The following is a 56,203-nucleotide window of genomic DNA, read 5'->3' as shown; positions in this document are numbered from 1 at the left end:
ATGTACTTTCTAAACTGCTTCAGCATTAACTGAGTTTTAAGTAAAATAGATTTATTAACTTTTGTAGAAGGTTTTCCTGTGAGCCAGCTGTTTCAGATACATCCTGAAAATCCCCAGCCACGTCTGATCAGTCAGGCTGTCGATATCATAAAAAATGGTGGAGTCGTTGTTTATCCTACCGATTGTGCTTATGCCTTAGGTTGCCATCTGGGCGATAAGTCGGCAGTGGAGAAGATTAAGCGCATTCGTAAACTGGATGATAAGCATAACTTTACCCTGGTATGTCGTGACCTTTCTGAGATAGGGACTTACGCCAAAGTAAATAATTCAGTGTATCGTCTGTTAAAATCGATGACTCCAGGTGCCTATACTTTTATTTTAAATGCAACGACAGAGGTTCCACGTCGGTTATTGCATCCGAAAAGGCGTACAATAGGTCTGCGAATTCCTCAAAATAATATTGCGTTACAACTAATGGAAGCATTAGGTGAGCCGATAATGAGTACGTCGCTGATTATGCCGGGTGAAGAACTTCCCCTTATTGATCCCTATGAAATCAGGGATCTGTTACAGCATGAAGTTGATCTTGTCATTGATGGTGGTTATTGCGGAATGGAGGCAACATCCGTCATTAATCTCGTTGATGATGTGCCCGTCGTTATTCGTCGGGGTTCTGGTGATGTGTCAGATTTTGAATAAATAAACGTAATTCATTTTTTTTATTGAAAAATAGTATATCTTAATTAATAATTCTTCTGTTCCCAAACTTATTTTTATTGGTGATTTATAATGACCGACTTTGTAAAACTTCTTACCCGTAAAAACTCACTGCGTAAACAGTGCAATGAACTTTCCAGTGCTGATATTGAAAAGGCAATTGCTGATCTGACTGAGATCCTGGAAGAAAAACAGGCGAAGGAAGAGGAGTTACTGGCAGTTGAGCGTGAGCGGGCTGAAAAAATTGAAGCCATTAAACAGAGTATGCAGGAAGCTGGCATCGGTCTTGATGATCTGATGGTTATGGTCGATGCTCCGGTTAAGAAAAAGGTTGCGCCTAAATACCAGGTAACCGATGAAAATGGTGATGTGCACCAGTGGTCTGGCCGTGGTCGTACACCAGCAGCGTTTCAGGCTGAATTTGCCAAGGGCAAAACCAAAGATGACTTCTTAATTTAATCTGTCGTTTCCGCTATTATTGAAAAGCTCTTCGGCGCTACGCCGAAGAGCTTTTTTGTTTATTTTATTATCAGGAGTCTGAGTGCAGGCTTCTTAATGTGAGGATGCGTCGTGATAGACGAAAAACTTCAGAAAGTTTTGGCGCGTTCCGGATTAGGTTCACGTCGTGAGATGGAACGTTGGATTGAAGCTGGCCGTATCTCAGTTAACGGTCAGGTTGCAACGCTCGGCGACAGAATCTCGGTTCGGGATGAAGTTGAGGTTGACGGGCAGGCACAAAAAATGGTGTTCGAGCGCGACAGTGAGCGCCGTGTACTGATTTATAATAAACCGCTGGGCGAGGTTGCCACCCGACACGATCCCGAGGGGCGCTCGACAGTGTTTGATCATCTGCCGCCGCTTAAGCAGGGGCGCTGGATTGCGGTTGGTCGGCTGGATATAAATACCTCTGGGCTGCTGTTGTTCACTACCGATGGTGAGCTGGCCAATAATCTGATGCACCCTTCAGCCAATATCGACCGCGAGTATGCGGTGAGAATTTTGGGGGATGTCGATGAGGCGATGATCGCACGATTGAAAAAAGGCGTTCTGCTGGATGATGGCATGGCACGTTTTACCGATGTGCAGTTCTTCAATGGCGAGGGGGCTAACAAGTGGTATCACGTCTGCATTATGGAGGGGCGTAATCGCGAAGTACGGCGCTTGTGGGAGTCTCAGGAGGTTCAGGTCAGTCGTTTGAAACGGGTGCGTTATGGGCCCTTCTTTCTGCCCAGTGAGGTGAAAGCAGGGCACTGGAAGGAGCTGTCCCAGAAAGAAATTAATATGCTCTCGAGCATGATGGACATGAAGCAGAAGCATAATAAGCCGCTCTCGGTGCAGGATCAGGAAAGTGCTGCGCGTCGGGCTAAGCGGCAGAAGACGCGCCGCTCGGTAGGGCCGAAAAAGTCTGAGCGTTAGTCGGTGCGAAGATATTCGTCGCGGATAGAAAAAATGCAGCTTCAGGTTGCAGTGACCCCCAGTAGTTGGACAACCAACACTGGGGGTTTTTTATGCCTGATCGTTGTGCAATTTTACTGGGCGTTAAGGGACTGACCGTTTACGGCGCGGCTGTCCCGCCCCATCAGGTAGAGGTAAAGCGGCATTATCTCTTCCGGCGTCGGGTTGGTTTCCGGGTTTTCAGCAGGATAGGCGCTGGCGCGCATATCGGTACGGGTGGCGCCAGGGTTGATCGCATTCACGCGGATATTGGGGTTGTACTCCAGTTCGTCAGCCAGTACCTGCATCATCCCTTCAGTCGCGAATTTGGAGACCGCATAGGCTCCCCAGAACGCTTTGCCGGTTCTGCCGACGCCGGATGAAGTAAAGATGATGGAGGCATCTTCTGAGTCGTTGGTTAGTGAGAGCAGGGCTTGTGTCAGCATAAAAGCGCTATTGACGTTAACCTGCATAACCTGCTGCCAGACAACCGGGTCATAACTTTCGATCGGGGTGCGAGTGCCGAGGATGCTGGCGTTGTGCAGAATACCATCGATTCTGCCGAACTCCTGCTCCAGAGTGGCGGCCAGATTATCAAAGGCGACCTCCTCTGCGGTTTCCAGATTCAGGGTGATAATCGCGGCCTGAGGATAACCGGCGGCGTCTATCTCGTCGTAGACTGCGTCGAGTTTTTCCTCAGTGCGGCCGAGCAGGATGACGGTAGCACCGTGAGCCGCATAGCTAAGGGCTGCTGCTCGTCCGATGCCGCTGCCAGCGCCGGTAACCAGGATGATTTTGCCTTGCAGTAAGTTCTCCGGTGCCTGATATTCGTACATGACCGCTCCTCTGTCTGATCGCTTAGTTGTGGCGATAAAGTGTTTCAAGTATGGGGCGGATCTCGCTGGCGTGATCTGCCTGAAAATGGCTGTTCCAGTGGGTAATATCTTCGCCCTCGTCAAGATAACCATAACTGACAGCGATGGTTTGCATGCCCGCATTCAGACCTGCTTCAATATCCCTGCGATGGTCGCCGATATACACCGTGCGCTCGGGTGTGATGCCCAGTTGATTGCAGGCCAGGAATAGTGCTTCCGGGTGGGGCTTTTTCTCTTTGACGTGGTCTGGGCAGATAACCGTCGCGGCTGCAGGTTGCAGGTTGACGCTTCGCATTACCGGTGTTGTATAGCGTTCGGGTTTATTGGTGACAACTCCCCAGGGGATTGTATTTTCCTCTAGCCATCTGAGAAGTTCGGGAATGCCTGCGAACGGTTTGGTTTTAATGTTCAGGTGTTGCAGATAGAGTTCCAGCATCCGTTGGTGCAGAAACTCAAAGTCATCGGCCTGTTCGTTGGTCTGAAAGGCTGCGCTGACCATCGCCCGGGCACCGTTGGAGACATAACCGCGAATGAACTCATAGCTGACGGAAGGGTGGCTCTGTTCAGCCAGCAGCAGGTTGATCACATAGTGAAAATCCGGTGCAGTATCGAGTAGCGTGCCGTCCAGGTCGAATAGCACTGCTTCTGGTAGAAGAGTCTTCATCCCTTAGTCCGGCTTGCGGGTCGCGATCATATAGTTTACATCAACATCTTTGTCGTTGAGTTTGTAAGTTTTGCTCAGCGGATTGTAAGTCAATCCGGTGATTTTCTGACTCTGCAAGCCGCTCTGACGTATCCAGCTGGCCAGTTCAGAAGGGCGGATAAACTTGTTAAAGTCATGAGTGCCTTTTGGTACCAGTTTTAGCAGGTGTTCCGCCCCGATAATGGCCATCATGTAACTTTTAGGATTGCGGTTCAGGGTAGAGAAAAAGACAAAACCGCCAGGCTTAACCAGTCGGCTGCAGGCATCGACAATAGAAGAGGGATCAGGGACGTGTTCCATCATCTCCATACAGGTGACGATATCAAAGCTTGCCGGTTGTTCGGTTGCCAGTTGTTCCACGGTCACCTGGCGGTAGGAGACGTTGACACCACTTTCCAGACCGTGCAATTTAGCCACCTTAAGGGGGGCTTCTCCCATGTCGATACCGGTGACTTCAGCACCGCGGTGTGCCATCGCTTCAGATAATATGCCGCCACCGCAGCCAACATCCAGTACGCTTTTGCCATTGAGGGCAGCAATGCGGTCAATAAAGTCGACCCGTAATGGGTTGATGTCATGCAGTGGTTTAAACTCGCTTTCACGATCCCACCAGCGGCTCGCCAGTTCTTCAAATTTAGCAATTTCCTGGGGGTCGATATTTGCGCCGGTATTGTTCTGCATGTCAGTCATAATTAGCTGCCAAAGGCTGGTGTCTGGTGAAAATTCAGCGCCATTCTAGCACTGCTGGAGAGGCGAATACAGGTTGTCTGATCGGGAACTGCGCAGAACCCTGATTCAGGGGTCCAAGGTCTTAATTTTGCGAGAATATTGCGATTTCTTTATGGTATACTCGCGGGCTTATGGTTTACCGCTTTAAAGGTGGGTTTAACCACTTAATTCTCAGCAGTCAGATTCAAGGATAGCCAGAGCTATTATGGGTGATTTAGCCAGAGAGATTCTGCCAGTTAACATCGAAGATGAACTGAAGCAGTCATATCTGGATTACGCCATGAGCGTAATCGTGGGGCGTGCGTTACCAGACGTACGGGATGGACTAAAACCGGTACACCGTCGGGTGCTGTTTGCCATGAGTGAACTGGGCAACGACTGGAATAAGCCGTACAAAAAATCTGCCCGTGTGGTAGGTGACGTAATCGGTAAGTATCACCCTCATGGTGATAGTGCGGTTTATGACACTATCGTACGGATGGCCCAGCCATTTTCGATGCGTTATATGCTGGTTGATGGTCAGGGCAACTTCGGTTCTGTCGATGGTGATTCGGCGGCGGCGATGCGTTATACCGAGATCCGCATGGCGAAGATCTCGCACGAACTGCTGGCCGATCTGGATAAAGAAACCGTTGATTTCGTGCCCAACTATGATGGTACGGAGCAGATTCCTGCGGTCATGCCGACTAAGGTTCCAACCTTGTTGGTGAATGGTTCTGCTGGTATCGCGGTGGGTATGGCGACCAATATACCGCCGCATAATCTCGGCGAGATTGTGCGCGGTTGTATTGCGCTGATCGATGACCCGAATCTCGGTATTGATGGTCTGATGGAATATATTCCGGCACCGGATTTCCCGACCGGGGCGATCATCAATGGCCGTGCGGGTATCCTGCAGGCCTATCAGACTGGCCGTGGGCGGATCTATCTGCGTGCCAAACATCATATTGAGACCAATGATAAGAACGGTAAAGAGTCGATTATCTTTACTGAGATTCCGTATCAGGTTAACAAAGCGCGGTTGATCGAAAAGATCGCTGAGCTGGTTAAAGAGAAGAAGCTTGAAGGGATTACCGAGCTGCGCGATGAGTCTGACAAAGACGGTATGCGCATCGTTATCGAGCTGCGTAAGGGTGAAAATTCTGAAGTGGTGGTTAACAACCTCTTTATTCAGACCCAGCTGCAGAACGTTTTCGGTATCAATATGGTGGCGCTGGTTGATGGGCAACCACGTACGCTGGATCTGAAGTCGATTCTTGAATGCTTTATTCGTCATCGCCGCGAAGTGGTTACCCGGCGTACCGTTTATCTGCTGCGTAAAGCACGCGAGCGCGGGCACATCCTGGAAGGTCTGGCGATTGCGCTGGCCAACATTGATGCCGTTATCGAGATGATTAAGAGCTCTCCGACACCGGCGGAAGCTAAAGAGCGACTGATTGCAACCTCGTGGCAGCCTGGTGAAGTGACGGTGATGCTGGAGCGTGCGGGCGAGAATGCCTGCCGTCCGGAAGATCTTGAAGCACAATACGGTATGCATGAGGGTGTTTATCATCTGTCACCGGCGCAGGCTCAGGCCATCCTTGAGTTGCGTCTGCATCGCCTGACTGGTTTGGAACATGACAAGCTGATCGCAGAATATCGTGAACTGCTGGAGCGTATAGCTGAGCTGCTGGCGATTCTGAACAGCCCTGAGCGACTGATGGAAGTTATCCGTGAAGAGCTGGAGCTGATTGTTGAAGAGTTTGGTGATGAGCGTCGCACCGATATCATCGCGTCTCAGCAAGACTTTACGGTAGCTGATCTGATCGCTGAAGAGGATATGGTGGTGACCATCTCTCACGGTGGTTATGCCAAGACTCAGCCGCTGACCATGTATCAGGCCCAGCGCCGGGGTGGTAAAGGTAAGTCTGCGACGGCGGTGAAAGACGAAGACTTTATCGAGAGACTGCTGATTGCCAGCACCCATGACACGATTCTCTGCTTCACTAACCTGGGTAAAGTGTACTGGTTGAAGGTGTACGAGATTCCGCAAGCCAGTCGTGCCGCCAGGGGGCGTCCGATCGTCAATATTCTGCCGCTGCAGGAGGGTGAGCGCATCACCACTATCCTGACCGTGAACGAATATGCCGATGAGCACTACGTGTTTATGGCGACATCCAATGGTACGGTGAAGAAAACACCGTTGGAGAACTTCTCCCGTCCGCGTTCTACGGGGCTGATTGCGTTGGCACTGGATGAAGGGGACACGCTGATTGGTGCGGCTATTACTGACGGTACCGCTGAGGTGATGCTGGTGTCCAGTCAGGGTAAGTCGATTCGTTTTGCGGAAGATGATGTTCGTCCGATGGGACGTACCGCTCGCGGCGTTCGTGGTATTAAGCTGCAGGGTGATGCGAAGGTTATTTCACTGATTCTTCCTCAGGAAAATGGACGTATTCTGACGACCAGTATCAATGGTTTTGGTAAGCAGACTGCGGTTGAGGATTTCCCGACCTACGGTCGTGGTGGTCAGGGTGTTATCGCGATGCAGTGTACCGACCGTAACGGTGAGCTGATTGGTGCGGTACAGATGTTTGAAGGCGATGATGTGATGCTGATCAGTGATCAGGGCACATTGGTGCGTACCCGTGGTGATGAGATTTCCGTGCTGGGTCGTAACACTCAGGGGGTTCGTGTTATCCGCGTGGCGGAGGATGAAAACCTGGTCGGTGTTGCACGAATAGAGGAACCTGAAGTATCAGAGGATGATATGCTTGACGGTGAGCTGGTCGACGGTGAGCCGCTGGAGGATGTCTCTGATGCGGCAGACACCGGTGGGGCCTCAGAACCTTCTGAGACGCCAGAGGGTGACACCGACGAGTAACGGTGACGGCTAAATCAATGTGCGGCTCAGGCCGCACATTTTTGTCTTAGCCTGCTGTTTAAACTGTTTTACAGAATGACTTAGAAGAGCCCTTAACGGCGATCTTTTTTAAACCCCATTTTACGAACTTTGTAGCAGATCTATCATAATGACACGTAATTATAATTTCAGTGCGGGTCCTTCTGCACTGCCTGAAGAGGTCCTGAAACTGGCTCAGCAAGAGCTTCTGGACTGGCATGGTCTTGGACTTTCCATCATGGAGATGAGTCACCGTAGTGATGAATTTGTTGCTGTGGCGGCTGAGGCTGAACAGGATCTGCGCGATCTGATGAATATCCCGGATAACTATAAGGTTCTGTTTATGCAGGGTGGTGCGAGCAGCCAGTTCAGCATGATCCCTATGAACCTGCTGCGGGGTAAAACGACCGCCGACTATATCAATACCGGTGACTGGTCGATCAAAGCGATAAAAGAGGCGTCCCGTTACTGTGACGTGAATGTGGTTGCTACGACAGAAGGTAATAACTTTACCCGCGCCCCGGCGCAGGAAGAGTTGAAACTAAACCCGGATGCCGCCTATGTGCACTACACGCCTAACGAAACCATTCGGGGCGTTGAGTTTGATTACATTCCTGAGACCGGTGATGTGCCGCTGGTTGCTGATATGTCATCCAATATCCTCTCACGCCCAATCGATGTGAGCCGGTTTGGCATGATCTACGCGGGCGCTCAGAAGAATATCGGTCCTGCGGGCCTGACGGTGGTCATTATCCGGGACGACTTGCTCGGTAATATTCTTCCGGCAACACCGGCGCTGTATGATTATAAAGTCAACGCCGATGCCGACTCTATGCTGAATACACCGCCAACATTTGGCTGGTATCTGGCGGGGCTGGTATTTAAATGGCTGAAAGCTCAGGGAGGGGTTGAAGCGATCGCAGAGCTTAACCGTCGTAAAGCGGAGAAGCTCTATGCGGCGATCGATAGTAACCCGTTCTATTCCAATCCGGTGGCGATCAATGCGCGCTCCTGGATGAATGTCCCCTTTATTCTTGCTAACGCTGACCTGGATAAGCAGTTCCTTCTGGAAGCTGAGCAGAAGGGCTTACTCAACCTTCCCGGGCACCGTTCAGTCGGCGGAATGCGGGCGAGTATCTATAACGCCGTATCTGAAGCGGGCGTGGATGCGCTGATCGCCTTTATGCAGGACTTTTCACAGCGTCACGGCTAAGCCAGATAGCAGAGGGCGGTAAGATGAGTGATCAGGAATCAGAACTGAAACTTGTACGCGATCAGATCGACTCGATCGATAAGCAGATTCATCAACTGCTTAATGACCGTGCCCGCTGCGCGCAGAGCGTAGCTGAGATCAAGCAAAGGTATCAGGGGGCTCAGGAGGCGGTTTTTTATCGCCCTGAGCGGGAAGCGCAGGTGCTGCGCCGGGTTATGGAACGTAACGAAGGGCCGCTTGCTGATCTTGAAGTGGCCCGGCTATTCCGTGAAATTATGTCGGTCTGCCTGGCGCTGGAAAAACCGATGCATGTTGCTTTTCTCGGGCCGGAGGGGACATTTACCCAGCAGGCCGCCAGCAAGCACTTTGGCCATTCCGCCCACTGTATTCCGTTTAACAGCAATGATGAGGTGTTCCGCGAAGTTGAGGCGGGTGGCGCGCACTATGGTGTGGTGCCAATCGAGAACTCTTCCGAGGGGATGGTTACCCATACGCTGGATCTGTTTAAGCGTTTTAATCTTAAAATCTGTGGTGAGGTGGGCCTGCGCATCCATCATCATGTGTTGCGCTCAGGCGATGAAGGTCTGGAAAATATCACCCGTATCTATCTGCCACAACAAACACTCTCGCAGTGCCGCAGCTGGCTCGACACCCATTTTCTCTCAGCCGAACGTATCCTCGTCAACAGTAACGCTGAAGCGGCCCGGATGGCGGTTAAGCAGGGCGCCTCGGCAGTAGCGATAGCCAGTGATCTGGTGGCTGATCTGTATCAGCTGAATATCGTTGCCCGAAATATTGATGACCAGTCTGACAACAGCACCCGCTATCTGATTATTGGTAATCAGGAAGTGGGCGAAAGCGGTCATGATAAAACCTCAATTCTGGTGACCGTCAAAGACAAGGCCGGGGCGCTGTATGAGCTGCTGGAGCATTTTCATAAACATGAGATCAGTCTGACAGGTATTGAAACCCGACCCGCAAGTACCGAGAGCGCACATTCAATTTTCTATATTGATTTTGAAGGGCATGCGGCGAATCAGCATATACAGACCGTATTGCAGGAACTGCAGTCTGATACTGTAGAACTGAAATTGTTGGGCTCATACCCGGTAGCAGTACTCTGATCTGGAGCAAAGTAGATGGCATGTGATTTCTATCAGTTAGCAACGCCCGGGGTTCGGGGTCTCCATCCTTATCAGCCGGGGAAGCCGGTAGAGGAGCTGGAGCGGGAACTGGGCATTAAAAACAGTATTAAACTGGCCAGTAATGAAAACCCTCAGGGGCCGAGTGCGGTCGCCATTGCTGCTGTTCAGACAGCGTTGGCTGAGAGTTGTCGTTACCCTGATGCCAGTGGTTTTAAGTTGAAGCAGGCGTTATCAGATCACTACGGTATCGGTGTCAACACGATAACTCTGGGGAATGGTTCAAATGATGTGCTGGATCTGATCGGACGGACATTTCTGCTGCCTGGCGATGAGGTTATCTATTCAGAGTACTCCTTTGTTGTCTACATGCTGGTGGCTCAGTCAACCGGCGCCCGGGCGGTGGTGGTTCCGGCCCGTGACTGGGGACATGATCTGGATGCGATGGCGGCGGCCGTGACCGATAAAACCCGGGTGATCTTTCTGGCGAACCCGAATAATCCGACCGGCACCTGGTTTGGTGGGCAGGCGTTGCGGAGCTTTATGGCGAAAGTGCCGGAGAGCGTCGTGGTTGTGCTGGATGAAGCCTATCTGGAGTATGTTGCAGAATCCGGTTATATGTCGGGGCTGGCGCTGCAACAGGAATACCCGAATCTGGTGGTTACCCGAACCTTTTCTAAAGCCTTTGGTCTGGCCGCATTGCGTATCGGTTATGCGGTGGCTGATCCGGCGATTACTGATCTGCTGAACCGTGTACGTCAGCCTTTCAATGTCAATATTCCTGCGTTGGAGGCGGCTGCAGCCGTGCTTAGCGATAGTGAGTATTTGCAGCGCAGTGTTGCTCTGAATTGTACCGGTATGGCGCAGCTGGAGCAGGGGCTTGCCCAGCTGGGGCTCAGCTGGATACCCTCTGTGGGTAATTTTATTACGGTAGACTGTGGCTGTGATGCGGCACCACTATATGCAGGATTACTGCAGGAAGGGGTGATAGTCCGACCGGTCGCTAACTATCAGATGCCCAACCATCTGCGGGTGACCATTGGTTTGCCTGAGGAAAATAGCCGGTTTCTCAGCGCCTTTGACAAAGTATTGAAGCAGCAGTCAGGCAAGGCAGATACACTGTGAGATGTTTGACTGAGCGCGTATTGATTATCGGCTTGGGATTGATCGGTGGGTCACTGGCGAGTGCGCTGCGGGCGCGCAACATCTGTCGCACTGTGGTTGGTTTTGATCGCGATAAAGATGAGTTGGCCACTGCGCTGCGCCTTGGCATTGTTGAGGAAGCAGCAGCTGATCTGCTGGAGGCAGCAGCCCAGGCCGATGTGATTGTACTGGCTGTGCCAGTGAAGGCAATTGAAGCGGTTCTGGCGGAAATCTTGCCAGTATTGCGTCCGGACACTATTCTCACAGATGTCGGCAGTGTTAAAGGTAACATTGTCAGATCAGCGATCAATCTGTTTGGCTATGTACCAAAACGCTTTATTCCCGGTCATCCCATCGCCGGATCGGAGAAAAGTGGTGTGGCGGCGGCTGATGCAACACTGTTTGAGCATCATAAAGTGATTCTTACACCGCTGTCTGAAAGTGACCCGGATGCGGTCACACTGATCGCGCGGATGTGGCAAGCCGTTGGTGCACAGGTGCTGCAGATGGATGTTGACCGGCATGACGAAGTGCTGGCGGCGACCAGTCATCTGCCGCACCTGCTGGCCTTTTCTCTGGTGGATACACTGGCGCAGGAACAGGATTGTAATGATATTTTCCGCTATGCCGCGGGAGGCTTCAGGGATTTTACCCGGGTTGCCGCCAGTGATCCGACGATGTGGCATGACATCGGTCTGGCGAATAAACAGGCAATCCTGCAGAAGATTGACGAATTTACATCAGGTGTTAATCGGCTGCGAACAGCGATTGAATCTGAAGACAGCCTTGCAATGCTGGGGATTTTCACCCGGGCCAAGGCCGCACGTGAACACTTTTCTAAAATTTTATCGGGCTCAGCGTACTCGCAAAAGAATATGATAACAAAAGACACTACATTCTATGCACAACCCGGTGGTCAGGTGCAGGGCACGATTCGGGCTCCTGGCGATAAATCTATCTCTCACCGCTCCATTATGCTGGGGTCTCTGGCTGATGGTATCACCGAGATTACCGGTTTTCTTGAAGGCGAAGACAGTCTGGCGACCTTGCAGGCGTTCCGGGATATGGGGGTCGTTATTGAGGGCCCGCATCAGGGGGTTGTGAAAATTTATGGCGTTGGTATTAATGGCTTACGTCAGCCACCGGGGCCGATCTATGTGGGTAACTCCGGTACCACTATCCGTCTGATGTCGGGCCTCCTGGCAGGTCAGTCATTTGATTCTGAGCTGAGTGGTGATGCCTCTCTCAGTAAGCGTCCAATGGAACGGGTGGCTAAGCCGTTGCGGCTGATGGGCGCAGATGTCCAAACCGGCGAAAATGGTTGTCCTCCGGTGAAGATCAAAGGCGGGAAGAAACTTAAGGCGATCAATTATGAGATGCCGATGGCCAGTGCACAGGTTAAATCCTGTGTGATGCTCGCAGGTCTGTATGCCGAAGGTGAGACCAGCGTTATTGAACCGGCACCGACACGGGACCATACTGAACGTATGTTGCGTGGGTTTGGTTATTCGGTGGATGTTGCGGGTAATAAAGTTTCACTCTCCGGTGGTGGTTCTCTGACTGCAACAAAGATCGACGTGCCTGCAGATATCTCATCCTCAACCTTTTTCATGGTCGCAGCAGCTATCTGCCCCGGCTCTGATATTACCCTTGAGCATGTTGGCATTAACCCAACACGGATTGGCGTGATTAATATTCTGCGGGCGATGGGCAGCAATCTTGAGCTGTTGAACGAACGGGAAGTCGGTGGTGAGCCGGTGGCTGATATCCGCATCCGTTATGCTCCGTTGAAAGGTATCCGTATTCCTGAAGATCAGGTGCCGCTGGCGATTGATGAGTTTCCAGCGCTGTTTATCGCCGCGGTCTGTGCCGAGGGTGAAACGGTACTCACCGGTGCCGAAGAGCTGCGGGTAAAAGAGAGTGACCGTATTCAGGCGATGGTCGATGGACTGAAAATTCTGGGTGCTGACATCGAAGGTACACCGGACGGCGCTATTATCCGTGGTAGTAAAATGGGTGGTGGTGTGATTGAAAGTCATGATGATCACCGCATTGCGATGTCATTTACCATCGCTGCGCTCCGGGCCAGTGGGGATATCGAAATCCGTGAATGCGCTAATGTTGCCACATCGTTTCCAAATTTTGTTGAGTTGGCTCAGCAGGTAGGTATCCGGGTTCGTAAAGAGGAGAAGTAACATGGGAGATTTCCCGGTTATTGCAATAGATGGTCCTGGAGGATCAGGGAAAGGTACTATCTGCAGTCTGCTGGCCCGCGAGTTGGGCTGGAATCTGCTAGACAGCGGAGCCTTGTATCGGTTGGTGGGCCTGGCTGCGCGGCATCACGGTGTTGCTCTGGATGATGAAGCTGCGCTGGTGGTGCTGGCTGCTCATCTGGATGTGCAGTTTGAGACATCGGCTAATCATCATGAGGTTTCCATTGTTCTGGAGGGGGAAGACGTCACTAATGCTATCCGTACAGAAGAGTGTGGATCTGATGCGTCTGTGATCGCTGCGATAGGCTCTGTCCGGGATGCGCTGCTTGAGCGGCAGCGGGCATTTGTCTCCGAACCGGGGCTGATTGCCGATGGTCGGGATATGGGTACCGTGGTGTTCCCGGACGCCCCGTTAAAAATTTATTTGACGGCAAGTGCAGAAGAACGAGCAAACCGCCGGTATAACCAGTTGATAAATAAGGGGCTCGGTGCTAGTCTTCAGGCAATATTGGAGGATATTCAGGTACGGGACGCGCGGGATATGAATCGTGAAGTAGCGCCTCTCAAGCCTGCAAAAGATGCTATATCTCTTGATACTACTCATCTGAGTATTGAAGAGGTGTTAGCATCTGTGCTGGATCAGGCGAGACATAAGGGTCTGCGTTAACGGCAAAAAAAATGAGGTTTAGCCGGAATGAATGAGAGTTTTGCTGAGCTGTTTGAAGAGAGTCTGAAAGAGCTGGATATGCAACCAGGCTCTATTGTGACGGGTACTGTTGTCGCGGTTGATGGCGATTTTGTCGTTGTTAATGCCGGACTGAAGTCGGAGGGAGTTATCCCGCGAAATCAGTTTCTCGATGATGAGGGTAAACTGACCATCGCCGTGGGTGATGAGGTAAAAGTTGCTCTGGTATCTCTCGAAGACGGTTCTGGCGAAACTCAGCTATCGCGTGAAAAGGCGAAGCGGGCTGAGTCCTGGGGTGTGCTTGAAAAAGCGATTGCAAATGACGAAGTCATTACCGGACGTATTACCGGTAAGGTTCGCGGTGGTTTCACCGTTGATGTTAACTCCATTAGTGCCTTCCTACCGGGTTCTCTGGTCGATATTCGGCCGTTACGGGATACCTCTCACCTGGAAAACAAAGAGCTTGAATTTAAGCTGGTTAAGCTGGATGCCAAGCGGAATAATATCGTCGTGTCCCGGCGCGCCGTGCTTGAAACCGCTTACAATGCTGAGCGGGATAGGCTGCTGGCGACCCTCAATGAGGGGATGACGGTTAAGGGGGTCGTGAAGAATCTTACCGACTATGGTGCGTTTATCGACCTGGGTGGTGTGGATGGTCTGCTGCATATAACTGACATCGCCTGGAAGCGCGTTAAGCATCCGAGTGAACTGCTGTCGATCGGCGATGAGATCGACGTTAAAGTGTTGCGCTATGATCGGGATAAGAGCCGGGTTTCGCTGGGTATGAAACAGCTCACCCCGGACCCATGGGATGAGTTCAAGGCGGCCCATCCGGTCGGCACCAAAGTGTCCGCGAAGGTCACTAATATTGCGGATTATGGTTGTTTCGCCGAGATTCAGGTAGGTATCGAAGGCTTGGTGCATGTATCTGAGATGGACTGGACCAATAAGAATGTTCACCCATCGAAGGTCGTCCATCTCGGAGATCAGATCGAGGTGATGATTCTCGATATTGATGAGCAACGCCGGCGTATATCTTTGGGTATGAAGCAGTGTCAGGCTAACCCCTGGGATGCCTTTGCAGAACGCTACAGTAAAGGTACTGAGATCACGGGTGTGATCAAGTCGATTACCGATTTTGGTGTATTTATCGGCCTGGAGGGGGGCATTGATGGTTTAGTGCATCTTTCTGACCTGTCCTGGGATCAGGAAGGTGAAGAGGCGGTTAAGGCCTATAGTAAAGGTGATACTGTCAGTGCAGTGGTGCTGGCGGTTGATTCAGAGCGCGAACGTATCTCTCTGGGGATTAAGCAGTTAGGCGGTGATCCTTTCTCCGAGTATACCGCGGTGAATGCCAAAGGCGCGGTTGTTCAGGGTAAGATCACACAGGTTGAGCCGAAACAGTTAGTCGTTAGTCTGGCTGAAGGGGTTGAGGGCACGGTTAAAGTGCAGGAAGCCTCATTTGAACGGATCGACGATCTGACACATGCATTTACTGTCGGCGACGATATTGAGGTGATGCTTGTCAATATAGACCGGCGCACCCGTGCGATTACGCTATCAGTGAAACAGGTTGAAAAACGGCAGGAAAAACAGGCGCTGGATGCGATTAAGCACCAACAGGTTGAATCTGAAGGGCCGACGACTATCGGTGACCTGATCAGAGCTCAACTGGAAAAGAAATAGTAACGGATACACATAATTTCTGATGAGAGGTCTGGTAACTATCAGACCATCAAATGTCAGGGGGTGAGCATGACTAAGTCTGAACTGATCGAGCGTTTGATTGACCAGAACGAACAGCTTTCAATTAAAGATGTAGAGCTGGCAGTTAAAACTATGCTGGACCATATGACGGAGTCTCTCGCTCAGGGCGATCGCATTGAGATCAGAGGGTTTGGTAGTTTCAGCCTGCATTTTCGTTCGCCACGAGTGGGGCGTAATCCAAAAACCGGTGATTCAGTATCGCTGGACGCTAAATATGTACCACATTTTAAACCGGGTAAGGAACTGCGTGAGCAGGTTAATGACAGTCTTAAAAATGGACGGTCTTAAGGGATTGATTAATTTTAGGGGTAAATGATGCGTTGGTTAAAAACGCTGCTTGTGCTGGTGCTGTGTCTTGTATTTCTGTTCTGTGGCTGGACTTTTGCCACGCTTAATACTGAGATAGTCAGCATTAATATGTTTTTCTTTACTCTGCCCGAAGCCAGTTTATCTATTTGGCTAATGGCCAGCTTTGTGGCGGGTGGTATCGCTGGCGTTCTGGTTAGCAGCCTGTTTCTGATGTTGCTAAAACTCAAGCTTAAGGCCGCAAAGCGGAAGATTAGTTCAGCTGACAGGGAGCTTGATCAGCTGCGTACTGCATCTTTGAAACGCACTTCCTGAAATGAATGATTATCTGTTTATTATCCCGCTGTTTGTAGCGGTCGCTATCGGCTGGCTGATGGGGCGCCGTCAGCGGGATACTAAGCTGCCTCTGCACTCCTCGCTGCAGCAGGAGTATTTTCGCGGTCTTGATTACCTCCTGAGCGAAAAAACCGATGAAGCGATAGAGAGCTTTATTCGCGCCCTCGAAATAAATTCCGATACCATTCCTGCTCATCTGGCGTTGGCAAAGCTGTTTCGAAAGAAAGGGGATGTGGAACGTGCTATCCAGATTCATCAGAATTTGCTGGCCCGATCCGATCTTTCACGTGATGATTTTATGCGGATTCAGATGGCCCTGGCGCGGGATTACTATGCCGTGGGGCTGCTTGATCGTGCCGAAAATCTTTTGCTGGAGATTCGGGCGCAGCGTCCGGGCGCAGAAACCCATCAGAAAGTTATTGCTCTGCTGATAAAGCTCTACGAAAAAGAGAAGGAGTGGGGGCAGGCGATCGAGGTCGCTAAGCAGCAGAGTGCCGCTGAATTAGAGGGGCTTGAAGTTGAATTGAGCCACTATTGTTGTGAGTTGGCTGAGGGGTATATGGCTCAGCAACGCTACCGTCATGCTAGCGGTAAACTGAATACCGCTTTGAATTTTGATAAAGGTTGTGTCCGCGCCAGTCTGCTGTTGGCGGATATCGCTATTCAGCAGGAGAACTGGAAAGGGGCGATTACTGAATTGAAGCGGGTTGCCGCCCAGGACCCTCAGTTCTTATCTGAAACCATCAAGCGTCTGCAGCGCTGCTATGCTGAGCTGAACCAGCTGGCTGAGTTTGAACGCCTGATGACGCAGTGGTTGAACAAATACCCGTCAACCAGTGTGATGCTGGCCCTGGCTGGCCGGATACTCGAACAGCAAGGGGCTTACCCTGCGGGTGCTTTTATTACTGACCAGCTGAAGCACCGCCCCTCGGTGAAGGGATTTAACCGCTTGATTGACCTGTATATCGCCCACGCTTCAAAAGGAGCCAATGAAAGCCTGATGGTGTTGCGTGGTCTGACGGGGCAGCTGGAATTGAGTAAGCCGGTGTATAATTGTCAGCGATGTGGTTTTTCAGGGAAGTCGCTGCACTGGCAATGTCCCTCCTGTCAGAGTTGGGGGACGACTAAACCGATCCAGGGGCTTGAGGGTGAGTAGTCCCGATCTGAATCTGTATGAGATCTATCTAAATGAATAAGACGAAAGCGATTATTGTTGCGCTGGACTATCCCGATCAGGACGCCGCTCTGAAGATGGCAGATCAGCTGGATCCGGCCACATGCCGCGTTAAAGTGGGTAAAGAGCTGTTTACCCGGGCGGGACCGGCGGTGGTAGAGGCGTTGCATCGTAAAGGGTTTGAAGTTTTTCTTGATCTCAAATTCCATGATATCCCTAATACGACTGCAAAAGCGGTCAGAGCTGCGGCAGAGATGGGAGTGTGGATGGTGAATGTACATGCGTCCGGTGGCCGGCGGATGATGGAAGCAGCGCGTAATGAGCTTGATCAGGTGAATGGTGCTCAGACACTGTTAATCGCCGTCACTGTACTCACCAGTATGGAGCAGTCGGATCTGGCGGATATCGGTCTGGATATCGAGCCGCTTGAGCAGGTTAAACGCCTGGCATTGTTGACTCAGAACAGCGGTCTCGACGGTGTGGTTTGCTCTGCTCAGGAGGTAAAACCGCTGCGGCAGATCGTTTCACCAGCATTTCAACTGGTGACTCCGGGTATCCGTCCTGCAGAGGCTGAAGTTGGTGACCAGAAACGGATTATGACACCTGCAGAGGCGATTACCGCCGGCAGTACTCATCTGGTGATTGGTCGGCCGATCACACAGGCGGGAGTGCCGGTTGAGGCGTTACGCCGGATTGAACAGGAGATCCTTGCAGCACGTTAGTTGTCATATTTTTGTCATGTGCTATTAGTATTAAAGCCGGTTTTTACCGGCTTTAATACTAATGAAAAGGAAATTGCTATGAAATGGAGTTCGTATCTTAAATCGATATTATTGCTGCTCTGTCTGAGTTTGCCGTTGGGCGTATATGCTGAGCCGATGGTGAATATCAACACGGCAACGGTTGATCAGCTGGTAGAGGTATTGCAGGGGGTAGGGCCGGCAAAAGCCAAAGCCATTATCGAGTATCGAGAAACTAACGGGCCGTTCAAAACTGTGGATGAGCTGGCTAATGTGAAGGGGATCGGTAGTGCGACGGTGGCTAAAAACCTGCAAAGTATTATGGTTGAAGAGCCACAGTAAGATTGAGCGCAGTTAAGATGTGAAAGTAAGCTGTGACGTTAAGTTGTAGAGGCTGCCGTAAGGCAGCCTTTTTTATAAGACGAAGACCAGGGTAAGCGGAATAAAGATCAGTGATCCCATATTACCCAGCAGAACAATGGAGGCGACCTGTTTTGGTTCCTGGTTATATTGCTCAGCAACGATATAGTTTAGTACTGCAGGCGGTAGTGCGCCGAAAATGATCAGATAGGCAAACTGTTCGGCTTCCAGGTGCAGTAGTTGCTGAATGGCAAAGGCAATCAGAATGCCAATAGCCGGGCTGATAATAGCCCCGGTGACGCCTATCCTCCAGGCGCTGAAGTCAACGGTGATCAGTCTGACCCCCAGGGTAAAGAGCAGTAAAGGGATCGAAATCTGTCCCAGCATATCCAGCGAAGTAGAGATGGATGCTGGCATCGAAAGGTTGAAACTACTCCATAGCAGACCCGCAATGGTGGCGATAATGATCGGCATACGGAGCAGTCGCCAGGGATTGGTGCGATGGTCCATCATGTAGATGCCCAGAGTGAAGTGCAGGGTCATCTCAACAATAAACAACATAATTGCGGCGGGCAGGGCCTGCTCACCAAACGCCAGAATGATAAGAGGCAGGCCGAGGTTGCCGCTGTTGCTGAACATCATTGGAGGCAGAAAAGTTTTAGGTTTTACTTTGAGTATTTTACAGAGTGGCCAGATTAGCAGCCCGGACCCCAGAATAACAATCGCCGCACCTGCCGCCAGTGCCTGGTATTTCACCAGATCAAAGGATTTATCTGACAACACAAAAAAGATGAGTGCCGGGACAAATATATCCATATTCAACTGGTTGGCCAGTGACATGTCGGGTTTCTTATAGCGGCCATAGAGGTAGCCGCACAGAACAATCGCAAACAGCGGAAAAACGGTGAGAAAGATACGTTCGGCAAGTGCCAGGGTTGTGGTGTCCATCGGTTCAGACTTCCAGTAGAAAGGTGACAGGACCATCGTTGATCAGGCTGACCTGCATATCGGCGCCAAAGCAGCCGGTGGCAACGTCAGGGTGTTGTGCCCGGGCCTGACGGACAAAATAATCGTACAGCGCTTCGCCCTGCTCGGGTGTCGCGCCCTTGGAAAATCCCGGACGTAGTCCCTTGGCAGTGTCGGCTACCAGAGTGAATTGGGACACAACCAGCAGGCCGCCCTGCCGTTGTTGTAGGCTGAGATTCATCTTGCCCTCTGTATCGGCAAAAATCCGGTAATTCAGCACTTTCTGCAGGAGCTTGTCAGCGCTGGCTTCGGTGTCGTTCTTCTCGACACCCAGCAGAAGTAGAATTCCCGGACCTATTGCTCCATGGGGTTTGGCGGCAATATCAACTGAGGCGGACTTAACCCGCTGGATAAGTGCTTTCAACGCGGTTCCTTGTAACTTATTCAGGCTTTTGACAATGCAAACTGGTTAGTAGCTTTGATCAGGTTATCGGTGTTGCCGGGCTCCAGTGCGCTATGGCCAGCATCCCTGACGATATGCAGTTCAGCCTGAGGTAGTACCTCATACAGTGCAAACGCCTGTTCAATTGGACAGACTACATCATAGCGGCCGTGCACTATGACAGTAGGGATATGCTGAATTCTGTGGGCATCGCGGATAATCTGATCCGGCTCGATAAAGGCATGATTGATAAAGTAGTGTGCCTCTATCCGGGCCATCGCCAGCGCGATATGGGGGTCACCAAAGTGATCAACAAGGTCGCTGTTTGGATCAAGGGTAGAGCAACGGCCTTCCCAGACTGACCAGGCTTTGGCGGCAGACATTCGTGCGATTTCGTTGTCTGATGTCAGGCGTTTGTAGTAAGCCTGTAGCATCTCATTGCGCTCTTCCCGTGGAATGACCTTCTGATACTCTTTCCAGTAATCCGGGAAGATAGCGCTGGCGCCTTCCTGATAAAACCAGTGAATATCACGGTCGCGACAGAGAAAAATACCACGCAGAATCATGCCAGAAACCCGCTCAGGAAAACGTTCGGCGTACAGCAGGCTCAGGGTGGAACCCCATGAGCCACCAAACAGCAGCCACTCATCAATATTCAGGTGTTCGCGAATTTTTTCAATATCGCTGATCAGGTGCCCGGTGGTATTGTCTTTCAGCTCTGCATGGGGTGTTGACTGGCCGCAGCCGCGCTGATCAAACAGAATAATGCGATATTTTTCGGGATCAAAGAAGCAACGGTTAAAGCTGTTAGTGCCACCACCGGGGCCGCCGTGAATAAATAACACAGGGATGCCCTGGGCGTTGCCACTCTCTTCAATATAGAGGGTATGCAGGTCGTCAACAGCAAGGTGGTGCTGCTTATAGGGGTGAATATCAGGAAACAGGGTGTTCATATAGGTGTCCTTGTCAGTCTGGCAGACACCGGGAGTATAGCCCGGAACAGCGGTCGCTGTCCGGGCTATTTATGTGCAGATTTACCTGCTTATTGAAAAACGACAGCCTTTACTTCCCAGAACGGGAATGACGCTTACGTTCGTTTTCAGTTAGCATCTTCTTGCGGATGCGGATGCTCAGTGGGGTTACTTCCACCAGTTCGTCATCTTCGATGAAGTCCAGAGCCTGTTCCAGTGTAAAGCGCACTGGAGGGGTCAATTGAATGTTTTCATCGGTGCCGGATGCGCGTACGTTAGTCAGCTGCTTACCTTTGATCGGGTTAACGGCCAGGTCGTTGCTGCGGCTATGGATACCCAGGATCATGCCTTCATAGACTTCGATGTTAGGCTCGATACACAGGCGACCACGCTCTTGCAGGTTCCACAGAGAGTATCCCAGTGCTTTACCGGTTACCATGGAAACCAGAACACCGTTGTTGCGGCTGATAACTTCACCCTCTTTAACCACACCATAGTGGTCAAATACAGAGGTCATGATACCGGTACCGGAGGTCATAGTGAGGAACTGTGAACGGAAACCGATCAGACCGCGTGAAGGGATCAGGAAGGTCAGACGTACACGCCCCTTACCATCCACTTCCATGTTGGTCATATCCGCTTTACGCTTGCCCAGTTCTTCAATGATGTTGCCCTGGTGCTGCTCTTCTACATCGATCATGACGATTTCGAAAGGCTCGTGAGTTTTACCGTCAACTTCTTTCTGAATTACTTCAGGACGGGAAACACCCAGCTCAAAACCTTCGCGACGCATCGATTCGATCAGTACCGACAGGTGAAGTTCACCACGGCCAGATACTTTAAATTTCTCAGGGGAATCGCCTGGTTCAACACGCAGTGCTACGTTGTGAATCAGTTCGCGATCCAGACGGTCTTTGATATTCCGGCTGGTAACAAACTTACCGTCCTGACCCGCAAACGGTGAATCGTTAACCTGGAAAGTCATCGACACGGTAGGCTCATCAACAGAGAGAGGCGGTAGCGCTTCAACGGCAGACGGATCGCACAGCGTATCAGAGATGTTCAGGGCGTCGATACCGGTTACGCAGATGATGTCACCTGCCTGAGCGGCTTCAACATCGACACGATCCAGGCCCATATAGCCCATGATCTTCTGGACTTTACCGTTACGTACCTTTCCTTCGCGGTCGATGACTTTAACCACATGGTTAAGTCTTACCGTACCACGGGTTACCCGGCCTACACCGATAACACCAACGTAGCTGTTGTAGTCCAGCGCAGAGATCTGCATCTGGAATGGCCCTTCAGTGTCAACCTGTGGTGGGTTTACATGTTTTACAATCGCCTCGAACAGCGGCGTCATATCATCCGCCAACTGATCCGGCTCATTACCGGCAACACCGTTCAGTGCTGAGGCGTAAATGATGGGGAAGTCGAGTTGCTCATCGGTTGCGCCAAGGCTGTCAAACAGATCAAACACCTGGTCGATAACGTAATCGGGACGTGAACCAGGGCGGTCGACTTTGTTGACTACAACGATTGGGCGCAAGCCCTGCTCGAAGGCTTTTTGAGTTACGAAACGGGTTTGTGGCATTGGACCGTCAACGGCATCAACCAGCAGGCAGACGCAGTCAACCATCGACAGCACCCGCTCAACTTCGCCACCGAAGTCTGCGTGTCCGGGGGTATCAACAATGTTGATATGGTATTCATTCCATTGGATGGCGGTGTTCTTCGCCAGAATGGTAATACCCCGCTCTTTTTCCTGGTCGTTCGAATCCATGATTCGTTCGGTGCCTTCGTCACGACGGCCCAGCGTGCCGGACTGTGATAGAAGTTTATCAACCAGGGTGGTTTTACCATGGTCAACGTGGGCTATGATGGCGATGTTTCTTAAGTTTTCGATCACGTCTGGGGACCTGTGCAGACAAATTTAGAAGCGCACATTATACATGAGATATACCGCAGCTGCGTCTTTCTTATGTGCAGAAAGATAAAAATAGTTTTTTTTTCCGATTTGTTGATCTGTTTTAGAAGATAAGTGTTATAGGTTCGAGTATTATGAAGGCACCTTTTTGAGGCGGCGAGGATTAAGGCAAATCGGAAAAATGTGCAATGCACCATAATGGTTCGTTATTTGTTTATTTGCCCTGTTATGGTTCGCTATTCATGGGTTAATCTGTTTCAAATTCGATCAGAACCACTTTGTGCCGCGTTTTTTCGGTGCTTATGCTAACTGGCATAGCCCTTGCTGATTTTAAGGCGAAATAAACCTGACCGGTTTGGCTTTCGTAGTCATCAAAGGATCGGTTGGGCGTCTGGCAACATAATCTAGTGGAGAAAGTCAAATGTCAGAGACTCTGAATCTGATCAAAGAACATGATGTTAAGTGGGTCGATATGCGCTTCACCGACACCCACGGTAAAGAGCAGCACGTTACTATCCCTGTTACCGAAGTCGGTGAAGACTTCTTCGAAGAAGGCAAAATGTTTGATGGTTCGTCCATCGCTGGCTGGAAGGGTATTAACGAGTCCGACATGATCCTGCAGCCAGACGATTCGGCTTCTGTAATGGATCCATTTACGGAAGATTCAACTATTATTGTACGTTGTAATATCGTTGAGCCTTCAACCGGCCAGGGTTATGAGCGTGATCCACGTTCTGTTGCCAAGCGCGCTGAGGCTTACCTGAAGTCTACCGGTATTGCTGATACTGCTATCTTCGGTCCTGAGCCAGAATTCTTCGTATTTGATGAAGTTAAGTGGCATGCTGATATCAGTGGTTGCGGCTACTCTATCGGTTCTGAAGAGGCTTCATGGTCGACAAATAACAGCTATGAAGGTGGTAACACCGGTCACCGTCCACGTGTTAAAGGCGGTTACTTCCCGGTTCCTCCGGTTGATTCCCTGCATGATCTGCGTGCCGCTATGTGTGATGCGATGTCTGCGATGGGCCTGACTATCGAAGTACATCACCACGAAGTAGCAACTGCAGGTCAGTGTGAGATTGGTGTGGGTCCTAACACCCTGACAGCTAAAGCTGACGAAGTGCAGATTCTGAAGTACTGCGTGCACAACGTTGCTCACGCATACGGTAAGACTGCTACCTTTATGCCTAAGCCTCTGGTAGGTGATAACGGTTCTGGTATGCATGTTCACCAGTCTCTGTCTAAAGATGGCGTGAACATTTTCCACGGTGATGCCTATGCCGGTCTGAGTGAAACTGCACTGTTCTATATTGGCGGTATCATTAAGCACGCGAAAGCGCTGAATGCCCTGACTAACGCCTCTACCAACGCTTATAAGCGTCTGGTGCCAGGCTTTGAAGCACCTGTTATGCTGGCATACTCTGCCCGTAACCGTTCTGCTTCTATCCGTATCCCTTATGTAACCAATCCTAAGGCTTACCGTATTGAGACTCGCTTCCCTGATCCATCTGCTAACCCTTACCTGTGCTTTGCAGCGCTGATGATGGCGGGTCTTGATGGTATTCAGAATAAGATCCACCCTGGCGATCCAGCGGATAAAGATCTGTATGACCTGCCTGCTGAAGAAGCGCTTGCTATCCCAACCGTTGCGTCTTCTCTGGAAGAGGCGCTGGATGCTCTGGATAATGACCGTGAGTTCCTGACTGCTGGCGGTGTATTTACCGACGACATGATCGATGCATATATTGGTCTGAAGAAGGAAGAGTGTCTGAAAGTAAGTCAGACTACTCACCCGGTTGAGTTTGATATGTACTACTCTGTTTAATCCAGTGCGGATTAGCTGAAACAAGCCTCCTTCGGGAGGCTTTTTTTATTCCCGATTTTTGGCTGATTTTGTTTGCACTAAAACAGTGCGCATGATTTTATTGTTCGGGTCTCTCCGGCGGATTAACCCGCTTCAGAGTGGCCGTAAATCCCGGAATCTGTGCTTATTTTTTTCTGTGCACCGAGTTGGTTTACTTTTTGCTACCATCTTTATAGTAACCGTCTGCGATAAGTTAAAAGCAGTCATGGTCAGTTTCTGAGGCAGAACATCAACGATGAAAACACCCGATCTGCATAAACATATATTAGACAACCTGTCTACAGCGGCCCTGCTAGTCGATAGTGAGTTGCAACTGGTGTATATGAATCCGTCTGCCGAGATGTTGCTGGAAGCCAGTGCCCGGCGTTTGCGTCTGTTGCCGTTTCATGACTGGTTTCTGGTGGATGATGACCAGAATGCGTTAACTGGTGCGCTGGACAATGGTCATCCCTTTACCAAGCGTGAAGCAAAGTTAACAACGCTGGCAGGGCGGGAGATCACTATCGATTACAGTGTGAATCCAATGCCACAGAAATATGGGCGACTGGTACTGATTGAGCTGACGCCGAGAGATCGCTTGATTCGCATATCCCGGGAAGAGGAGTTGCTGAGTAATCATGAAACGGTGATCTCGCTGGTCCGGGGGCTGGCCCATGAGATTAAAAACCCATTAGGGGGGTTGCGCGGTGCGGCGCAGCTACTTGAGCGCGAGCTCGCTGATGAGTCATTACACGATTACACCCGGGTGATTATTGAAGAGGCCGACCGCTTACGGAATCTGGTTGACCGGATGTTAGGGCCGCATAAGATGCCACGTATGGAAGAGGTGAATATCCATTCCATACTGGAACATGTGAGCAGCCTGGTGATTGCTGAATTTGGTGATTTGGTTCTTGTTCAGCGGGATTATGATCCCAGTTTGCCTGAGTTTATGGGCGACAGGGAGCAGCTGATTCAGGCGGTGCTGAATATTGTGCGTAACGGTATGCAGGCGTTGCAGGAATCGGAAACTGAAGATCCGCATATCCTGTTGCGTACCCGTGTGATGCGCAATCTGACGTTGGGTGCTGAGATGCATCGGTTGGTTTGCTGTGTCGAGATAACCGATAACGGACCGGGCATACCGGAAGAACTACTGCAGAAAATTTTCTATCCGATGGTGAGTGGTCGAGCCGTCGGAACAGGCCTGGGATTGTCAATTGCACAATCTGTATTGGCACAACACCGGGGACTGATCGAGTGTCGAAGTGTCCCCGGAGAGACCTGCTTTCAATTATTAATACCTCTGGAGCTACAATGATGACTAATGCTGCATCTGTATGGATTGTAGATGATGACCGTTCGATTCGCTGGGTGATGGATAAAGCACTCTCCAGTGAAGGGGTCAGAGTCACACTGTTTGAAAGCGGCGATAGCATGTTGCAGCAACTTTCGCGGGAGGTACCGGATGTTGTTGTCAGTGATATCCGGATGCCGGGTATTAACGGGCTTGATCTGCTTGAGCGGGTGAATGCTGAGCATCCGGAACTGCCGATTATTATTATGACCGCCCATTCCGATCTGGATAGTGCGGTGGCCTCCTATAAAGGTGGGGCGTTTGAGTACCTGCCTAAGCCCTTCGATATTGATGAAGCGGCAGCGCTGGTTTTACGAGCCGTAGAACACTCCCGTGAACAGCAGCAACAGCGTGGTGTTGAGCCTGAGGCGCAGACTGAAATAATCGGTGAAGCTCCGGCAATGCAGGAGGTATTCCGGGCTATAGGTCGTTTGTCTCAATCGAATATCACGGTATTGATCAATGGTGAATCCGGTACTGGTAAAGAGTTGGTGGCGAATGCTTTGCATCAGCACAGTCCACGTTCATCCAGACCATTTATTCCTTTGAACATGGCGGCTATCCCCAAAGACCTGATCGAATCAGAACTGTTTGGTCATGAAAAGGGAGCTTTCACCGGTGCCGCCTCTGCCCGTCCGGGGCGTTTTGAGCAGGCGGATGGTGGTACACTGTTTCTCGATGAGATCGGGGATATGCCTGCGGATACCCAAACCCGGCTGTTGCGGGTGTTGGCTGAGGGGGAGTTTTATCGTGTTGGTGGACATACCTCAGTTAAGGTCGACGTGAGGATTATTGCTGCAACCCATCAGGATCTGGAAAAACTGGTACAGGAGGGGCGTTTTCGTGAGGACCTTTTCCATCGACTGAACGTTATCCGCATCCACATTCCAAAGCTGGCTGAACGTCGCGAAGATATTCCCCGGCTGACCCGTCATTTTCTGCAAAGCTCTGCCGAAGAGCTGAGTGTTGAATCAAAGCTGCTGCACCCGGATACCGAAAAATTTCTCAGTACACTACCCTGGCCAGGTAACGTGCGGCAGTTGGAGAATACCTGTCGCTGGCTAACAGTGATGGCGTCTGGTCGTGAAGTGCTGGTGGGTGATCTGCCCCCGGAGCTGCTGGATCATACCGGTGATGAGCAGGTTGTTACCTCGAACTGGGAGAAAGCCTTACGTAATTGGGCGGAGAAACAGTTGCAGCAGGGATCTACATCTATTTTAGATACGGCGGTGCCTGCATTTGAAAAAATAATGATTGAAGCGGCGCTGAAGCAAACCGCTGGTCGTCGCCGGGATGCCTCGCTGCTGTTGGGGTGGGGGCGTAACACGCTAACGCGCAAGATCAAAGAGCTGGGTATGGATGATGTGCCGGAGTCTGTAGAAGAGTGATCTTACGCTTGTTTCAGCTATAATCCCTGCCTCATCGAGAGTCAGGGATTTTTTTATGCTGCATGTGGTGCTTTACCAGCCTGAGATACCGCCAAATACCGGTAATATCATCCGCCTGTGTGCGAATACCGGATTTCAGTTACATCTGATTGAGCCGCTTGGATTTGATTTTGATGATAAAAAATTGCGACGTGCCGGGCTCGATTATCATGAGTTTGCCCGGGTAAAGCGCTATGCCGATCTTGGCAGCTGTCTGACTGAACTTGCATCGGGAACCGTGTGGGCGCTGACGACGAAGGGGAGTCAGTGTTACTCCAATGCGGCGTTTGCTGAGGGAGATGTGCTGCTGTTTGGTCCGGAAACTCGTGGTTTGCCAGCCGAGGTGCTGGATAGCCTGCCCGCGGCGCAACGCCTCCGGTTGCCGATGAATGCCGACAGTCGAAGTCTGAACCTGTCAAATACGGTTGCGGTAGTGGTCTATGAGGCCTGGCGACAGCTGGGGTTCGGTGGCAATAGCTGAGTCACGGGTCAGTGGTGTGGCGGTCTCTGATAACGCTGCCAGGTCACAGCCGCATTAAGCACAAAAAAATCCGATGACATTGCTGGCATCGGATTTTTTGTTTAAGCGTCGGCGTGCTTAATGCTGTGGCGCTTCTTCAGCCGCAGCGGCAGCCTGTTGTTGCATCTGCTGGGCATATAATGCATCAAAGTTGACCGGAGACAGCATCAGTGCAGGGAAACTACCCTTGTTAACCATGTTGTCGATCGCTTCACGAGCATATGGGAACAGAATGCTTGGGCAGAAAGCGCCCAGCGTGTGATGCAGTTCAGCATCGGCAAGACCGGTGATGGTAAAGATACCGGCTTGCTGAACCTCAACCAGGAAAGCGGTGTCGCTATCGTTTTTAGCGGTAACAGTCAGTGTCAGAACCACTTCAAACACGCCTTTATCCAGCGTGGTGGTTGCGGTGTTCATATCCAGGTTGATCTCTGGCTGCCACTGCTTAGTGAACACCTTTGGTGAGTTAGGCGCTTCAAAAGAGGAGTCTTTAATATAAACACGCTGAATCGCAAACTGAGGAGCCTGTTGTTCCTGGGTGTTCTGTTCGTTCTCTGCCATTGTCCTGTTTTCCTGTAAATAATGAGTTAACCGGCCAGTAACGGATCAAGCTTTCCCTGTTGTTCCAGGGCAAACAGATCGTCACAACCGCCGACATGAAGTTGGTCGATAAAAATTTGTGGAACTGATGTCCGGCCGCTGCGCTGGTTCATCTCCTGGCGGGCGCCGGAAACCTTTTCGACATCTATCTCTGTGTAGCGGGCGCCTTTATGATCCAACAGCATTTTTGCCCTGCGGCAAAAGGGACACCAGCTATTGCTGTATACGGTAATCTCCGGCATGACTATTTAATCTCCGGCATGACTATTTAATCACCGGAAGGCTTTGGGCTTTCCATTCGGTCATGCCGCCAGAGAGACGGACAACGTTATCAAAGCCTGCGGTTTTAAGTTTTTTGCTGGCTGCACCGGCGGTCTGGCCAATATTACAGACGACGATAATCGGCTTCTGTTTATGCTTGTCCAGCTCGCTCATGCGTTTGTCCAGTTCAGTGACCGGGATATGGATAGCATTGGTAATGTGTCCGGTGGTGAACTCTTTTTTGGGCCTGATATCCAGAATAACCGCATTATCTTTGTTGATCAGTCGGGTTGCTTCATGGGTGCCTACGGACTTTCCTGCTTTATTCTGTTCAGTCCACAGCAGCATTGCCAGGGTTAAGCCCCAGGCGGCTACCAGCATAATATTGTTAGTGATGAATTCGAGCAGTTGTTCCATTCTCTGTATCCGGCCAGTTGCGAAGCCGCGGAATTAATTGCGGGTCGCGGTGATAGTTTTTAAAGGTGATCGTTTTTAAAGCCGGTAAGTATACCTTGCGAAAGCAAAACTGGTAACAGCCGAAGGCGTGAAATCCAGAGGAAAAGTGATCAATGTCGGCGATATCTGATTCAACAGAGATTTTCTTTCGAGCTCCCGGGCCGTAATCCTGGGATAATTAGCCATTACTGCGTTTTGCCAGTAAAATAGCAGGCCGTTGATCCCATGTTAAAAAGCCGTTTTAATTGACTGCATGGCAATAAAATAACTCCGAGTGAAAATATCTCTATGACTGAACAGCGATCCCCAAAAGCATTAATTATTCTCGATGGCTTCGGTGTCGAGCAGACTGAATCCAGCGCCATTGCTGCTGCTAATACGCCAACCTGGGATCGGTTGATGGCTGATGCGCCTCACAGTCGTATTGCAACGTCTGGCTTAGCGGTTGGTTTGCCTGAAGGGCAGATGGGGAATTCTGAAGTCGGGCATATGAATATCGGTGCTGGCCGGGTGGTGTACCAGAATTTTACCCGTATCAGTAAAGCGATTGAGGATGGCGAGCTATTCGCCAATGAGGTGCTGACGGCTGCAATTGATAAAGCGATCGCTGCGGGTGGGGCAGTACATGTTACCGGGTTGTTGTCCCCCGGCGGAGTGCATAGCCATGAAGAGCATCTGTTTGCGTTGCTGGAGATGGCGGTTAAGCGGGGGGCGCAACAGGTATACCTGCATGGTATTCTGGATGGTCGGGATATGCCGCCACGCAGTGCTGAGGCATCTATTATCGCGGCAGAAGCAAAATTTGCCGAGCTGGGTACGGGAGCGATTGCGACTATCGTGGGGCGTTATTTCGCAATGGACCGCGATAACCGCTGGGATCGTGTGCAACTGGCGTATGATGCGATGACTGCCGGAAAGGCCCCTTGCTATGAAACTTCAGCACTGGATGCCCTGCACAATGCCTATGAGCGTGATGAGAACGATGAGTTTGTTCAGGCCACCACGATTGTTGGTGAAGATGGGTTGCCGAAAGGGCTGGTGCGGGATAATGACACGGTAATCTGTGCCAATTTTCGCCCGGACCGTTCACGGGAGATTACCCGGGCGTTTGTTGATAGCCCATTTGAGGGGTTTGTCCGCAGCAGCACACCAAAACTGGCGGATTATGTCATGATGACCGAATATGCGTCAGATATTGCCGCCAGTTGTGCCTATCCACCGGTTAAGCTGTTTAACAGTCTGGGGGATTTTCTGGCGAAACAGGGGCGGACGCAGTTGCGTATCGCTGAAACGGAGAAATATGCCCATGTGACGTTCTTTTTTAACGGTGGTGAAGAACAGCCGTATGCTGGTGAAGAACGCATTCTGGTGCCCTCTCCGAATGTTGCTACCTATGATCTCAAGCCGGAGATGAGCGCGCCGGAGGTTACCGATAAGCTGGTTGAAGCGATCACCGGTGGTAAATTTGATCTGATCGTATGCAACTTTGCTAACCCTGATATGGTGGGGCATACGGGTAATTTTGCCGCAGCCGTGAAGGCGGTGGAAGTGATCGATCAGTGCATCTCGCGGGTGCTTGAGGCGATGCAAAAAGTGGCGGGGGAAACGCTGATTACTGCGGATCATGGCAATGTGGAGTTGATGGTTAATCCAAAAACCGGTCAGGCGCATACGGCACACACAACCTGGCCCGTGGCACTGGTGTATGATGGTCCGCGCAGATCACAGCTGCGGTTGAATGATGGTGCGCTGTGTGATCTGGCGCCAACCTTGCTGGCGCTGATGGGGCTGGAACAACCGGCAGAGATGACCGGCCATTCACTGGCTGTGCTGGGGTAGGAATCGGGGCCGTTCATTGAACGGCCTTTCTTATATATGCCGAGAACACTTACACATATTGTTGTCACTCTTTTGCTGTTGTTGCTACCGCTGCCACTTGTTGCTGTGCAGGAAAAAGCCACCGAGGCGGAGATTGTTACCCTCAAGAAAACAATTTCAAAACTGACGAAAACGCTGGGTTCGTTAGAGGGCGAGCGCTCTTCAGTGCAGCAGGAGTTGCGTCGTACCGATAAAAACATTGGTGAATTGGCGCAGGAGATTCTGCGGCTGAATGCGCAGTTGAAAGGTGCTGAGGCACGGTTACGTAAACTCGAAGAGGAAAAAAAACCTCTGCTGAGTGGGTTGAAACAGCAGGCAGCGGGGCTGGAGTTGCAGCTGCGCCAGCAATATAAGACCGGTAGCCAGCCACGCTTGCAACTACTGCTGACACAGCGGGATCCGGAACAGATCTCGCGGATGCTGCGTTACTACGACCGCATCAATAAGACTCTGAGTCAGCGACTTGAGTCGTTCCGGCAGGGATTGGTTCAGCTGGATAAGGCTGAAGAGGATATTCGAGCTGCGCAACAGGATATATTCGACCGGCGGGATCTGCTGAAAGCGCGCTCAAATGATCTGGAATCGGTACGCCAGGAACGTCGGGTTGTGTTGAGTAAGCTGGAGAAAAAACTTACAGACGGAAGTCAGCAGCTGAAATCGATGCAGGGAGATCAGCGGCGACTGGAAAAACTGCTGGCACAGATTCGTGAGTCGATCGAAAAGATTGCCATCGGTGGCGATGAGCGCTCCTTTGCTGAACTCAAGGGACGTTTACCCTGGCCGACAAAAGGAAATATTAGTCGTCGTTTCGGTAGCAACCAGGACGGTATGCGCTATGAGGGGATCCTGGTCGCACAAAAATCAGGACAGCCTGTCAGGGCGGTACATCATGGGCGGGTGGTCTTTTCCGACTGGCTGCGCGGCTATGGACTACTTACGATTGTCGACCATGGAGGTGGTTATATGAGTCTCTATGGGCATAATGAATCCCTGTTGAGGGATGTGGGTGAGTGGGTGTCTGCCGGAGACCAGCTGGCAACTGTCGGCAATAGTGGTGGCAGTAGCCTGTCGGGCCTTTATTTTGCCGTACGCTATAAAGGAAATTCTACAGATCCGCTTAAATGGCTGGCGAGAAGGTAGTCGTAGCGGTTATGCTGTTTCAATATTTAACAGATGTAAAAAGGATGAACCATGACGCTGAAGCAACAGCTAACCAGCCTGACTAAACCTCTGTTGCTGGCCTGCCTGCTGAGCGGGTTAACGGCCCCTCTGTTTGCCGCAGATGCAACATCGGATAATACTGCGGCTAAAACGATTCCACTGGAAGAGATTCGTCTGTTTACTGAAGTATTTGAGCGTATCAAAAATGCTTATGTTGAGCCGGTGGATGACGCCAAACTGCTGGAAGATGCGGTGCGGGGTATGTTGGCTGGTCTTGATCCTCACTCGGCTTATCTTGAGCCGGAAGCGTTCTCTGATCTGCAGAGTCACACCAGTGGTGAGTTTGGTGGGTTGGGTATTGAGGTGGGTCTGGAAGATGGCTTTATTCGTGTTATTGCGCCAATTGATGATACCCCTGCACAGCGGGCCGGTGTCAAATCCGGTGACCTGATTATTAAACTGGGTGATCAGCCAGTACAGGGAATGGGGCTGGCGGAAGCGGTAAAACTGATGCGCGGCACGCCCGGTTCTGAACTGGTGCTGACGGTGGTGCGTGAAGGTGAAGATAAACCGCTTGAGATCGTGGTAGTGCGTGACATTATTCGTGTTGCCAGTGTGAAACAACGTATGCTCGATGGCGGTATCGGCTATCTGCGTATTACGCAGTTTCAGGTTAATACCGGAAAAGACCTGCAATCGGCCATTGAAAAACTTAAAGCTGAGAGTGAGTTAAATGGAGTGGTGCTGGATCTGCGTAATAACCCGGGCGGCGTTCTGCGGGCGGCAGTGGAGGTGTGCGATGCCTTCCTCGACCAGGGGTTGATTGTCTATACCCAGGGGCGGGTCACTAATTCCGAGCTGCGTTACAATGCGACTCAGCGCACACTGATTGATAACAATGTGCCAATTGTGGTGCTGATTAATCAGGGGTCGGCATCCGCTTCTGAGATTGTTGCTGGTGCGCTACAGGATCAGGCCCGGGCGGTTATAATGGGCGTTGATAGCTTCGGTAAGGGCTCGGTGCAGACAATCCTGCCGCTGACCAAACAGCGGGCTTTGAAACTGACAACGGCACGCTATTACACCCCTCTGGGACGCTCAATTCAGGCCCAGGGAATTGTGCCTGATATCTATGTTGCCGAAGCTGATGTGAACCTGAAAGACTCTGGTAATTTCATCAAAGAGCGTGACCTGAGTGGTCATCTTGAAAATGCTAAAGCGAAAGCCCCGGATCCGTCTGAGGCGTTGGTGTCGATGGTCGAAAGCGACTTTCAGTTGTACGAAGCGCTAAACCTGCTGAAAGGGCTCGCCGTGGTTAAATCCGCAGCCGCTGCCCGGCAGACAAAAGCCGGCGCTAAGCCGCAGTGAAGCGAACGGTTTTTCTGTCCTACAGGCTCGCTGGATTCTATTCCGCGGGCCTTATCTTTTTGTTGGCGCTGTTGCAGCCATTGATGGCGGAAACAGGCCCGCCACGTCTGATTATTATTGTTGATGATCTTGGTAATAATCTGGAACAGGGCAAAGCAGCAATCAACCTGCCCGGGCCGGTTGCCTACTCTGTTCTGCCCCACACCCCCCACAGTGTAGATCTGGCTGAGATGGCCTATCGTCAGGGAAAAGAGGTCATGCTGCATGCACCGATGGCCAATACTGCTCATCTGCGTTTAGGACCGGGGGCGTTGACGGATACGCAGAGCCAGGCGCAACTGATAGCTGTCCTGCGGGATGATATCGCTGCAGTTCCTCATGTGTCGGGTGTGAATAACCATATGGGGAGTTTACTGACGCAACAGCGGCAGAAAATGGACTGGGTAATGTCGGTCTTGGCGGAGGAGGGGCTGTTCTTCCTTGATAGTCGAACGACCAGTGACACCATGGCCTGGAAATCAGCATACTCTCAGGGGATTCCCTGGTTGGTGCGGGATGTTTTTCTGGATCATGAGCAGACCTCCGCGTTTATTGATAAACAGTTCCGCTATGGTTTGAGACTTGCCCAAGAGCAGGGCTTTGCTGTACTGATCTGCCACCCCTATCCGGAAACGATTCGCTACCTTCAGGATGCCTTACCTAAAATTGGCGAGCAGGGGATTCAGCTGGTGGCTCCCAGCGGTTTTCTGTTTCAACAGGCCGAGGCGCGCCGCTTGGTTGAAGCCCAGCTTGCCGAGCGCAAGCTGGGGCATGAGTGTGATCGGCATGAAGGACACTGCCAGGATCACCTGGCTCAACATCCGGCTGCGAAGCCGTTGGTTCGCTGAGCCTCAGCGGCTCGCTGCTATGGCGAGTACGCTCCACTGGTCTGCCCAGTTGGCGGTTGGCCGGGCTTTGAACTCACTGCGAACAAACTGACGGATGCGCCCCTCTGCACAGGCCAGCATCAGATTGGCGGTGGCACCGGTGGGGAGTTGTGTACGCAGCCCCTCAACCTGCTCGGCAGTACGCATAATCTGTTTCAGCTGGGTTTCCATGCGTTCAAAAAACTGATTGATGCGTTGTCGCAGCCGGTCGGTTTCTCCAGAGAGCGCATCCCCGGTTAGAATCCGCGCCATGCCGGGGTTCTTCTCTACAAATGCCAGCAGCAGGGTGAGAATCTGTTCACACTGTTTCATGCCGTTGGCATCTGAACCGGTAATCATGTTGATGCGGCTGAACATGGTCTCTTCAATAAATGAGATCAGTCCTTCAAACATGCGCGCTTTGCTGGGGAAGTGGCGATACAGCGCCGCTTCCGATACGCCGACATGCTTAGCGAGGGCCGCCGTAGTAATGCGGGCCCCCGGATCGCTTTCCAGCATCATTGCCAGCGACTGCAGAATCTGCTCGCGCCGGGAGGGCTTCTCTGTGGTATCCACATCCATCACTCTTGCACCTTGCGTGATTGGTTGGTGATCAGTGTGCCTACACCTTCATCGGTAAACAGTTCCAGAATGCAGGCGTGTGCTACCCGGCCATCAATAATGTGCGCACTGGTAACGCCACATTTTACAGCGCTGAGTGCGCAGTCGATCTTGGGCAGCATGCCACCATAGATTGTGCCGTCTTCAATCAGTCCATCAACCTGTGCGGTTGTCAGCCCGGTGAGGACATTGCCCTCTTTGTCCAGCAAGCCGCTGATATTGGTTAGCAGAATCAGTTTTTCTGCCTGCATTACCTCAGCCACTTTACCGGCAACAAGGTCTGCATTGATGTTGTAGGACTCGCCATCTTTGCCAACGCCGATGGGGGCGATAACCGGAATGAAGTCAGAGTTGCTGAGCATATCAAGTACTTTGATATTGACATGATCGACTTCGCCAACATGGCCGATATCGATAATCTCAGGCACGGACATCTCCGGTGACTGGTGCTTCACCTTCAGTTTTCGTGCACCTAACAGCATGCCATCTTTACCGGTCAGACCGATCGCTTTACCGCCGTTGCGGTTGATCAGGCCGACAATATCTTTGTTAACCATGCCGCCCAGTACCATCTCAACCACATCCATGGTTTTCGAATCGGTTACCCGCATGCCATTCACAAAGTGTGATTCAATCGCCAGTTTTTCCAGTAACTCGCCAATCTGAGGGCCGCCGCCGTGGACGACAATCGGGTTGATGCCGATCAGTTTCATCATCACGATATCACGGGCAAAACTGTCCTTCAGCTTGTCATCAATCATCGCGTTGCCGCCGTATTTGATGACCACGGTTTTGCCGGAAAATTGCTGAATGTAGGGGAGTGCTTCGCTTAGCACGTTTGCGGTATTCATCGCATCTTTACGTGACAGTGGCATGAGTATCGTCTCTATCTGTAGGGTTTGTATAGTTTGTAACTGCTAACTCCGGTATTTGCAAGCCTGGCATTACCTGTTGCAGTTTCTGTTGCAGCAGTTGACTGATTCTTTGCAGCGCTGCAACCGTGAGTGCTTCAATTCTGAGGGTTAGCATCGGGGTGGTATTGGAGGGGCGGATGCCGAACCAGCCATCGCTGTATTCTACCCGCAAACCATCCACATTGCAGACCCTGGCCGGAAAAAAATCCAGCTGGCTGAACTGCGCAATAATGCGAAATTTGTCCTCGTCACTGACGGCGATATTGATCATCGGGGTAGAAGGTAGTGGCGGAAACTGGCTGAAGAGCTGATCTGCAGTCTTGTCGCTGTTGCTGAGCAGTTGCAGTAGCCGTATCGCTGCATAGAGTCCGTCGTCAAAGCCATACCACCGTTCGGCAAAAAACAGATGGCCACTGAATTCACCGCCGAACAGTGCTCCGGTTTGCCGCATCCGGTTTTTAATCATCGAGTGACCGCAGCGCCACATATCCCCTTTGCCGCCGAGTTTGTTAATCAGCAAGGGCAGGTTGAGCGAGCATTTAACGTCATAGACGATCTCTGCCCCCGGGTGGCGCAGCAGCAGATCCTGGCTAAACAAGCAGATCAGCTGGTCAGCCGTGATGATTTCCCCGCTGTTGCTGACGACGGCCAGGCGGTCGCCATCACCGTCCAGCGCCAGCCCGATATCTGCCGCAGACTCACCGACTTTGTTGATCAGGTCGACCAGGTTTTCGGCTTTTTCGGGGTCCGGATGATGGTTAGGGAAGCTACCATCGACATCGCAGTATAAGGGTAAAACCTCGCAACCAAAGCGTTCCAGCAGCCGGACAATCCAGGGGCCGGGAACGCCGTTGCCGCAGTCAACAGCAACCTTCAGCGGTCTGTTCAGTTTCTGGTCTGTCAGAATGCGTTGGAGGTAAATGGGAGTGATATCCTGTTTCTGCAGCGTACCGCTACCTTCGTTCAGCTGTCCTGAAACGATGCGCTGGTAGAGTGCAGTTATCTCATCGCCGGACAGGGTGTGTCCAGCCAGCATAATTTTAAAGCCATTATATTCGGCCGGGTTATGGCTGCCAGTGACCATCACCCCTGAGCCGGTGTTCAGCGCGTGAGTGGCGAAATATAACGCCGGAGTAGGCAGCATTCCGAGATCGATCACATCGATGCCACTTTGCTGTAATCCGGTGATGAGTGCGCGACAGAGTTCTGGACTGGACAGGCGGCCGTCATAGCCGACGCAGATGCTCTGCTGATGTCGGGCGAGGGCTTCGCTGCCTATTGCCTGGCCGATCAGCACGGTAGCGGCGGTATTCAGGCTTTGCGGATAGATACCGCGGATATCATAGGCGCGAAATATAGTTGGATTGAGGTCGGACCCATTCAACGGTTAAGTTTCCCAGAGGCTATATTAGTGGCGGCCGGAAGAGCCGAAACCGCCTTCGCCGCGGTCGCTTTCGTTAAACTCATCGACTATCTCAAAACTGGCCTGCACCACGGGCACCAGCACTAACTGAGCAATGCGTTCACCCGGTTCAACGGTAAAACTGGTTTGGCCACGGTTCCAGCAGGAAACCATTAGCTGGCCCTGATAATCTGAGTCGATCAGGCCGACCAGATTGCCGAGCACAATGCCATGTTTATGGCCCAGACCGGAGCGGGGCAGAAGCATTGCACAGAGGCCCGGATCAGCAATATGGATGGCAATTCCGGTTGGCAGGAGTTCGGTCTGGCCGGGTTCCAGTGTCACTGGCTGGGTGAGACAGGCGCGCAGATCCAGTCCTGCTGAACCCTCAGTGGCATACTGGGGCAGGGGGAACTCATGACCGATACGCGGGTCCAGCAGTTTAACCTGAAGCGTTTGCATCTGCTTAGCTTTCCTGGTTTTTTGCAATGATCTCTATCAGCTTTGCTGCCAGCTGGCGTTTGCTGCATAACGGCAGTTGTTGAACCCCGTCGCGGCTGATCACTGTTACCGCATTATCGTCACTGTTGAAGCCGATATCGCTGCGGGACACATCATTGGCAATAATCAGATCGAGATTCTTGCGTGCCAGCTTATCCTGTGCATAACTGACGACATCCCGGGTTTCGGCGGCAAACCCCACGGTAAAGGGTTTGTCAGGCCGTGCAGCAACGGTGGCAACGATGTCCGGGTTTTTCACCAGACGCAGCTCCATGATCTCTTCGTTGCCTTTTTTCAGCTTATGCTCCGCGACGGCAACGGGACGGTAATCGGCAACAGCCGCTGCGGCGATAAAGATATCGCACTCACCTATCTGTTGCAGAGATGCTGCCAGCATCTGTTCAGCACTTTCAACCATTATCCGTTCACAGCGTGGCGGTGTCTGCAGGTTCACCGGTCCACTAATCAGGGTGACTCTGGCGCCAGCATCAATTGCGGCTTCAGCCAGCGCATAGCCCATCTTGCCGGAACTGTGGTTGCTGATATAGCGCACCGGATCAAGGGCTTCACGGGTTGGCCCTGCCGTGATAAATACCCGCTTGCCCGTCAGTGCCCCCCGGTCAAACAGTGCTGCGGTCTGCTGTGCTATCTCCACGGGTTCAAGCATTCGTCCCGGGCCAGTATCCCCGCAAGCCTGTTCGCCTATGCCCGGGCCTAGCAGTTGTATGCCTTTGCGTTTTAAATCTGTTGCATTGGCTTGCGTTTGCTGATCGCGCCACATCGCCTGATTCATCGCCGGTGCCAGTACGATTGGAGCTTCGGTAGCCAGGCAGAGTGTGCTGAGCAGGTCATTGCCCTGCCCGGCATTGAGTCGAGCCATAAAATCTGCGCTGGCGGGGGCGATGAGCACCAGATCAGCCCACTTGGCCAGCTCTATATGGCCCATCCCCGCTTCTGCTTCCGGATCGAGCAGATGCAGGTGTACCGGATTACCGGAGAGCGCCTGCATCGTCAGAGGGGTAATAAACTCGGTGGCTGCGGGGGTCATTACTACCTGAACATCGGCTCCCGCACCTTTGAGTAAACGGGTGAGTTCGGCGCTTTTATAAGCAGCGATGCCGCCGGTGATACCTAAAATAATCTGTCTGTTAGAGAGTCTCTGCATACCGGGTAACTATTCATCTGCGGTAATTTGGGAGCCATACGATACCACTATCCCGAGGCGAGTTACATTCCTGCAGCGTGTTGCTGAGGGTTGGTCTACAATGACTCGGTATATTAATTTAGCAGTGATGACACAGGGATGTGAATAATGGCGATTACTGACTGGCCGGAGGCTGAGCGCCCTCGGGAGAAATTATTGCGTCAGGGGGCTGCAAGTCTGTCTGATGGCGAACTACTGGCAATTTTTCTGCGTACGGGTGTCAAAGGCTGCAGTGCTGTTGATCTGGCTCGTCAGCTGTTATTACGGTTTGGCGGTTTAAGAGCGTTAATCAAGGCGGATCAGCAGACCTTTTGCGAGCAACTCGGACTGGGCCCTGCAAAGTATGTTCAGCTTCAGGCCGTGATGGAAATTAGCCGCCGTTGTCAGGCTGAGCAGTTGCAGCGTGATTCGGCGCTGACCTCACCCGATCTGGTGAGGGATTATCTGCAACTGCAGCTCAGCGATCGCAGCCGTGAGGTGTTTGCCTGCCTGTTGCTGGATAGCCAGCACCGGGTTATCTGCTTTGAAGAGCTCTTTAAGGGGACTATCGATAGTGCGACAGTACACCCCCGCGAAGTGGTGAAACTGGCTCTGAGTCACAATGCTGCGGCGATGATTCTGGCCCATAACCACCCTTCGGGTATTGCTGAGCCGAGTATGGCGGATCAGCATATTACCCAGCGGATTAAAGAAGCACTGAGCCTGGTGGACATCCGCTTACTGGATCATATGGTGGTGGGCAGTGGCGTTACGGTTTCTCTGGCGGAAAGGGGGCTGCTCTGATGTTGAATAAAATTGTGAGCTTGTGTAGCTATCAGGGAGGTTTTTCTGTACAATGCGCGCTCTTCTATCCACCGGTACGGGTTATTGTCTTTGGTTTGGACGCACCGCCTGAGGATATTGCAGCTACCCTATTTGATTCTGGGATCGATAGCTGCCGTTCCAATAAGTATCTGATAGAAGGCTACATAAACTATTGTTAAAAGGTAATTTTCATGTCTCGAGTTTGCATGGTTACAGGTAAGCGTCCTGTAACAGGAAACAATGTTTCCCACGCACTGAACCGTACACGTCGTCGCTTTTTGCCAAACCTGCACTGGCACCGTTTCTGGGTAGAGAGTGAGCAGAAGTTTGTACGTCTGCGCGTTTCTTCTAAAGGTATGCGTATCATCGATAAGAAAGGTATCGATGTTGTGCTGGCTGACGTTCGCAAGAACGGCATTAAAGTTTAAGGAGCACGATAATGCGCGATAAGATCAAGATGGTTTCTTCTGCTGGTACTGGTCACTTCTACACCACTACTAAGAACAAACGTACTACTCCTGACAAGCTGGAAATGAAGAAATTCGATCCAGTTGTTCGTCAGCATGTTCTGTACAAAGAAGCTAAGATTAAGTAATAATCTGAGCTGATAATAAAAAAACCCGGCTGGTCCGGGTTTTTTTGTGCCCAATCGAACCGAAACCTATTACTCTGAAGTCAGTTGAATATGCCTGAATTACCAGAAGTTGAAACGACACGCCGTGGTATTGAGCCTCACATCGAGGGGCGGATAATTTCAGCGCTAACGATTCGCCAGCCTAAGCTGCGCTGGCCGGTCCCCGATCAGCTGGCAGAATGGGTTGTCGGTTGCCGCATCAGTTCAGTGACCCGGCGGGGTAAATATCTGCTAATTAACCTGCAGGGCGGTTCGGTAATGATTCATCTGGGGATGTCTGGTAGTCTTTATATGGTCTCCTCTGATCAGCCGGCGGCTTATCATGACCATGTCGACATGGTTCTCGACAGCGGTATGGCGCTACGGTTGACTGATCCACGCCGTTTTGGCTCGGTGTTGTGGCAACCCGCAGGCGAGTCACACAGTCTGCTCGAATCACTCGGTCCTGAACCGTTGAGCAGTGATTTTAATGCGGCTTACCTGCAGCAGTGTTGTGCCGGACGTAAGCAGGCGATTAAGCAGCTTATTATGAATAGCCATATTGTCGTTGGTGTGGGTAACATTTATGCCAACGAAGCGCTGTTTAGTGCCGGTATTCACCCGAAAAGGGCTGCCGGGAATATCTCGGCTGTACGGCTGGAGCGATTGGTGGATGAGATTAAGGTGATACTCGCCCGTGCTATAGAGCAGGGCGGTACTACCCTGAAAGATTTTGTTGGTGGCGATGGTAAGCCCGGCTATTTCAAGCAACAACTGAATGTATATGGTCGTGGCGGTGAATTATGCCATCACTGCAAATCCACGCTGAAAGAGATTCGTCTTGGCCAGCGATCTACTGTCTACTGTCCGGAGTGTCAGCACTAATGGGAATACTTGAACCGCTTTTGAAACCAACCCCGACAGGTGGTGAGATCTGCCCAAGCCGGGAAGACCTTCAGCGTGCCCTGGGCAGTGAATCCTATCTGGCTAAGCGTGAAACATTTCATGTGGGTGAGTTGCCGATTCATTGTGAAATTTATGAGCATAGTATTGATTCACCGGTTCTGATGTTTCTGCCGGGTATTGGCACTTATGGTGAACTCTATGCGGAGATGCTCTGGTCGCTATCGCAACGGGGTTTTAACGTGGTAGCTATTGACCCACCGGGACATGGTTATTCCGGCGGTGAGCGCGGAGTATATTCCGTTGAGTCGGTAGAGGAGTCCGTCTCCCTGGTGATCGATGCTCTGGAACAGCGTTATGACGGGCCCTATTACATCTATGGTTACTCTATCGGTGCGCTATTGGCGGTGGCAGCGGCAGAGAGAGATGAAAGGATTACGAAGGTTGTGTGCGGCACTTTGCTGACAACAGAGGTACCACCTGACCTGTTTCACCTGCTTGGCTGGCAGTGGACCTGGGGCAGCGCGATGCTGTTTCCCGGATTGCGCTTACCGTTAGCATGGATGGTCGACTATGACCATCTGCTGGCAGGTCACCCGGCAGGTATGTTGATAAACCATGACCCGATGTTGGTGTTGGATTATCCATTTAAAACCCTGGCCAGTCTTTTCAGTCATAAAGCCGGAATTATGCGGCGTGAATACCCATTTAAGCTGGCCCTGGTGCAGGGAGAGCAGGATGAGGTGTTATCCGTGGGATATAGTCGTCGGGTTGTTTATGAGGCGGTGCAGCCGATTGAGCTGATTACGGTACCTGGTGAGGGACATATGATGCCGCTGACGGCACCTCTTAAACTGGCAGGTATTATTGCTGACTGGCTGAATGCTTAGACGTTACTATGGGTTTAATCTACCTTAACGTTAAGAATTGAGTATGACGATCACTTTAAGGACGAAGTCTTTTCTGTTTATTTTCCTGGCTCTTCTGTTGGAGTCATTGCCTGTATTTGCAGGGTTAACCCTGACTCGGGAAGAGTCTGTCTGGCTGGATCAACATCGCGATTCTATCACGGTGGGGGTCGCCGTAATCCCACCCTATCTTTCCAATCGTGCTGGTGATAATCAGGTTGAGGGGTTGTCAATCGACTACCTGCAACGGATGGAGACGGCCCTGGGGATAAAGTTTCAGTACCAGATCTTTGAAAATTATGGTGCGATGATGGAAGCGGCCAGGTTGCGCTCGATTGACGTTGTCTTTGGTGTTACCAATACTGAGGCCCGCAGCCGTTATCTCAATTTCACCAGTGTCTACTCACATCTGTCGAATAAGATATTCACTCGCAAAGGTAAGTTTAAACGTGCTGAGATGAGTGATTTTGCCGGGAAGCGTTTCGCCGTGCCCCGGGACACGGCACTGGTTAACTATATCCGGAATAACTATCCGGAGATCATCCTGGTTCAGGTTAATGATCTGCAAGAGGCGTTCTCTCTGCTGGCTGTTGGTGAAGTTGATGGCGTCGGCTCTTACGCCTCTGCCGGGTACCTGTATACCGTGATGGAGGGCGTCGACAATATCAGTATCGTCGGTAGTGTCGGGTTTAATTACCATATTTCGTTTGGCTCCCGGAATGATGAGCCGATCTTGTCCGGTTTGCTGGAAAAAGCGCTTGTATCACTTACGGCTGAGCAAAAAAATGCGATTGAGCGCCGCTGGGTGCAACCTGAGGATAGTCAGCGGGTGGATATGGATACGCTTATCCACGGGGTCATTATTGCGGGATTTTGTTTGCTGCTGATTTTGTTGCTGATGGTGGTGCTCTGGAACCGCTCATTGAAACGGGAAGTTAACCATCGTAAAGAGGCCCAGAAGGAGGTGAGTTTTCTGGCCTATCATGATGAACTGACCGGTGCTTATAATCGCCAGTTTATGCTGGAAACGCTGGCAGAATATACCCGCTTGCCGAGCTCTGCAGATCAGACTACGTGTGTAATTTTGTTGGGATTAGATAATTTCAGTCTGATTAATGAGTTTCATGGCCAGAAAATGGGGGATTATGTCCTTCAGCGGATGAGTGCCCGGCTGCAGTCGCGGCTTAGTAGTGATGCTGTGCTGTCCCGCACCGGTGGTGATGAGTTTACCGTGCTGATTCGTCTCCCGGCTAACCGGACCTCTCTGAGTCATCTGGCTGACCGGCTGATTGCTGAGATCAGTCTGCCAATTGCTTATGGTGACCAGAGTTTTGCCCTGACGGCAACGGCTGGAATATCGATACAGGATGGTGATCTGGAAGAACCCCTGCGTTTGCTGGAGCAGGCAGATCTGGCACTGCATGAGGCAAAAAAGAAAAATCCTGGTAGTCATCTGTTTTACGCCTCAGAGATGAGCGTTCAGTTGTTGGAAAATCAGCAGCTGCATGCGGCGTTAAGTGAGGCGCTGACAACGGAACAGTTTTTTCTCGAGTATCAGCCCCAGGTTTTGTTAGATAGCGGTAAAGTGGTTGGTTTTGAAGCGCTGGCCCGCTGGAACCATCCAGTTCTGGGGCGGGTTCCTCCTGATAAATTTATCCCTCTGGCTGAACAGAATGGGCTGATCGTAACGCTGGGAGACCGGGTGTTGCTCCTGGCTTGCCAGCAGGGATGTCAATGGCTGAATCAGGGGCTAGAGTTTGAGCGAATAGCTGTCAATGTCTCTGTTAAACAGTTTGTCGAAGCCGATTTTGCCAGCAAAGTACTGAATGCCCTTGAGCAGAGCGGTCTGCCTCCGGAAAAGCTGGAGCTGGAGATTACTGAATCGATCTTTCTGGGTGACCGGGTGTTAGCAAAAGAGACCATGTCTAAGCTGACAAAACTGGGTATCTGTTTTTCTATTGATGATTTTGGTACCGGCTTTTCATCATTGCTTTATCTGAAAGAGCTTCCGGTTTCAAAGCTTAAACTGGATCAGGGTTTTATACGCGGTATTACTCAGGACCACTCTAGTCTGCAGATCGTCAAAGCTTCATTGCAGATGGGCCATGCGCTGAATATGGTGGTGATTGCTGAGGGGGTTGAGCATCGGCAAGAGCAACAGTTGTTAGATGAGCTCAACTGTGAGCAGGGGCAGGGCTATCTGTTCTGTCGCCCACTGCCCGCGGATGAGATTACCGCTGAATTGCTGCTTCAGGTAGAAGACGCTGTGTCCCCTGTCATTGAAGCTTAAATTGTTGTTAACCACACTGTAATAGTTTTTGGAGGACAATGTTGCCACACAGCAAACATTTGGTCCTGAACTATGAACGCATTACAGCAACGCATAGTCGCATTCGATGTCACACTGTACTACCTCTGTTTTGGTACCTGCAGACTACCGGTGATGCCGACAATCAGTCGTCTGATTTCTAAATTAGGGGATGGGGTTTTCTATCTCGTGACCGGTCTGTTGGTGGCCTGGTTAGAGCTTGAAAATGGCGTTAATTTTCTGCTCGCCGGGTTATTTGTATTTGCGATTGAGCTGCCGGTGTATATCTTTTTAAAGCGGGCGATTAAACGGGATCGCCCTTGTGACCGATTTGCCGATGTGATTCCGCAGATCACGCCCTCTGATAAATTCAGTTTACCTTCAGGACATGCCGCTGCAGCTTTTGTTTTTGCCTCGGTGCTGAGCTATTACTATCCCTCTTTGATGTTACCTGCCTATACGCTGGCGTCACTGATCGCCCTGGCGCGTGTCTTTCTCGGGGTGCACTATCCCACCGACATCCTGGCCGGTGCTGCTTTAGGTCTGACTGCCTCTGTTATCGGGTTAAACCTGATCGACCTGTTCTAAGCGCGCGTCTTTAATCGTTTCAACTGAGTCGGGATCTGCAATGAAAATACTCTATGGCGTACAGGCGACGGGCAACGGTCATATTACCCGTGCCAGAGTGATGGCACCGGCACTGGCACAAGAGGGGATTGAGGTCGATTTTCTATTTAGCGGGAGGCCGCCTGAAAAGCTGTTTAATATGGAGCCTTTTGGTGACTATCAGACCCGTCGTGGTCTTACTTTTACAGTGATCGATGGCAAGATTGATCGCTGGCGCAGCCTGGCTCAGAATAATCTGCTTCAGCTGGTAAAAGATATCAGAGCACTGGATCTGCAGCAGTATGATCTGATTATCAGTGATTTCGAACCGATAACTGCCTGGGCTGCTAAGCTGCAGAGGAAACCCTGTATTGGTATTGCCCATCAGTATGCTTTCAGTTACCCGGTTCCTGGCCCGCGTATTGGTCGGGTAATGATGCCAATGATCCGCTTCTTCGCGCCAGTGCAGCAGGGTATTGGATTGCACTGGCATCATTTTGACAGCCCGATATTACCGCCATTGATTGAGGCGCAGCCCTATCCTATTACCGTGCAGTCGGGGATGATTCTGGTGTATCTGCCATTTGAAAACCGGGAGCAGATTCGTCAATGGTTATTACCGTTCAGTGATTATGAGTTTCATGTTTACTGCGATATTGATCATCCAGAGGAGGATGAGCATATTTTCTGGCGGCCACTTTCCAGAGATGCTTTTCGCCAGGCACAGGCATGCTGCGATGGCGTGATCGCTAACTGTGGTTTTGGTTTGGCCAGTGAGGTATTACAGGCAGGCAAAAAGCTGCTGACTAAGCCGCTTACTGGTCAGCCTGAGCAGATATCTAATGCGGCAGTGCTTGAGCATTTAGGGTTGGCAGAAGTGTTTGATGAGCTGGAGGCGGATCAGTTCTATCGCTGGGCCGGGCAGTCAGCCCCAGAGCCGGTGGCCTACCCGGATGTCGCTGCCGCATTGGCCCGGTGGATACATAATGGCTGCGATCAGAGCGCTCAAGAATTGGCTGAGGAGCTTTGGCAGGGGGTGATTGCTGAGCAGCTGGCCGGGCCGGTGACGACATAGCCAGGAAGCGGAAAAAAAGACCCTCAGTGCATAGATCTGCAGCCCAGAGAAGAGCATAAAATAATAAGGACATAAAAAAAGAGAGTGCTCAGTTCCCCTTGAGCACTCTCTTTTGTTTTAGTGGCCAGATGACCGGTCCCTTATCCATTACCCTGGTGAAATCTAATCAGCATCCTGCTGACGTCCCTGTTTCCCTTTTCACCTGTCGATCATCTTTTGCCTGGTATGCCAGCCGTTTTCCTTCATCCGTGAAGGCCATCGTTCCGTCAGAATCAGTATCCTATTTCAACCCATTCGGAGCTATAGGAAAAAATCCTATTTTGCGGTGCAGCATGGCAGATACTTTTTCGGGGCAAAAATTGGGCAAAAAAAAAGAGAGTACTTAGTTCCCCTTAAGTACTCTCTTCATATGGCATCCATTTTCCATGCGGCGAATCCAAGGCATCCTGCCAGCAATCCGTGCTTCCTGTCCGCTTTTCCAGGCCATCCCCAGTTCAGTCCCGAACGTCAAAACTTCCTGAAGCACATATTGTTTGAATTACATACAGGTAGATATAGGAAAAAGTCCTATTTTTGATTATGCAGCAAATGAGTATTGCTACAGGTCAATTTTTCGCCAGAAGATGGACATGACGGGTGGTTGGACATACACTAGAGAGATCTTGTCGGGGTGCCCATTGGGCTGAGAGTTGGTATGAAAGATGACCAGTAACCCGCGAACCTGATCCGGCTAATACCGGCGTAGGAAATCGAGATAAACCGTCATACTGCCTTTGTCGTACCCGGTTTAGCTCATAATGCTGGACCGCTACCGATGTCTGAAAGAAACATTCCTATTGCGCTCACTATTGCTGGTTCTGACAGTGGTGGTGGTGCGGGTATTCAAGCTGATCTGAAAGCCTTTTCCGCTTTGGGCGTCTATGGTGCGTCTGTGATCACGGCTATTACAGCGCAGAACACCCGTGAAGTCCGGGCGATCCATCCGGTGCCTCTGCCAATGATCACTGAGCAGATCGGTGCGGTGTTTGATGATCTCAGCGTTGCAGCGGTGAAAACCGGTATGCTGGGTGACGCCGATACTGTTGCTTGCGTTGTCGCCAGCCTTGAGCAGTATAAACCCGCATATCTGGTTGTTGATCCGGTGATGGTAGCAAAAAGCGGAGATGCTTTATTGCTGGCAAGTGCGGTGGAAATGTTGAAAACCCGTCTCATCCCTTTAGCCTCTCTGATTACCCCTAATCTTCCTGAAGCAGCAGTGTTGCTCGGCTGTGAGCAACCGACCACGCTGGCACAGATGCAGAGGATGGCGGAGCAACTGCTGACTCTGGGCGCGGGTGCCGTATTGCTAAAAGGCGGGCACCTTGAGGGCAGTGCTGATGCTATTGATCTGCTCTGTGATGGTAATCAGGTCTGTCAGTTCAGCTCTCCACGGATTGCTACCCGCAATACCCACGGTACCGGCTGTACGCTGGCATCGGCGATTACAGCCGGTCTGGCGGCAGGACTGAATCTGCAGGCGGCGGTGCAACAGGCAAAAGATTACATCTATGCGGCTATATTCGCAGCAGATAGGTTGCAGGTGGGGCAGGGTCATGGGCCGTTGCATCACTTTCATCAATATTGGTGACCGGCGTTAGCCGGAACTTTATAAGAAAAACTCAAGACGCAGGTAATAAGATGACCGATAGTCAGACAGTTCTAAGTCGCAGTGCACAGGTTGATGAAGCTTCTGTGCAGCCATTTCCTAACTCCCGTAAGGTTTATGTTGAGGGTTCCCGCCCTGACATTCGGGTGCCGATGCGTGAAATTTCACTGGCGGACACGCCTACCGATATGGGTGGTGAGAAAAATGCGCCGTTGTATGTATATGATACCTCCGGTCCCTACTCAGATCCGCAAGCGAAGATTGATGTGCGCAAAGGGCTGGAGCCACTGAGGGCTGGCTGGATTGAGGAGCGGGGAGATACGCTGCAGCTGGATGGGCTGAGCTCAGAGTATGGTCGTGCCCGTGAGCAGGATCTGCGCCTGGATCATCTGCGTTTTGAACTGACTCGTAAGCCGCTGAAAGCAAAACCTGGCAGTAACGTTACCCAGCTGCACTATGCCCGTCAGGGCGTTATTACTCCAGAGATGGAGTTTATCGCCATCCGTGAAAATATGAAGCTGGCGAAAGCCCGTGCCGAGGGTGATACGGTTGCTCAGCAGCACCCGGGCCACAGCTTTGGTGCCAAGCTTCCTGAGGAGATTACGCCTGAGTTTGTGCGTCAGGAAGTTGCAGAAGGGCGGGCGATTATCCCTGCCAATATTAACCATCCTGAAGTTGAGCCGATGATTATTGGGCGTAACTTTCTGGTTAAAATCAACGGTAATATTGGTAATTCTGCACTGACCTCCTCTATCGAAGAGGAAGTTGAAAAGATGACCTGGGGGATCCGCTGGGGATCCGATACCATTATGGATCTGTCTACGGGTAAGAATATCCATGAAACCCGCGAATGGATTCTGCGTAACTCTCCGGTACCTATCGGGACCGTGCCGATCTATCAGGCGCTGGAAAAAGTGAATGGTGTTGCTGAAGACCTTAACTGGGAAGTGTTCCGCGATACTCTGATTGAGCAGGCTGAACAGGGTGTGGATTACTTTACCATTCATGCGGGTGTGCTGCTGCGCTATGTGCCGATGACGGCGAAGCGGATGACCGGTATTGTTTCCCGTGGTGGTTCTATCATGGCGAAATGGTGTCTGGCGCACCACGAAGAGAACTTCCTCTACACCCATTTTGAAGATATCTGTGAGATCTGTAAGGCTTATGACGTGTCTTTCTCGCTGGGTGATGGTTTGCGCCCGGGGTCAGTTTACGATGCCAATGATGAAGCACAATTCTCCGAACTGGAAACTCTGGGAGAGCTGACCAAGATCGCCTGGAAGCACGATGTACAGGTGATGATCGAAGGCCCAGGGCATGTGCCGATGCATATGATTAAAGAGAATATGGACAAGCAGCTGACCGAGTGTCATGAAGCACCGTTTTATACCCTGGGGCCACTGACGACTGATATTGCACCGGGCTATGACCATATCACCTCTGGTATCGGTGCGGCGATGATCGGTTGGTACGGCTGTGCCATGCTTTGCTATGTGACACCGAAAGAACACCTGGGGCTGCCTAACAAAGACGATGTGAAGACCGGTATCATCACCTACAAGATCGCGGCTCATGCTGCCGATCTGGCAAAAGGCCATCCGGGCGCGCAGATCCGTGATAATGCCATGTCCAAGGCGCGTTTTGAGTTCCGTTGGGAAGATCAGTTTAATATCGGTCTTGATCCGGATACCGCCCGCGCATATCACGATGAAACACTGCCGAAAGAATCGGCAAAGGTGGCGCATTTCTGCTCTATGTGCGGTCCTAAGTTCTGTTCCATGAAGATCTCCCAGGAGGTGCGTAACCTGGATGAAACTCAGATTGCTTCAATGCAGGCGGCAGAGCAGGGGATGCAGGAGAAATCTAAGGAGTTCAAACAGAGCGGTGCTGAGATCTATCATAAGGTGTAACGGCTAAGATCTGTCGCGTTTTCAATAAGCCGCTGATCTCAGCGGCTTTTTTGTATCTGTTGTAACACCCTCTCAAATAGTGTCAGATGGTTGTGCAGATTTTCTGTCAGCGCCTCTGAGATGAAACCACCGAGCTGATCTGTGGCACCCACCATCATCAGATTATCTGCCATGGCGAAAGACTCGATGCTAAAGCCCCTGGCGTCGCAGGTATCGCCTTCAATCCGGTCGCTGTAGGCACGGCCATCGAGAGAGTAGCCCCAGACCGGTTTATTCTGGGCGCTCATATAACCCATCTCAAAAGCGGTTCCCACATCCATGCTTGGCCCTCTGAACGGCGTCATGTTTGCGATGATCATGTCGCTCTGGTTCATCAACCCGATGTTGGCTTGATAGATTGTCAATCCAGCGTTAAACGGGGAAAGTTCAGACAGGTCTATTTCGTTATCCAGAGGGAAGTGACCGATAAAGCCGTATTGCTGACACAGTTGCTTTTTGGCTGCACCCAGTTCGGCTGCGTTGGGCCAGAAGACATCCGGGCCTGCCAGATAGATTGACAGCTGTGACATGTTAATCTTCCAGCAGGGGGTGGCCTTTGGGGAGTTGACGGCTGATCCACAGGGCCAGTTTGTGTTTCATGTTGGGTTCGTTTTCCTCGCCTTTCGCCAGAGGCTGAATCAATTTATCCAGCACCAGTAAAAGGTAGATCGCTTTGATCTTATCGCTGGCACTGTCGGTTGCTTCAATCTGCCCGGCACCCCGTTTCTCCATATAGACACCGCCAATGCGGATTGCCTCTTTGACCAGTTCAGCTTCATGCTTTAGCTTTTTCATCGCTCTCTCCAACAGCTTTTATAGGGAATTGGCTGCCACTATCGCATAGCTGCCGGAGCGGGGTAAATATAATAAAGGAGATTTTATCGGGATGGCATAACCATCCCGATAGGGTTGCAATCTAAGAAATCAGCGTGGTTGTGTTTCAGTGGCTGATCATTCCATGGGGCTTTTCAGACATCACCTGTTTGAAGGTGGATTGAGAGAAGCAGATAAGATCCTGATGATCTCCTGCCTCCATATAGCAGTCGGGTTCATCGGCCAGATGATCATCCCAGATCACTTGCATGTTGTAAGCCTGTCCCAGAGCTGGAACCGCGCCACTGTTGCAGTCCCTGAAGAGAATTTTTACGTCCCGCTGGGCCGCTGGAGATAGTACCCGTCCCATTTGCCGATTGATTGCGTGCAGGTCAACCCGCCGGTCAGATGGCACAACGGCCATCAGGAAACCTTCGTCATCTCGAAGTACAACCCCTTTAGCCATGCGACGAGCGGGAACATGGGCCGCAATGGCGGATCTGAGCGATGTTTCCGTATACGGATGACGCAGCAGGCGGTAGGGGATCTCTCCCTGGTTGAGAAATTTTTGTACAGTGGGAGATACAGACATCTAAATAACCTCCTGACAGAGTGAACTGTCTCTTCTGAAGTCTGTTGTCGGCCAGCGTTGATAAACGGTCTGGCATATCGAAGGATAGTTCAGAAATAGGTATACTGCGGAATCACTTTGTCAGTATGCGGCGTCATTATGAAATACAGTATTATTCCCGTTACCCCATTTCAGCAAAACTGCACTTTGTTGTGGTGTGAAACCTCTAAAAAAGCGGCGGTTGTTGATCCGGGCGGTGATATTACCAGGGTGATGGCAAAACTGGATGAACTGGGATTGCAGCTGGAAAAAATATTGCTGACTCATGCCCATATTGATCATGCCGGTGGTACTGCAGAACTGGCTAAGCTTACGGGGGTGCCGATTGAGGGGCCGCATCGTGGTGATCAGTTCTGGATCGATGGCTTGTCACAACAGAGTCAGATGTTTGGCTTTCCTCAGGTGGAGATATTCACTCCGGATCGTTGGCTGGAGGATGGTGACAAGGTAACCGTGGGAAATGAGACCCTGGAGGTGCTGCACTGCCCCGGTCATACACCGGGACATGTGGTGTTTTTCAGCCCTGAGAGCCAGCTGGCACAGGTGGGCGACGTTCTGTTTCAGGGTTCAATAGGCCGTACCGACTTTCCTCAGGGCGATCATGCTACCCTGATCAGTTCTATTCGCAAGAAGCTTTTTCCATTAGGCGATGCGGTGGCGTTCATTCCCGGGCATGGTCCGATGTCCACCTTTGGTCAGGAGCGTAAAACCAACCCTTTTGTCAGTGATTCCCGGGGATAGGCCCAGGTTAAACCGCTAGTTTACTTTATCCGGAGTAACAGACACACCGCCACTGACGATAAAGGTCGTTACCTTCCCCGCACTGACATCCAGAGGAACAACCTGATCCCGTGGCACGATGATCAGGTTGCCGGAAAAGTTGTAGGAATCTGGCAGGTAGACTGACACATCATCGCCGAGGCCAAATCCATTCAGATCTTCGCAGGTTAGAAAGCCCATCACTTTGATGGTTTTTTCCTTGTTCAGATACACCAATACCGGTTTATTAAAACTCTTCTGGTCTCCCAGCAGCGCCTGAAACAGATCTTTCAACGAGTTGTAGAGTAGTTTCACTAAGGGGATTCGTTCCATCAGTGAACCGATGATATTCATCAGAAAGCGGGTCAGATAGAGAGAGCCCGCGATACCGGTCAGGGTTATGATGGTGACCGTCAGCAAAATGCCTAGCAGGGTTTCGGTGAGGCCCGGTTGAAGGCCAGGAATAAAGTAGCTGATGAGTGAACCTACCGCCGAGAACAGCGTCTCATTCAGTGCGGTAAAAATCAGAAAAACCAGATAGATTGTCAGCACGAATGGCAGCAAAATCAGCAGCCCCTGAAAGAAAAAACGCAACGCTGTCTTCATGAAAATTATTCCTGTTGAGCCCCGGTTATGACCGGTAGCTTAGCTGTAATAAACCTCATGCATCACCTGATGTGGAGGCGCTTGATGAATCAGATCAACTATGGTGATTATCGTATGACTGCATGGGGCAGGTATATGGTTCCTAACCGTTGAATACCCGAGCCCAGAATCTATCACAAGGATCTTAAAGTTACGATTTTCCATAACGCAGGTGAACCCGAGATAGCACCTTAACATCAGGTGATCGTCGTATCTGAAGAAGCGATCCTGCAGTGCTTTGAGCTGGGCAAGTTAGGGGTTGCCACCGATCTTTACTAAAGGCCCCTATATTTAGCCAGTTAGCTTATCGGTGGTCGCTGCTGGTACTCCAGTGATTGCATCTCCGACAGGCGGCTGAAGGTACGGGCAAATTCAAAGATCAGGCTGCCTTCCATATAGAGTTGCTCCAGTGGCACTTCAATACTCAAGAACAGATTAACTCCCCGGTCATAGAGTTCATCGACCAGGCTGATAAAGCGTCGGGCGGGATCATCCATATTGCCTAACAAAACCTGACGTTCTCCGGCTTTTACCGCCTCACTGCCATCTTCGGTGCCTCGCGCCTTAATTTGCTCGTGGCTGCGACTGCCGAGTAACGGCACCTGACTGACAAAGATGTGGCTGAAGCGGTTCGCAAGGTCGATGTAATCCATCTGGCTGCGGGCGCCCATACATAAGTGTTCAAAATCGAACCAGATACAGTCGTCACTAACCGCTCGGACGGGGATGGGGCGTTGCAGCACTAAAACTTCACTAACACGGGGGTGCGTGTTGCTAAGTGCAATATAACACTGGGCTAGTTGCTGTTCATGGTCAGCATTTGCTGCGTCGTCCGGGTAAAAGATACACGGTGCCGGTGTCAGTGTCCGCAACCGGTGATCAGTTTCCCCTGCGAGGTTGAAGACCCTCATCTCTTGCATAATCATCGTTATGATCGGTTTGACCCGATCCTCAAACAGAGGGTCTTTACAGAGTTTTTCCGGTGGCCGGTTTGAGGTGGTAATCAGAATTACGCCCCGTCTGAGCAGTCCTTTAATCAGCTTGCCAAGAATCATCGCATCGGCGATATCATTGAGGAAAAATTCGTCAAAGCAGATCAGTCGGTAGCGGCGGGCAAGTTTTGCCGCGATCAGCTCCAGCGGGTCTGCCTGGCCTTGCAATTCACCAAGCTGCTGGTGGATCTGGGCCATAAAACGGTGAAAGTGATGGCGTAGCGCGGTGTTGTCAGGCAGGTGCGCAAACAGCAGGTCCATCAGAAATGTTTTGCCGCGACCGACCGGCCCCCAGATATAGATTCCTTCAGGTCTGGCACTACGGGGACTGCGCTTGAGAAATTGATAGATCTGGTTAAGCTGTTCCACCAGTAACCCTTGGTCCGGGTCTGACTGATAGCCATTGCTGGAAATCGCTTGCTGATAAATGTTGATAAAGTCGTTCTGCATCACTGAGGTTCCGTTGCTGACAGTGACATGATAATAGTTTTACCCGGGTAAGAGATAGGTTAATCTTCCAGCCTCTGACGCAGGGGGAATGAATGGTAAACAGTTTACAGCCGCTGGTTATTGGCTCAATGCCTGATGAGCAGCAGCGAATCAGCGAAGTACTTGAGGCCGGAGTGACTGCGCCTCAGGTGTTGTTCTGGCAATACGATCAGGCCGCAGTCATTATGGGATGTTCGCAACGGCCGGATGAAGGCCAGATGTCGCGTGCTGCGAGGGCAGGTTTACCTCTGTTACGGCGGCGTTCGGGGGGTGGTGCTGTGCTGGCGGGCCCCTGGATGCTGAGTGTTACGGTGTTCATTCCCCCTGATCATCCTGTGGCAAAACACAATATTATTGAGATCTTCTCCTGGCTGGAGCAGATCTGGATCGATACCTTGCATGTCTGTGGTGTGCCTTGTAAGGGCGTTGATCAGGCGATGATTGATCGCTCTAAAGTACTAAGTCAGCAACAAAACTTGAAATGGGCCTGCTATGCAGCACTTTCCCATGGCGAGGTGGTCAGCGAGGATGGTCGAAAGCTGGTGGGTTTGGCGCAGATTCGTAAGCGTAAAGGTGTCGCTCTGGTCAGTGGTCTGCATCTTTACCCCTCTGACTGGAGTCTGCTAAGTTCGGTTGTGGTTGACAATAACCAGCAGGGCAGTGCGCTGGAGCGACTCAACAGTGATGCACAGAGCTTGTCCGGACGGAGTGCTGAAACACTGCTGCCCGAACTGATCCGTACGTTTGCTGAGCATATACCCGATGATTTTATCCAGAAAACCGATTAAACGGTTTTCTGGACGAGTATCCCCGCGGTTATTTATGCAGCAGTTGAGCCAGTTCAACCAGTTGGGGGTTAAGCGGCTTTCTTTTTTCCATCACGTCTAACAGTGGCGTTGCGGTAATCTTACTATCGATCATGCCGACCATGATATCAGTGAACCCCGCTAACAGATAAGTGACAGCCGCAGCGCCCAGGCATGATGCCAATACCCGGTCGTGGCCGGTTGGCCTGCCACCCCGTTGTATATGACCCAATATACAGACCCCCGGCTTTTCACCATGGGTTTCCAGCTGATTAGCCAGGCGGTAAGTAAGCCCGGGGCGGGGGCCTTCTGCAACCACTATGATTCCGCTGCTTCCCCGTCCTTCGGCTCGCTGGTTTGCCAGTGAGAAACACAGAGCATCCAGTTTGAAATCAATTTCAGGCACAATAATCATCTCGGCACCACATGCCACCCCGACCTGTGAGGCGATATGGCCAGAGTTGCGCCCCATCACTTCAACCAGAAATATCCGCTCATGGGACACCGCGGTATCACGGATTTTATCGATCGCTTCCAGTGCCGTATTGAGTGCGGTATCAAAGCCGATAGTATCCTCAGTGCCATAGATATCATTATCAATGGTGCCGGGTAAGCCAACCACGGGAATGCCTGTTTCATGGGTCAGCAGGTGGGCGCCTGTCAGTGAACCGTCTCCGCCAATAACAATCAGCCCGCCAATACCGTGCTCTTTAAGAATCTCTGCGGCCTGATTACGCACCACAGGATCTTTAAACGCCTCGCAACGGTCACTTTTCAGAATGGTACCGCCGCGTTGCACAATGTTAGTGACATCGCTGCTTTTAAGTTCAAAAATATCACCAATGATAAGCCCGCTATAGCCCTTATTAATGCCAAAAACGCGCACCCCCTGATTCAGTGCGGCACGGGTAACGCTGCGGATCGCTGGATTCATTCCCGGTGAGTCGCCACCGCTGGTCATAACTGCTATTGCTTTTATATCAGTGTTTTTCTCTATATTCGGGAGGCGATACATAGCTGAGTTCCGACAGTTTAATTTCGTTTAATATTATGCAGATGAGGATATTAGACAACTGTTTTTCGCCGCTCAGACGGGGAGTCTCTGGCAACGCATC

The 56,203-nt window shown here is 51.3% G+C and carries 57 protein-coding genes and 1 riboswitch (1 of these 58 cut by a window edge); of the genes, 36 read left to right on the top strand and 21 right to left on the bottom strand.

The genetic code is table 11. From position 1 onward, the window contains the following. From ACQY8X_RS00285 to rluB, 4 genes are all read left to right on the top strand, one after another. Positions 1-29, top strand: the end of a protein-coding gene (locus ACQY8X_RS00285) for a PHP domain-containing protein (RefSeq protein WP_428033139.1). 847 nt of this gene lie to the left of the window's left edge; 29 of the gene's 876 nt are visible here — the last part of the coding sequence; its start codon lies off the left edge, out of view; the stop codon is at positions 27-29. A gap of 49 nt (positions 30-78) precedes the next feature. Beyond that, complete coding sequence (locus tag ACQY8X_RS00280) at positions 79-699, top strand: L-threonylcarbamoyladenylate synthase (RefSeq protein WP_428033138.1); 621 nt, start codon at positions 79-81, stop codon at positions 697-699. Positions 700-789: 90 nt separating this feature from the next. Next, the gene (locus ACQY8X_RS00275) at positions 790-1,176 is read left to right on the top strand and encodes an H-NS family nucleoid-associated regulatory protein (RefSeq protein WP_428033137.1); all 387 of its coding nucleotides are present in this window, start codon (positions 790-792) and stop codon (positions 1,174-1,176) included. A gap of 111 nt (positions 1,177-1,287) precedes the next feature. Continuing rightward, positions 1,288-2,133, top strand: coding sequence for a 23S rRNA pseudouridine(2605) synthase RluB (rluB, locus tag ACQY8X_RS00270; protein ID WP_428033136.1), 846 nt, complete (start codon positions 1,288-1,290; stop codon positions 2,131-2,133). Between the two features lie 113 nt (positions 2,134-2,246). Here the strand turns inward: rluB and ACQY8X_RS00265 are convergent, their stop codons facing one another. The 3 genes from ACQY8X_RS00265 to ubiG are packed head-to-tail and all read right to left on the bottom strand — an operon-like array spanning position 2,247 to position 4,419. Further along, positions 2,247-2,987, bottom strand: coding sequence for a YciK family oxidoreductase (locus ACQY8X_RS00265; RefSeq protein WP_428033135.1), 741 nt, complete (start codon positions 2,985-2,987; stop codon positions 2,247-2,249). Between the two features lie 22 nt (positions 2,988-3,009). Next, a complete protein-coding gene (locus ACQY8X_RS00260; RefSeq protein ID WP_428033134.1) occupies positions 3,010-3,690 on the bottom strand; it encodes an HAD family hydrolase in 681 nt (226 codons plus the stop codon). Positions 3,691-3,693: 3 nt separating this feature from the next. Then, positions 3,694-4,419, bottom strand: a complete 726-nt coding sequence (gene ubiG / locus ACQY8X_RS00255; protein ID WP_428033133.1) for a bifunctional 2-polyprenyl-6-hydroxyphenol methylase/3-demethylubiquinol 3-O-methyltransferase UbiG — start codon at positions 4,417-4,419, stop codon at positions 3,694-3,696. A 244-nt stretch (positions 4,420-4,663) separates the two neighbouring features. Here ubiG and gyrA point away from each other — a divergent pair, with 244 nt between their 5' ends. From gyrA to ACQY8X_RS00195, 12 genes are all read left to right on the top strand, one after another. Continuing rightward, the gene (gyrA, locus tag ACQY8X_RS00250; RefSeq protein WP_428033132.1) at positions 4,664-7,321 is read left to right on the top strand and encodes a DNA gyrase subunit A; all 2,658 of its coding nucleotides are present in this window, start codon (positions 4,664-4,666) and stop codon (positions 7,319-7,321) included. A 148-nt stretch (positions 7,322-7,469) separates the two neighbouring features. Beyond that, positions 7,470-8,552, top strand: coding sequence for a 3-phosphoserine/phosphohydroxythreonine transaminase (serC, locus tag ACQY8X_RS00245; protein ID WP_428033131.1), 1,083 nt, complete (start codon positions 7,470-7,472; stop codon positions 8,550-8,552). Positions 8,553-8,575: 23 nt separating this feature from the next. After that, positions 8,576-9,676 carry a prephenate dehydratase gene (gene pheA, locus ACQY8X_RS00240; protein WP_428033130.1) on the top strand — a complete coding sequence of 367 codons (1,101 nt, stop codon included), beginning with the start codon at positions 8,576-8,578 and terminating at the stop codon, positions 9,674-9,676. Between the two features lie 15 nt (positions 9,677-9,691). Beyond that, complete coding sequence (gene hisC / locus ACQY8X_RS00235; RefSeq protein ID WP_428033129.1) at positions 9,692-10,819, top strand: histidinol-phosphate transaminase; 1,128 nt, start codon at positions 9,692-9,694, stop codon at positions 10,817-10,819. After that, the gene (locus ACQY8X_RS00230) at positions 10,816-13,032 is read left to right on the top strand and encodes a bifunctional prephenate dehydrogenase/3-phosphoshikimate 1-carboxyvinyltransferase (protein ID WP_428033128.1); all 2,217 of its coding nucleotides are present in this window, start codon (positions 10,816-10,818) and stop codon (positions 13,030-13,032) included. The genes hisC and ACQY8X_RS00230 overlap by 4 nt, the downstream gene beginning before the upstream one ends. Before the next feature lies 1 nt (position 13,033). Then, the gene (cmk, locus tag ACQY8X_RS00225) at positions 13,034-13,717 is read left to right on the top strand and encodes a (d)CMP kinase (RefSeq protein WP_428033127.1); all 684 of its coding nucleotides are present in this window, start codon (positions 13,034-13,036) and stop codon (positions 13,715-13,717) included. A gap of 27 nt (positions 13,718-13,744) precedes the next feature. Then, entirely contained in the window at positions 13,745-15,421 is a 1,677-nt protein-coding gene (gene rpsA / locus ACQY8X_RS00220) for a 30S ribosomal protein S1 (protein ID WP_428033126.1), read from the top strand. Positions 15,422-15,490: 69 nt separating this feature from the next. Beyond that, positions 15,491-15,790 carry an integration host factor subunit beta gene (gene ihfB, locus ACQY8X_RS00215; protein WP_428033125.1) on the top strand — a complete coding sequence of 100 codons (300 nt, stop codon included), beginning with the start codon at positions 15,491-15,493 and terminating at the stop codon, positions 15,788-15,790. Positions 15,791-15,814: 24 nt separating this feature from the next. Then, positions 15,815-16,123 carry a lipopolysaccharide assembly protein LapA domain-containing protein gene (locus ACQY8X_RS00210; RefSeq protein ID WP_428033124.1) on the top strand — a complete coding sequence of 103 codons (309 nt, stop codon included), beginning with the start codon at positions 15,815-15,817 and terminating at the stop codon, positions 16,121-16,123. 1 nt (position 16,124) lies between these two features. Beyond that, positions 16,125-17,300, top strand: coding sequence for a lipopolysaccharide assembly protein LapB (gene lapB / locus ACQY8X_RS00205; protein ID WP_428033123.1), 1,176 nt, complete (start codon positions 16,125-16,127; stop codon positions 17,298-17,300). Between the two features lie 32 nt (positions 17,301-17,332). Continuing rightward, positions 17,333-18,040: an orotidine-5'-phosphate decarboxylase gene (pyrF, locus tag ACQY8X_RS00200; protein WP_428033122.1), complete on the top strand. Its 708-nt coding sequence runs from the start codon at positions 17,333-17,335 to the stop codon at positions 18,038-18,040. A 78-nt stretch (positions 18,041-18,118) separates the two neighbouring features. Further along, positions 18,119-18,400: a ComEA family DNA-binding protein gene (locus ACQY8X_RS00195; RefSeq protein WP_428033121.1), complete on the top strand. Its 282-nt coding sequence runs from the start codon at positions 18,119-18,121 to the stop codon at positions 18,398-18,400. Between the two features lie 72 nt (positions 18,401-18,472). Here ACQY8X_RS00195 and ACQY8X_RS00190 read toward each other — a convergent pair whose 3' ends face one another. The 4 genes from ACQY8X_RS00190 to typA form a co-directional block, all read right to left on the bottom strand. Further along, on the bottom strand, positions 18,473-19,366 hold the full coding sequence (locus ACQY8X_RS00190; RefSeq protein WP_428033120.1) for an AEC family transporter: 894 nt from the start codon (positions 19,364-19,366) through the stop codon (positions 18,473-18,475). A gap of 4 nt (positions 19,367-19,370) precedes the next feature. Continuing rightward, positions 19,371-19,808, bottom strand: a complete 438-nt coding sequence (dtd, locus tag ACQY8X_RS00185) for a D-aminoacyl-tRNA deacylase (protein ID WP_428033119.1) — start codon at positions 19,806-19,808, stop codon at positions 19,371-19,373. 20 nt (positions 19,809-19,828) lie between these two features. Further along, entirely contained in the window at positions 19,829-20,779 is a 951-nt protein-coding gene (gene pip / locus ACQY8X_RS00180) for a prolyl aminopeptidase (RefSeq protein ID WP_428033118.1), read from the bottom strand. Between the two features lie 109 nt (positions 20,780-20,888). Further along, the gene (typA, locus tag ACQY8X_RS00175) at positions 20,889-22,706 is read right to left on the bottom strand and encodes a translational GTPase TypA (RefSeq protein ID WP_428033117.1); all 1,818 of its coding nucleotides are present in this window, start codon (positions 22,704-22,706) and stop codon (positions 20,889-20,891) included. Positions 22,707-23,145: 439 nt separating this feature from the next. Here typA and glnA point away from each other — a divergent pair, with 439 nt between their 5' ends. The 4 genes from glnA to trmL all read left to right on the top strand — a co-directional run bounded on the left by glnA (position 23,146) and on the right by trmL (position 27,832). Then, positions 23,146-24,549, top strand: a complete 1,404-nt coding sequence (gene glnA, locus ACQY8X_RS00170) for a glutamate--ammonia ligase (RefSeq protein WP_428033116.1) — start codon at positions 23,146-23,148, stop codon at positions 24,547-24,549. 274 nt (positions 24,550-24,823) lie between these two features. Next, the gene (gene glnL, locus ACQY8X_RS00165) at positions 24,824-25,888 is read left to right on the top strand and encodes a nitrogen regulation protein NR(II) (protein WP_428033115.1); all 1,065 of its coding nucleotides are present in this window, start codon (positions 24,824-24,826) and stop codon (positions 25,886-25,888) included. Then, positions 25,888-27,312 (top strand): nitrogen regulation protein NR(I), encoded by a 1,425-nt coding sequence (gene glnG, locus ACQY8X_RS00160; protein WP_428033208.1) that lies wholly within the window; start codon positions 25,888-25,890, stop codon positions 27,310-27,312. Before glnL ends, glnG begins: the two co-directional genes overlap by 1 nt. 55 nt (positions 27,313-27,367) lie before the next feature. Then, on the top strand, positions 27,368-27,832 hold the full coding sequence (gene trmL / locus ACQY8X_RS00155) for a tRNA (uridine(34)/cytosine(34)/5-carboxymethylaminomethyluridine(34)-2'-O)-methyltransferase TrmL (RefSeq protein WP_428033114.1): 465 nt from the start codon (positions 27,368-27,370) through the stop codon (positions 27,830-27,832). Positions 27,833-27,949: 117 nt separating this feature from the next. Here trmL and secB read toward each other — a convergent pair whose 3' ends face one another. From secB to ACQY8X_RS00140, 3 genes are read right to left on the bottom strand one after another with little or no spacing between them, the layout of a single operon-like run. Further along, a complete protein-coding gene (gene secB, locus ACQY8X_RS00150) occupies positions 27,950-28,432 on the bottom strand; it encodes a protein-export chaperone SecB (protein ID WP_428033113.1) in 483 nt (160 codons plus the stop codon). A gap of 26 nt (positions 28,433-28,458) precedes the next feature. Continuing rightward, on the bottom strand, positions 28,459-28,713 hold the full coding sequence (gene grxC / locus ACQY8X_RS00145) for a glutaredoxin 3 (RefSeq protein ID WP_428033112.1): 255 nt from the start codon (positions 28,711-28,713) through the stop codon (positions 28,459-28,461). A gap of 22 nt (positions 28,714-28,735) precedes the next feature. Continuing rightward, complete coding sequence (locus ACQY8X_RS00140; protein WP_428033111.1) at positions 28,736-29,149, bottom strand: rhodanese-like domain-containing protein; 414 nt, start codon at positions 29,147-29,149, stop codon at positions 28,736-28,738. A gap of 327 nt (positions 29,150-29,476) precedes the next feature. Between ACQY8X_RS00140 and gpmI the strand changes: the two genes are divergently transcribed. The 4 genes from gpmI to ACQY8X_RS00120 all read left to right on the top strand — a co-directional run bounded on the left by gpmI (position 29,477) and on the right by ACQY8X_RS00120 (position 34,482). Next, complete coding sequence (gene gpmI, locus ACQY8X_RS00135) at positions 29,477-31,027, top strand: 2,3-bisphosphoglycerate-independent phosphoglycerate mutase (RefSeq protein WP_428033110.1); 1,551 nt, start codon at positions 29,477-29,479, stop codon at positions 31,025-31,027. A gap of 36 nt (positions 31,028-31,063) precedes the next feature. Further along, positions 31,064-32,206 carry a murein hydrolase activator EnvC family protein gene (locus ACQY8X_RS00130; protein ID WP_428033109.1) on the top strand — a complete coding sequence of 381 codons (1,143 nt, stop codon included), beginning with the start codon at positions 31,064-31,066 and terminating at the stop codon, positions 32,204-32,206. Between the two features lie 51 nt (positions 32,207-32,257). Next, a complete protein-coding gene (locus tag ACQY8X_RS00125; protein ID WP_428033108.1) occupies positions 32,258-33,595 on the top strand; it encodes a S41 family peptidase in 1,338 nt (445 codons plus the stop codon). Between the two features lie 83 nt (positions 33,596-33,678). After that, positions 33,679-34,482: a divergent polysaccharide deacetylase family protein gene (locus ACQY8X_RS00120; protein ID WP_428033107.1), complete on the top strand. Its 804-nt coding sequence runs from the start codon at positions 33,679-33,681 to the stop codon at positions 34,480-34,482. Positions 34,483-34,485: 3 nt separating this feature from the next. On the opposite strand, the gene slmA is transcribed toward ACQY8X_RS00120, so the two are convergent. From slmA to coaBC, 5 genes are read right to left on the bottom strand one after another with little or no spacing between them, the layout of a single operon-like run. Beyond that, positions 34,486-35,082 (bottom strand): nucleoid occlusion factor SlmA, encoded by a 597-nt coding sequence (gene slmA, locus ACQY8X_RS00115; RefSeq protein ID WP_428033106.1) that lies wholly within the window; start codon positions 35,080-35,082, stop codon positions 34,486-34,488. Beyond that, positions 35,082-35,996, bottom strand: a complete 915-nt coding sequence (argB, locus tag ACQY8X_RS00110) for an acetylglutamate kinase (RefSeq protein ID WP_428033105.1) — start codon at positions 35,994-35,996, stop codon at positions 35,082-35,084. The genes slmA and argB overlap by 1 nt, the downstream gene beginning before the upstream one ends. Further along, a complete protein-coding gene (locus tag ACQY8X_RS00105; RefSeq protein ID WP_428033104.1) occupies positions 35,980-37,419 on the bottom strand; it encodes a phosphomannomutase/phosphoglucomutase in 1,440 nt (479 codons plus the stop codon). The genes argB and ACQY8X_RS00105 overlap by 17 nt, the downstream gene beginning before the upstream one ends. A 24-nt stretch (positions 37,420-37,443) precedes the next feature. Continuing rightward, positions 37,444-37,899, bottom strand: coding sequence for a dUTP diphosphatase (dut, locus tag ACQY8X_RS00100; protein WP_428033103.1), 456 nt, complete (start codon positions 37,897-37,899; stop codon positions 37,444-37,446). A 4-nt stretch (positions 37,900-37,903) separates the two neighbouring features. Continuing rightward, a complete protein-coding gene (gene coaBC, locus ACQY8X_RS00095; RefSeq protein ID WP_428033102.1) occupies positions 37,904-39,103 on the bottom strand; it encodes a bifunctional phosphopantothenoylcysteine decarboxylase/phosphopantothenate--cysteine ligase CoaBC in 1,200 nt (399 codons plus the stop codon). Between the two features lie 147 nt (positions 39,104-39,250). Here coaBC and radC point away from each other — a divergent pair, with 147 nt between their 5' ends. The 10 genes from radC (at position 39,251) to thiC (ending at position 49,914) form a co-directional block, all read left to right on the top strand. Next, on the top strand, positions 39,251-39,925 hold the full coding sequence (radC, locus tag ACQY8X_RS00090; RefSeq protein WP_428033101.1) for a RadC family protein: 675 nt from the start codon (positions 39,251-39,253) through the stop codon (positions 39,923-39,925). 212 nt (positions 39,926-40,137) lie between these two features. Further along, positions 40,138-40,374 (top strand): 50S ribosomal protein L28, encoded by a 237-nt coding sequence (gene rpmB / locus ACQY8X_RS00085; RefSeq protein WP_296056336.1) that lies wholly within the window; start codon positions 40,138-40,140, stop codon positions 40,372-40,374. Positions 40,375-40,385: 11 nt separating this feature from the next. Further along, positions 40,386-40,541 carry a 50S ribosomal protein L33 gene (gene rpmG, locus ACQY8X_RS00080; protein ID WP_428033100.1) on the top strand — a complete coding sequence of 52 codons (156 nt, stop codon included), beginning with the start codon at positions 40,386-40,388 and terminating at the stop codon, positions 40,539-40,541. Between the two features lie 90 nt (positions 40,542-40,631). After that, positions 40,632-41,444, top strand: coding sequence for a bifunctional DNA-formamidopyrimidine glycosylase/DNA-(apurinic or apyrimidinic site) lyase (gene mutM, locus ACQY8X_RS00075; protein ID WP_428033099.1), 813 nt, complete (start codon positions 40,632-40,634; stop codon positions 41,442-41,444). Then, positions 41,444-42,352 (top strand): alpha/beta hydrolase, encoded by a 909-nt coding sequence (locus ACQY8X_RS00070; protein ID WP_428033098.1) that lies wholly within the window; start codon positions 41,444-41,446, stop codon positions 42,350-42,352. Before mutM ends, ACQY8X_RS00070 begins: the two co-directional genes overlap by 1 nt. A 43-nt stretch (positions 42,353-42,395) precedes the next feature. Continuing rightward, the gene (locus ACQY8X_RS00065; protein ID WP_428033097.1) at positions 42,396-44,660 is read left to right on the top strand and encodes an EAL domain-containing protein; all 2,265 of its coding nucleotides are present in this window, start codon (positions 42,396-42,398) and stop codon (positions 44,658-44,660) included. Between the two features lie 72 nt (positions 44,661-44,732). Further along, positions 44,733-45,266 carry a phosphatase PAP2 family protein gene (locus tag ACQY8X_RS00060; protein ID WP_428033096.1) on the top strand — a complete coding sequence of 178 codons (534 nt, stop codon included), beginning with the start codon at positions 44,733-44,735 and terminating at the stop codon, positions 45,264-45,266. Positions 45,267-45,306: 40 nt separating this feature from the next. Further along, positions 45,307-46,359 carry an MJ1255/VC2487 family glycosyltransferase gene (locus ACQY8X_RS00055; RefSeq protein ID WP_428033095.1) on the top strand — a complete coding sequence of 351 codons (1,053 nt, stop codon included), beginning with the start codon at positions 45,307-45,309 and terminating at the stop codon, positions 46,357-46,359. Positions 46,360-47,015: 656 nt separating this feature from the next. Next, positions 47,016-47,125: riboswitch (TPP riboswitch) on the top strand. Between the two features lie 48 nt (positions 47,126-47,173). Further along, positions 47,174-47,986, top strand: coding sequence for a bifunctional hydroxymethylpyrimidine kinase/phosphomethylpyrimidine kinase (thiD, locus tag ACQY8X_RS00050; RefSeq protein WP_428033094.1), 813 nt, complete (start codon positions 47,174-47,176; stop codon positions 47,984-47,986). A 50-nt stretch (positions 47,987-48,036) separates the two neighbouring features. Next, positions 48,037-49,914 carry a phosphomethylpyrimidine synthase ThiC gene (gene thiC / locus ACQY8X_RS00045; RefSeq protein ID WP_428033093.1) on the top strand — a complete coding sequence of 626 codons (1,878 nt, stop codon included), beginning with the start codon at positions 48,037-48,039 and terminating at the stop codon, positions 49,912-49,914. Positions 49,915-49,952: 38 nt separating this feature from the next. Here thiC and ACQY8X_RS00040 read toward each other — a convergent pair whose 3' ends face one another. From ACQY8X_RS00040 to ACQY8X_RS00030, 3 genes are all read right to left on the bottom strand, one after another. Continuing rightward, positions 49,953-50,483 carry a nucleoside 2-deoxyribosyltransferase gene (locus ACQY8X_RS00040; RefSeq protein WP_428033092.1) on the bottom strand — a complete coding sequence of 177 codons (531 nt, stop codon included), beginning with the start codon at positions 50,481-50,483 and terminating at the stop codon, positions 49,953-49,955. Position 50,484: 1 nt separating this feature from the next. Next, positions 50,485-50,748 (bottom strand): DUF5062 family protein, encoded by a 264-nt coding sequence (locus tag ACQY8X_RS00035; RefSeq protein WP_428033091.1) that lies wholly within the window; start codon positions 50,746-50,748, stop codon positions 50,485-50,487. A gap of 145 nt (positions 50,749-50,893) precedes the next feature. Further along, positions 50,894-51,358 (bottom strand): aminoacyl-tRNA deacylase, encoded by a 465-nt coding sequence (locus tag ACQY8X_RS00030; RefSeq protein WP_428033090.1) that lies wholly within the window; start codon positions 51,356-51,358, stop codon positions 50,894-50,896. A gap of 138 nt (positions 51,359-51,496) precedes the next feature. Between ACQY8X_RS00030 and ACQY8X_RS00025 the strand changes: the two genes are divergently transcribed. Next, positions 51,497-52,138 (top strand): MBL fold metallo-hydrolase, encoded by a 642-nt coding sequence (locus ACQY8X_RS00025; RefSeq protein WP_428033089.1) that lies wholly within the window; start codon positions 51,497-51,499, stop codon positions 52,136-52,138. A gap of 15 nt (positions 52,139-52,153) precedes the next feature. Here the strand turns inward: ACQY8X_RS00025 and ACQY8X_RS00020 are convergent, their stop codons facing one another. Both ACQY8X_RS00020 and zapE read right to left on the bottom strand, forming a co-directional pair. Beyond that, complete coding sequence (locus ACQY8X_RS00020) at positions 52,154-52,762, bottom strand: DUF502 domain-containing protein (protein WP_428033088.1); 609 nt, start codon at positions 52,760-52,762, stop codon at positions 52,154-52,156. Between the two features lie 338 nt (positions 52,763-53,100). After that, entirely contained in the window at positions 53,101-54,243 is a 1,143-nt protein-coding gene (gene zapE / locus ACQY8X_RS00015) for a cell division protein ZapE (RefSeq protein WP_428033087.1), read from the bottom strand. A gap of 92 nt (positions 54,244-54,335) precedes the next feature. On the opposite strand from zapE, the gene ACQY8X_RS00010 reads away from it, so the two are divergent. Continuing rightward, on the top strand, positions 54,336-55,070 hold the full coding sequence (locus ACQY8X_RS00010) for a lipoate--protein ligase family protein (RefSeq protein WP_428033086.1): 735 nt from the start codon (positions 54,336-54,338) through the stop codon (positions 55,068-55,070). Positions 55,071-55,098: 28 nt separating this feature from the next. Here the strand turns inward: ACQY8X_RS00010 and pfkA are convergent, their stop codons facing one another. Beyond that, positions 55,099-56,103 (bottom strand): 6-phosphofructokinase, encoded by a 1,005-nt coding sequence (gene pfkA, locus ACQY8X_RS00005; RefSeq protein ID WP_428033085.1) that lies wholly within the window; start codon positions 56,101-56,103, stop codon positions 55,099-55,101. Between the last annotated feature and the right edge of the window lie 100 nt (positions 56,104-56,203).

The organism is Amphritea sp. (assembly GCF_050300915.1).
In the GTDB taxonomy this organism is placed as follows: domain Bacteria; phylum Pseudomonadota; class Gammaproteobacteria; order Pseudomonadales; family Balneatricaceae; genus Amphritea.
Note: the sequence above shows the minus strand (reverse complement) of the source record. Positions and strands in the feature narration are given on the sequence as shown.

What these genes read in the sequence shown, in the direction of transcription:
- ACQY8X_RS00010 (WP_428033086.1), top strand. Translation starts at nt 54,336, where the DNA reads ATGGTAAACAGTTTACAGCCGCTGGTTATTGGCTCAATGCCTGATGAG.
- hisC (WP_428033129.1), top strand. Translation starts at nt 9,692, where the DNA reads ATGGCATGTGATTTCTATCAGTTAGCAACGCCCGGGGTTCGGGGTCTC.
- ACQY8X_RS00055 (WP_428033095.1), top strand. Translation starts at nt 45,307, where the DNA reads ATGAAAATACTCTATGGCGTACAGGCGACGGGCAACGGTCATATTACC.
- ihfB (WP_428033125.1), top strand. Translation starts at nt 15,491, where the DNA reads ATGACTAAGTCTGAACTGATCGAGCGTTTGATTGACCAGAACGAACAG.
- rpsA (WP_428033126.1), top strand. Translation starts at nt 13,745, where the DNA reads ATGAATGAGAGTTTTGCTGAGCTGTTTGAAGAGAGTCTGAAAGAGCTG.
- pyrF (WP_428033122.1), top strand. Translation starts at nt 17,333, where the DNA reads ATGAATAAGACGAAAGCGATTATTGTTGCGCTGGACTATCCCGATCAG.
- glnL (WP_428033115.1), top strand. Translation starts at nt 24,824, where the DNA reads ATGAAAACACCCGATCTGCATAAACATATATTAGACAACCTGTCTACA.
- ACQY8X_RS00060 (WP_428033096.1), top strand. Translation starts at nt 44,733, where the DNA reads ATGAACGCATTACAGCAACGCATAGTCGCATTCGATGTCACACTGTAC.
- argB (WP_428033105.1), bottom strand. Translation starts at nt 35,996, where the DNA reads ATGCCACTGTCACGTAAAGATGCGATGAATACCGCAAACGTGCTAAGC.
- glnA (WP_428033116.1), top strand. Translation starts at nt 23,146, where the DNA reads ATGTCAGAGACTCTGAATCTGATCAAAGAACATGATGTTAAGTGGGTC.
- ACQY8X_RS00190 (WP_428033120.1), bottom strand. Translation starts at nt 19,366, where the DNA reads ATGGACACCACAACCCTGGCACTTGCCGAACGTATCTTTCTCACCGTT.
- rpmG (WP_428033100.1), top strand. Translation starts at nt 40,386, where the DNA reads ATGCGCGATAAGATCAAGATGGTTTCTTCTGCTGGTACTGGTCACTTC.
- coaBC (WP_428033102.1), bottom strand. Translation starts at nt 39,103, where the DNA reads ATGCAGAGACTCTCTAACAGACAGATTATTTTAGGTATCACCGGCGGC.
- thiD (WP_428033094.1), top strand. Translation starts at nt 47,174, where the DNA reads ATGTCTGAAAGAAACATTCCTATTGCGCTCACTATTGCTGGTTCTGAC.
- ACQY8X_RS00070 (WP_428033098.1), top strand. Translation starts at nt 41,444, where the DNA reads ATGGGAATACTTGAACCGCTTTTGAAACCAACCCCGACAGGTGGTGAG.
- gpmI (WP_428033110.1), top strand. Translation starts at nt 29,477, where the DNA reads ATGACTGAACAGCGATCCCCAAAAGCATTAATTATTCTCGATGGCTTC.
- slmA (WP_428033106.1), bottom strand. Translation starts at nt 35,082, where the DNA reads ATGGATGTGGATACCACAGAGAAGCCCTCCCGGCGCGAGCAGATTCTG.
- ACQY8X_RS00265 (WP_428033135.1), bottom strand. Translation starts at nt 2,987, where the DNA reads ATGTACGAATATCAGGCACCGGAGAACTTACTGCAAGGCAAAATCATC.
- ACQY8X_RS00195 (WP_428033121.1), top strand. Translation starts at nt 18,119, where the DNA reads ATGAAATGGAGTTCGTATCTTAAATCGATATTATTGCTGCTCTGTCTG.
- serC (WP_428033131.1), top strand. Translation starts at nt 7,470, where the DNA reads ATGACACGTAATTATAATTTCAGTGCGGGTCCTTCTGCACTGCCTGAA.
- rpmB (WP_296056336.1), top strand. Translation starts at nt 40,138, where the DNA reads ATGTCTCGAGTTTGCATGGTTACAGGTAAGCGTCCTGTAACAGGAAAC.
- ACQY8X_RS00140 (WP_428033111.1), bottom strand. Translation starts at nt 29,149, where the DNA reads ATGGAACAACTGCTCGAATTCATCACTAACAATATTATGCTGGTAGCC.
- dut (WP_428033103.1), bottom strand. Translation starts at nt 37,899, where the DNA reads ATGCAAACGCTTCAGGTTAAACTGCTGGACCCGCGTATCGGTCATGAG.
- ACQY8X_RS00020 (WP_428033088.1), bottom strand. Translation starts at nt 52,762, where the DNA reads ATGAAGACAGCGTTGCGTTTTTTCTTTCAGGGGCTGCTGATTTTGCTG.
- ACQY8X_RS00275 (WP_428033137.1), top strand. Translation starts at nt 790, where the DNA reads ATGACCGACTTTGTAAAACTTCTTACCCGTAAAAACTCACTGCGTAAA.
- pfkA (WP_428033085.1), bottom strand. Translation starts at nt 56,103, where the DNA reads ATGTATCGCCTCCCGAATATAGAGAAAAACACTGATATAAAAGCAATA.
- ubiG (WP_428033133.1), bottom strand. Translation starts at nt 4,419, where the DNA reads ATGACTGACATGCAGAACAATACCGGCGCAAATATCGACCCCCAGGAA.
- ACQY8X_RS00210 (WP_428033124.1), top strand. Translation starts at nt 15,815, where the DNA reads ATGATGCGTTGGTTAAAAACGCTGCTTGTGCTGGTGCTGTGTCTTGTA.
- ACQY8X_RS00035 (WP_428033091.1), bottom strand. Translation starts at nt 50,748, where the DNA reads ATGAAAAAGCTAAAGCATGAAGCTGAACTGGTCAAAGAGGCAATCCGC.
- ACQY8X_RS00065 (WP_428033097.1), top strand. Translation starts at nt 42,396, where the DNA reads ATGACGATCACTTTAAGGACGAAGTCTTTTCTGTTTATTTTCCTGGCT.
- mutM (WP_428033099.1), top strand. Translation starts at nt 40,632, where the DNA reads ATGCCTGAATTACCAGAAGTTGAAACGACACGCCGTGGTATTGAGCCT.
- cmk (WP_428033127.1), top strand. Translation starts at nt 13,034, where the DNA reads ATGGGAGATTTCCCGGTTATTGCAATAGATGGTCCTGGAGGATCAGGG.
- grxC (WP_428033112.1), bottom strand. Translation starts at nt 28,713, where the DNA reads ATGCCGGAGATTACCGTATACAGCAATAGCTGGTGTCCCTTTTGCCGC.
- ACQY8X_RS00125 (WP_428033108.1), top strand. Translation starts at nt 32,258, where the DNA reads ATGACGCTGAAGCAACAGCTAACCAGCCTGACTAAACCTCTGTTGCTG.
- trmL (WP_428033114.1), top strand. Translation starts at nt 27,368, where the DNA reads ATGCTGCATGTGGTGCTTTACCAGCCTGAGATACCGCCAAATACCGGT.
- lapB (WP_428033123.1), top strand. Translation starts at nt 16,125, where the DNA reads ATGAATGATTATCTGTTTATTATCCCGCTGTTTGTAGCGGTCGCTATC.
- pip (WP_428033118.1), bottom strand. Translation starts at nt 20,779, where the DNA reads ATGAACACCCTGTTTCCTGATATTCACCCCTATAAGCAGCACCACCTT.
- radC (WP_428033101.1), top strand. Translation starts at nt 39,251, where the DNA reads ATGGCGATTACTGACTGGCCGGAGGCTGAGCGCCCTCGGGAGAAATTA.
- ACQY8X_RS00260 (WP_428033134.1), bottom strand. Translation starts at nt 3,690, where the DNA reads ATGAAGACTCTTCTACCAGAAGCAGTGCTATTCGACCTGGACGGCACG.
- ACQY8X_RS00030 (WP_428033090.1), bottom strand. Translation starts at nt 51,358, where the DNA reads ATGTCTGTATCTCCCACTGTACAAAAATTTCTCAACCAGGGAGAGATC.
- zapE (WP_428033087.1), bottom strand. Translation starts at nt 54,243, where the DNA reads ATGCAGAACGACTTTATCAACATTTATCAGCAAGCGATTTCCAGCAAT.
- ACQY8X_RS00040 (WP_428033092.1), bottom strand. Translation starts at nt 50,483, where the DNA reads ATGTCACAGCTGTCAATCTATCTGGCAGGCCCGGATGTCTTCTGGCCC.
- glnG (WP_428033208.1), top strand. Translation starts at nt 25,888, where the DNA reads ATGACTAATGCTGCATCTGTATGGATTGTAGATGATGACCGTTCGATT.
- thiC (WP_428033093.1), top strand. Translation starts at nt 48,037, where the DNA reads ATGACCGATAGTCAGACAGTTCTAAGTCGCAGTGCACAGGTTGATGAA.
- ACQY8X_RS00120 (WP_428033107.1), top strand. Translation starts at nt 33,679, where the DNA reads ATGGCGGAAACAGGCCCGCCACGTCTGATTATTATTGTTGATGATCTT.
- gyrA (WP_428033132.1), top strand. Translation starts at nt 4,664, where the DNA reads ATGGGTGATTTAGCCAGAGAGATTCTGCCAGTTAACATCGAAGATGAA.
- pheA (WP_428033130.1), top strand. Translation starts at nt 8,576, where the DNA reads ATGAGTGATCAGGAATCAGAACTGAAACTTGTACGCGATCAGATCGAC.
- ACQY8X_RS00130 (WP_428033109.1), top strand. Translation starts at nt 31,064, where the DNA reads ATGCCGAGAACACTTACACATATTGTTGTCACTCTTTTGCTGTTGTTG.
- ACQY8X_RS00025 (WP_428033089.1), top strand. Translation starts at nt 51,497, where the DNA reads ATGAAATACAGTATTATTCCCGTTACCCCATTTCAGCAAAACTGCACT.
- secB (WP_428033113.1), bottom strand. Translation starts at nt 28,432, where the DNA reads ATGGCAGAGAACGAACAGAACACCCAGGAACAACAGGCTCCTCAGTTT.